Below are 57,671 nucleotides of genomic sequence, written 5' to 3' on the forward strand. Positions count from 1 at the left end.
CTAACAACCTTAAGGTGGTTATTGCGGCGGGGCTCACCTCTTCCCATCCCGAACAGAGTAGTTAAGCCCGCCTGCGCAGATGGTACTGCAGTTATGTGGGAGAGTATGTCGTCGCCTTTCTTTAGAATCCTCATCAAGTAATTGATGAGGATTTTTTTTGGGCTTTACTTTTTTGGGATTTTGTGAAAAGGTTGTTTCGCAAAAAGCGCAAAAGAAAACACAAAGGTTCGCAAAGTTTAATCAATAGCTTTGCGAAGCTTTGTGTTTTTCTCTTTCCTTTCTCTGCGGTTAAAAAGGATCAATTAGTAGCTCGATAATCTAAAAAAGCTTTGTTGTTAGTATCTAATGGAGACCCTTCGTTCTTCAGGGTGACAAGGCTGTGGTTGTTTTAATAGCAAAATAAACGCAAAGGATTATACAAAGGTTCGTAAAGTTTAATAAATAGCTTTGCAAACCTTTGCGTTTTTTTTCTATTTCCTCACTCTGCGGTTAAAACCGGAAGTATTATTTATGCTAAAGACAGCTTTGCATCTCAGAGATTTCTGAGAAACTATTTTAAGTTTTACAAGTAAGAAATCTTTGCGAGACTCTGTGTAAACTTTGAGAAGATTCTCGGTATAATTTTAGCGCGTTTATGGAGTGGAATCGTTTGTGAATAGTGTCTAACAGGTCTAAGTGATAAAAGTGTTTTAAAATATATATAATGAAGTGTTATTTTGTGTCCAGGCATAAAAAAGCCTGCTCGATTGAGCAGGTTTGGTAACATTGATAAAGTTTAGATTAATCTTCGGTATCTTGAGTTTCTTCTAAATCATCCGATTTTCGTCCAATTTTTATTTTAGGATTGTCTTTGTTTCCTGTTATTATTAACGGAACTCCTAAAATTCCTAATGGAGGTAAGCCTAATCTCATTTTTATGTTTAATTTCCCATCTAAACTAGTTGTTCCTTCTATTCTTGGTCTAAAACCTGCAAATTTAAATTTGAATCGTTCCAGGGTAATTATATTGTTCTTAATACTACTCTTGATATCTACTTTAGAAATTTCAGGATTTTTTATTCCCTCATGACTCGTTGTTTTGCTTACTGCATTAAACATTTTCATACCATATAATTTGATGTCTTTTACAGAGACAACTCCTTCACCTACTAACGAAGGATAAACAGGTTCCATATTAGCATTAAGCCTTCCTTTTAATTTATAATCTAAAGAAACTGTTCCTTGTGCTTTTTCAGCTGCACTAGCCATTTTTCTAAATATCTCAATTTCATTATAAGCCTTTTTAACGTCAAAATCTGTTGCTTTGATAGTATAGTCGAATAGAGCTTTTTTCATCGTTAGAGCTTGGTATGTTGCGTCCATGGTTACTTCGCAGCCTATCAAATTAAAACCTGTATTTTGCATGGTTAAAATACCCTTATTCATCTTGAGGTTACCTTTGGCATTATTTAAGGCAAGTTTATTGAAGTTTACTTTCTGTGCATTTGCTTGAAATTGTAAATTAAAATTCTTTGGAATTATAATTACACCAGTTTGTACTACTTCAGTTTTTGGAGTTTCAGAATTTGTACTAGAAGTAGCTGTCGTACTATTTGTTTGGGTAGTCGTTGTCGACATAAATTCATCGGCATTAATGTATCTTGAATTTATGACAAAAGAACCTTTTAAAACACCCGTTTTGGTTGTAGCAAAATTGATAACATTTTGTAAATAACCATTCATTTTAAAATCTGATTGACCGTATGTTGACAAAAAGTTTTTGAAGAACATTTTGTCTTGGTTTATTTTAAAAATACCTTCTTTAATAATGAACTTCTTAGGTAGGTATTCAGAAACTATTCCGATGTTTTTAATTTCTAGAGTTCCTTTATTGTGGAGTTTACTATAATTTCCTTTTTCGGCATCGCTTTGTTTTCCTTTTAAAACTAAATCGGCTTTAATTGAACCATCTAAATCTAACCCTTTTTGAGAAAACACTCTATATATTTTACTTATGTCCAGCTCACCTTTGGCTTTAACATCATAAGTAAGGTCATCAAAATTATATAAGTCAGCATCTATATAAAAAGGTTTCCCTTCAAATGTTATTTGTGCAGGTGATAATTTTACTTTTAAATCATCAAAAGTTCCTTTCTGATTTTTAATCTCAGAAACAATTGTTATGTCTGTTATTGGGTTTGGATAATATTTTGTTTTTAAATATCCATTTTTGAAATTAATAGTCCCAGAAGTTACGGGAAAGAGTTTGTTTTTTAAATCAAAAATCCCTTTTGCTTTAATATCTCCAATAAGATTTCCTTTTAACTCAATATCAGGTATTCCAAATGCCTGAGTTAGTTTCTCTAAATCTATCTGACTGCTTAAATCTATATTCAAGTCTGGAGTGTCAACTCCTTTTACATAGAATTTAGATTTTAAATAATCTTTATTAATATTCAAAGCTAAATTCTTTCCGTCAACAATTAATAGATCTGGATTTAATGAAGGTAGTTTTGTATTTATATCCAGATTCAAATTTGAAATAGGGAATGAACTTTTATTATAGTTTACATATCCATCATTTATTTTTAAATCTAAGTTTAAATCTGGCGCTATATTTTGAGAAGCAATGTATTTTCCTTTTAGCGTAAGCAATAAATTGGTGTTTCCTTTTAAATCAGTTTTTGATAACCAAGTGATAAATTTTGGAGGAAATGCTGTAAATACATCATGTAGCTGACTATTATTCGATTTTATTACAAAATCAATATTATAACCATCTTTTAAAAAGTCAAATTTCCCTTTAAAATCAACGATTAGCTGATTTATTTTTAAGTTATTTTGTTCGAAAAAGAATGATAAAGAGTTTACATTTACTTTAGTAATTAAATCGGCATCAACCTTTTTATTCATTAAGTATGGTTCATTCTCATATAAAATATTAAGTTTTTCGATTTTAGCTTTTGAATATAAATCGAAAATATCTTTGCTTAAATCTCCTTTTCCAGAATAATTAAAACCAAAAACATCTAGATGTACATTGGTTGATTTATCATCATAAATAATTTTGCTATTTAAGATTTCAATTTTTTCTAACTTTAAAGAAGTATCGCTGCTGTCTGTAGCTTTTTCAGCTTCGACAGATGACGATTTGTAAACGTTATAATTTGCCTCACCATTTTTATTAACTTTTACATTGATAAATGAATCTGATAAGTAAATTTGATCGATACTTACCGTTTTGCCAAATATTAAACTGCTAATATTTATTCCAAAGGAAACCTCTTTTGCCGTAACAAAATTCTCTTTCTCGAATGGAGCAGATCCATTTAATTTTAAATCGTTTAAAGTTAAAGTTAATGATGGAAAATGATGAAAGAAAGAAATATTAGCATCAGAATAATTTAATTCAGCATTAAGTTTTTTGTTTGCTGTTTTCTTTATCTCTTCTTTTATTTTGTCCGAAAAAACATAAGGCGTTATAAAAAGCAGTGCTAAAATAACGACAAGCACTATTCCGATATATTTTACTATTCTATATAAAATGGATTTTAAATTACCTTTTGTCATAGTATGATTATTAGTTAGTTTTATCCGTGTACAGTTTCGCTTTTTCCATAATTGGTAATGATAGAACCTTCATATTCAATCCATTCTTTCCAACGTTTATCAATGTCTATATTATCTGTATATTTTCGGGCAAATCCTAAAAAAGTAGTATAATGTCCTGCTTCCGAAATCATTAAATCACGATAAAATGTTGCCAATTCTTGGTCTTTTATGTTTTCTGAAAGGACTTTAAAGCGTTCACAACTTCTAGCTTCAATCATAGCCGAAAATAATAAGCGGTCACAAAGGGCATCTTTTCTACTGCCATCTTTTTTCATGAATTTAAAAAGCTCATTTACATAGTGGTCTTTTCTTTCGCGACCAAGTGTCAAACCTCTTTTCTTGATAATGTCATGTACCATTTGTAAATGCTCTAACTCTTCTCTGGCAATAATTAGCATTTCTGTTACTAATTCCTCTAATTCTGAATTGTATGTTACTAAACTAATTGCGTTTGAAGCCGCTTTTTGCTCACACCACGCATGGTCGGTAAGAATTTCTTCGATATTCGATTCGACTATGTTTACCCAACGTGGGTCTGTAGCTAATTTTAATCCTAACATGATATTTGATTTATAACCTACAAAATTAGTGTTTTATTCCCGATTTTTGGGTTTAATGATGATATTGCCGCTTAAATAGTATTATTTTGTAGTAGAAATAAAATAGGATATGAGTGAGCTTAAAAAGCTTTTAATAATTGGTTTTGTATGGCCTGAGCCTAATTCATCGGCTGCAGGGGGGAGAATGATGCAATTGATTTCAATTTTTCAAGAACAAGGATTTGAAATTACATTTGCTAGCCCAGCTTTGGATAGTGACTTCATGATAGATTTGCAAGCATTAGGAATCGAAAAGAAATCGATTGCTTTAAATTGTTCTAGTTTTGACGATTTTATAAAAGAACTGAGTCCAACTATTGTTTTATTTGATCGGTTTATGATTGAAGAGCAGTTTAGTTGGCGTGTGGCTGAAAATTGTCCTGATGCATTACGTATTTTAGATACTGAGGATTTGCACTGTTTGCGCCAAGCTCGTCAAAAAGCATTCAAAGAAAATAGAAATTTTATAGTTAGCGATTTATTTTCAGAAGAAGTAGCAAAGAGAGAAATAGCGAGTATTTTGCGTTGTGATTTGTCGTTGATAATTTCTGAGTTTGAGATAGAATTGTTAGAATCGGTATTTAAAATTGATACCGCTTTATTATATTATTTGCCCTTTTTATTAAATCGAATTTCTGAAGATGTATTAAAAGAATTACCTTCTTTTGAAGAAAGGACTGATTTTATTTTTATCGGTAATTTTTTGCATGAACCTAATTGGAACACTGTTCAATATCTGAAAGAAGTAATTTGGCCTTTGGTAAAAAAACAATTACCAGATGCTGTTTTAAATATATATGGAGCTTACCCTTCACAAAAAGTTTTACAATTGCATCATCCTAAATCTGGTTTTTATATTATGGGGCGAGCTGTTGATGCTCAGGAAGTAGTGCAGAAATCACGAATAGTATTGGCACCGATACGTTTTGGTGCAGGTCTAAAAGGGAAACTGGTTGAAGCAATGCAATCCGGAACACCAAGTGTAACCACAACAATAGGAGCGGAAGCGATGAATGGTGATTTACCGTGGAATGGTTTTATTATTGATGAAACAGAAGGTTTTGTAAGAGCTGCTGTCGAATTATATCAAAATAAGAATCTTTGGAACGAGGCTCAAATTAAAGGAATTGAAATTATTAATACGCGTTATTTGAAAGATAATTTTGCGACCAATTTTATGGAAATGATTTTCTATTTGCAATCTAATTTGCAATCACATCGTAATAATAATTTTATAGGGAGTATGTTGCAATTTCATACTATGAGAAGTACAAAATATATGTCTAAATGGATTGAGGCAAAAAATAAAAATTAAGCCTCCATTTTTCCAAAGCCTACTGTTTCTCTATAAATTTGAGGCGAAACATCAGCATTGGTTTTAAAAAATCGACTAAAGTAATGTTCATCTTCATAACCTAATTCATATGCAATTTCTTTGACTGTTTTGTTAGTCATGTATAATTCCCTTTTGGCTTCGATTATTATTCTTTCAGCAATTAAATCGGTTAATGTTTTATTGAAGTAAGTCTTAGATAATTTTGCCAGAGCTTTTGGGGAGATATTCAGTAATTCGGCATAATTTCCTGCTGAATGTTTGGTTTTAAAATTTAGTTCAATGGCATCTTTCAGATTCTGAAGAATAAATGGTTCTTTAGAGTTAGGAACTGATTTCATTTTTTCTAATTGTTCATTTTTTAATCGGGAAGCAGTAATTAAAAATATTTTTAAATAGGAAATCAATAATTCATATTGTGCCAATTCAGCATTTTGAATTTCGGTTTTCATTTGTTCTAAAACCATTGTAAAAGTTGCTGCAGCCTGTTCTGTAATTATTGTAAAAGGTGGTTGATAAACATTGTTGAATAAAATACCATTACAAGAAACTTCTTTTTGGTGCATGTGAATACAATAGAAATCTGGATGAAAATGAATTGCGATTCCTTCAATTGGTTCACTCACGCAGAGCATAAAAGGTTGATAAGGAGAAAAGGCCAGGAGTGAATTTTCTTCAAAATGATGTTCGGCAAAATCAGCTTTTACTTTCCCTTTCCCTTTGGTTACCCAAATCAAGGAGAAATAATTATTGCGTTGCAAATGGTCAAAATGACTATTGTTATCAAAAGGGAGTAACTTAAAAGCTAAATTACCATTTTGTGGATTAATTAGAGTGAAGACATTCTGACTGCTCATGATTTCTTTTGTTTTTTGAAAATATAAAGATAGCTATGAAAATAATTCACAACTATCTTTATAAAGTGTTTTTGCTTGAATTGGTTTTATTAATTTAAACTTGATATTGCTGGAAAATCAATTTCTGTATTTGCAGTATTGTTAAAGTAGTTTGTTAAAACATTTAAAGCTACATGTCCAATTGTTTCAGCAATTTCAGCATCAGTAACACCAGCATTTTTTGCTTTGTTTACATCTTCGTCATTAACTAAGCCATTTTTACTAATTAATTTTTTAGCAAATTGTAAAACGGCTTCGATTTTTGCGTCGGTTGAGTTTCCTGTTCTTGCTGCTTGCAAAACAGCTGGATCCGTTTTTACCAGTTTTTCTCCAATAAAGGTATGGGCTGCTAAGCAGTAATCACATGAATTACTTTCTGAAACTGCTAAAGCAATTAATTCTCCTGTTTTTGTTCCTAATTTTCCGTGGCTTAGCGCGCCGCTTAAATTTAAATATCCTTCTAGAACTGCTGGAGAATTTCCCATTGTTCTCATCATATTCGGAACAACTCCTAACTTTGCCTGAACAGCGTTGAATAAATCTTTAGTTTTTCCTGTTACTTCTTCTGGGTTTAATGCTCTTAATCGTGTCATCTTATTTAATTTTTATGTTATTTATTTGTTGTTGTCTTTAGACATTACAAAGGTGCTACGATTACAGATTTTAGAACATGGAGGATTTACGCTATGTGATGGACAATTTTCCCTGAGGAGTTTTTTTAGGAGCTAATCCCGCTATTCGTTACAATCTTTTGCTTTTTAAAGAAAAAAGCAAAAGGATTTCCACTTCTATCGGGGCTAGGGTAATTGTTTTCATAAGAATGTTTTTCGTTTATTAGGTCAGGAATGACAAATAAGAATAAAAAAATCCCCGATTACAAGGTGTAACTGGGGATTTTTTGCTTTACAGTTTTCAGTCGCAGTCTTCGGTCAGATTGTAAGCTGAAAACTGAGACTGCGACTGTAAATTGAAACGGAATACTATTTTAAAACACCTTCAACAGCTTGAACGGTTGTTGCGTGATAACCAGATTTAGCTTTGTCGAAAATTTGTTTTGCCCAAACTTTTCCTTCCGGAGTTTTTGCCATTTCTTTATAAAGCATCATTACTGATCCGGTTCTGCTGCTTGAAATCAAAAATTGCTCAATCGCAGGATTAGCAGCCGTGTATTTATAGCGAATCGATGGAATAAACCATTGACGTTTGATAACGAAATTACCGCCTTTTGTAAAGTTGAATTCACCATCAAGCGCTTCCATTTCTTTTGCAGTGATGTCCGTTGGTAGATTATCTATAAAATGCTGTTTTTCTGCAGTTGTTGTAATTTTTTTATTTAATCCTTTAACTCCGGTTTCTCTCCAGCTTTTTTGGATTTTATCAATTGCATCAAAATCAGCAGAACTTACTGGAGTAATATTTGATGGAATTCCAGGTTTGTAAATCCAATCTTCGGCTTTTATTTTATCAGCAAGTGCTTTGTCTCCTTTTATAAGGTTTTCATTGTAGTATTTAATGAAATCATCTGTTGTAATAGATTTAAAAGCGTGTGCATCAAAATAGTTTTTAATGAAAACGTCAAATTTTTCACGTCCAACGGCATTTTCAATAACTCTTAAAAAAGCATATCCTTTTACATAAGGAATCATGCTGATTCCGTCATCAGGATTTCTTCCTGTAAGGCTTACTTTTAATCTTGTGTCGGGATTTGTGTCTCCATATTCAGCTACATTGTCAACTAATTCTTTACGGATGATAACATTTTGCATCTCAAATTCTTTTTCGCCAAAGATTGCTTCGCCAATTCTATGTTCTACATAAGTGGTGAAACCTTCGTTTAACCAAATGTCATCCCATGTTGCATTGGTAACTAAGTTTCCGCTCCAGCTATGTCCTAATTCATGCGCTAATAAACTAGTTAATGAACGGTCTCCAGCGATAACACCTGGAGTTAGGAAAGTTAAATTAGGATTTTCCATTCCTCCATAAGGGAAACTTGGTGGTAAAACTAATACATCATAACGTCCCCAACGGTAAGGGCCGTAAAGTTTTTCGGCAGCAACTACCATTTTTCCAAGCTCAGCAAATTCCCAAGCTGATTTTTTTAGCATTGATGGTTCTGCGTAAACACCTGTTCTATCATCGATTGATTGAAATTCGATGTCTCCAACTGCAATTGCCATTAAATAAGATGGTATCGCTTTGTCTTGTTTAAAAGTATAAACTCCGGTATCATTTTTCTTTTGAGGGTTAACAGCACTCATTACTGCCATTAAGTCTTTAGGAACAGTAACTTTTGCATTATAAGTAAATCGAATTGATGGAGAGTCTTGACATGGAATCCAGGTACGTGACCAAACACTTTCTCCTTGAGAGAATAGGAATGGTTTCTTTTTGTCTGCTGTTTGTGCAGGGGTAAGCCATTGTAAAGCTACAGCATCTTTACTAGTGCTGTAGTAAATATTTACTTTGGTTGTATTTGGTTCAATTGTAATATGAAGAGGTTTTCCGTGGAATTCAACTTCTTTGCCAAGCTCAAATTTGGTTTCTTTTTCATCATCACCTAGAGTTACTTTAGTGATGTTAAGTGTGTTTTCATCAAAGATTATTTCGTTGCCTTTGCTAACGTTGTCAATTTCCCAAGATGCTTTTCCTGTAATGGATTGTGTCTCAAAATCAACTTTAATGTCAAGGTCTAAGTGTTTTACAACAGCAAGTTCAGGTTTAGAATAACTGTGTTCATCTGTAACAACAGCTACTTTTTCTGTTTGTTCCTTTTTCTGACAGGCAATTACGGTCAGGAATAAAGTGGCAAGGATTAGTTTTTTCATTTTATGAAGAATTGAATTAGTGGAGGGAAATTAAACAAAAAATCCCGTTTTGAATAAACAAAACGGGATTTTATTATAAATAACCATCTTCCGTCCCGAAGTTTCGGGATTGGGATGCTCAGGCTGACATTAAAATTATGCCAACATTGTAACTGGGCTTTCGATGTATTGTTTTAATGTTTGTAAAAATTGAGCTCCAGTTGCACCGTCAATTGTTCTGTGGTCACACGCTAATGATAACATCATTGTGTTTCCTACTACAATCTGACCGTTTTTAACTACTGGTTTCTCTACAATTGCACCTACAGAAAGGATGGCAGAGTTTGGTTGGTTTATGATAGAATTAAATTCAGTAATACCAAACATTCCAAGGTTAGATACTGTAAAAGTACTTCCTTCCATTTCTTGTGGTCCAAGTTTTTTGTTTTTAGCTCTTCCAGCAAGATCTCTCACGCTAGCGCCAATTTGAGATAAACTCATAGCATCTGTAAATTTCAATACAGGAACTACTAATCCATCTTCAACAGCTACAGCAACACCAATATTTACATGGTGGTTGATGATGATAGCATCTTCTTTCCACTGTGAGTTAATTTTTGGGTGTTTTTTCAATGCCAAAGCACAAGCTTTGATCACCATATCGTTAAAAGATACTTTTGTATCTGGAACGCTATTTATTGTAGCTCTTGATGTCATTGCTTCGTCCATGCTTACTTCGATCACTAAGTTATAGTGAGGAGCTGTAAACAATGATTCTGCTAAACGTTTAGCAATGATTTTTCGCATTTGCGAGTTTTTGATCTCTTCTGTGAAAACTTCACCAGCAGGAATAAAAACTTTTGGCGCAGCAGCAGTAACTTCAGGAGTTTTAGCTGGAGCCGCGGTAGCAACTGGTTGTGTAGTTGTTGCTGCAGCAGGTGTAAAGTTTTCGATATCGCTTTTTACGATACGTCCGTTTTCACCAGATCCTTTTACTTGAGATAATTGGATTCCTTTATCTGAAGCAATTTTCTTTGCTAAAGGTGAAGCTAAAATTCTTTTTCCGTCGCTAACTACTTCAACAGTTTCTGCTGTTTCTTGTGCAGGAGCTGCTTTAGTTTCTTCTGTTGCTTTTGCAGGAGCACCACCAGCAGTATAGTTTTGGGCAATACCAGAAATATCAGTTCCAGCAGGTCCGATGATAGCTAATAAACTATCAACAGGAGCTGTGTTTCCTTCTTGAATACCAATGTATAATAATGTTCCTTCATTGAAAGACTCAAATTCCATTGTTGCTTTGTCAGTTTCGATTTCAGCAAGAATATCACCTTCAGCAACAGCATCACCAACTTTTTTAAGCCAAGTTGCAACTGTACCTTCAGTCATAGTATCACTTAATCTAGGCATAGTTACTACAATAACACCTTTTGGCAATTCAGTTGCAGCTTTTGCAGGAGCAGGTGCTTCTGTTTTTGCTTCTGGATTTGCAGCTTCAGCTTTCGGAGCTGCAGCAGGAGCGTCTCCTCCAGCGATTAATGCCGTAACATCTTCGCCTTCGTTTCCTATAATTGCTAATAATGAATCTACTGGAGCAGTTTCTCCAGCAGGTATTCCTATATATAAAAGAGTTCCTTCATTGAAAGACTCAAATTCCATTGTTGCTTTGTCAGTTTCAATTTCAGCAAGGATATCTCCTTCGCTAATTTTGTCTCCTACTTTTTTAAGCCAAGTTGCTACCGTTCCTTCCGTCATAGTATCGCTCAAACGAGGCATTGTTACTTTTATCGCCATGATTTATAGTTTATGAGGTGTAAATGGATAGTCTTCTTGTGCGTATACTACATCGTAAAGTTGTTGTAATTCCGGATATGGAGATTCTTCAGCAAATTTCACACACTCTTCAACCAAGTCTTTTACTCTTTGGTCAATTTCTTCAATTTCTTCTTCAGTAGCAAATTTTTGATCTTTTATTACATCAAGAACTTGTGTAATTGGGTCAATCTTTTTGTATTCTTCTACTTCTTCTTTAGAACGATATAATTGTGCATCAGACATTGAGTGTCCTCTGTAACGGTATGTTTTCATTTCTAGGAATGTTGGACCATCACCACGACGAGCTCTTTCAACAGCTTCATACATAGCTTCAGCAACTTTCACTGGATTCATTCCGTCAACTGGTCCACAAGGCATTTCGTAACCTAAACCAAGTTTCCAGATATCAGTATGATTTGCGGTTCTCTCTACAGAAGTTCCCATTGCATATCCATTGTTTTCAACAATAAATACAACTGGAAGTTTCCATAACATAGCCATATTAAAAGCTTCGTGTAAAGAACCTTGTCTTGCTGCACCATCACCAAAATAGGTCATAGTTACACCACCTGTTTCAAAATATTTATCTGCAAAAGCTAAACCAGCTCCTACAGGAATTTGTCCACCTACAATTCCGTGACCTCCGTAAAAACGGTGTTCTTTTGAGAAAATGTGCATAGATCCACCCATTCCTTTAGATGTTCCTGTTGCTTTTCCTAAAAGTTCAGCCATTACACGTTTTGGGTCCACACCCATACCAATTGGTTGTACGTGGTTTCTGTATGCAGTTATCATTTTATCTTTTGTCAAATCCATGACATGCAATGCACCAGCTAGTACAGCTTCTTGACCATTGTATAGGTGAAGAAAACCTCTTACTTTCTGTTGGATGTACAATGCTGCTAGTTTGTCTTCAAACTTTCTCCAAAGTAGCATGTCTTCATACCACTTTAAATATACCTCTTTTGTAACTTCTTTCATCTGAATTCTTTCTTTTGCTAAAGTGTTTCTGTTATCAATTGTTGCCTATAACGCAAAATAGTTTCCTCCCACAAATTTGCGCCCGAAGGGTCGGGATGCAAAAATAAGACATTCCTACTAAGAAGTAAAATTTAAAAGCTAATTTTTGGTTTTTTTTACAAGAACTTTTTATCAAACATGAATGGAAGTAAATTTTTTAGGGATGCCGATTGATAAATTACACCTATTTCTCCCATGAAATAAATTTCGATAGGGGTCTCTTGTTTTATTTCATATTCTGCAATTGATTGTCTGCAAGATCCACAAGGAGGAATTGGAGCTTTTGTTTGATTCGTATCTGAAGCTGCTGTAATGGCAATTTTTAAAATTTTGGCATCAGGATAAATTGCTCCTGCATGATAAATTGCTACTCGTTCTGCACAAAGTCCTGATGGATAAGCTGCGTTTTCTTGATTAGAACCTAAAACAATTTGGCCATTATCTAAAAGTAATGCAGCTCCAACTCTAAATTTAGAATAAGGGGCGTATGCTTTTTTGCGAATAGCGATTGCTTCGTTCATTAAGTCTTGAGTGTCTTTTGAAAGTTCTTCGATAGATTCAAAAACAGAAAATTGCGTTGTAATAGATATTTCTTTCATTATGTATTTAGGAAAAAAAATCCAAATTTCACGAAAGTGAAATTTGGATTGTTATAATTGTGAATTTTATTTATTAATATACTTCGTATTTGTCGCCAAAGTTAAAGGTTAGTGAGAAACGAAGTGTGTTTTCTAATGGATTTTTTACGTTTGAAGTAGAGAATAAATACGAAACATCTACTTTTACTACATTGTACTTGAAGCCTGCTCCTAAAGAAAAGAATTTTCTAGCTCCTTTTTCTGGGCTTTCATGAAAATATCCTAGTCGGAATGCAAATGCATCTTGGTACATATATTCGGCACCAATACTATAAGTAATCTCTTTTAACTCTTCGCTAAAACCACCTGGAGCATCACCAAAAGATTGGAAAATTCCAGATACCCAACCTATTGATCGGTAGTCTTCATTGTTTTGCATTCTTTCTTGCAGGGTAACTGTACCATCGCCATCTAAATCTGGATCCTGAGGTGTAGGAACTAATAATTTGCTAAATTCTACGCCTACAGCTAGTTTGTTGTAATCGTCTAGGATAAAATCAAATCCTCCACCTACTTTTAAATTAGCTGGTAGGAAGTTAGCATTGAGTTCATCACTATCATATTTCATCTTAGGTCCTAAATTCTGAATATTAAAACCACCTCTCCATCTTCCGTTAAAGCTGTTATAAGCAATTTCTTCAGATTGATAAAAACCAGCTACATCTACTGCAAATGAACTTGCAGGTTTAGCATCTACATCTTCAGAAGCGATTTTTAGATTAGAGCGAATGTATCTTCCTGCTACAGCCATCGAGAATTTTTCGCTAAGCTTTAGTGAGTAAGAACCGTCGAAAGCTAGTTCGTTAGGTGATACAATGTTTACTGCTTCATCAGGACTATCGGTTTTTCGTAATTCGATATCACCAAATCCAAAATAACGGAAACTTGCTGCAAATGCATTTCGGTCGTTTATTTTGTTATAATAGGTTATTTGTCCTAAAGAGACATCATTTACCAAATCGGTAAGATACGGAGTGTAACTAACAGAAAACCCTTGTTTGTCTTCGGAGAAGGCGTATTTTGCGGGATTCCATTGTTGAGAGAATGCATCTACAGATGTGGCGACACCTTGGTCGGCCATACCTGCTGCTCTAGCGTCGGCAGCTACTAATAAAAAAGGTACTGCAGTTGTAATAGTTCTTTCTTGTGCCTTTGCTAATGAAATAACAAAAAGGCAAATTAAAATGAGGGTAGGTTTTTTCATCTAGGTTTTAAAATAGTAAACAAATATAATATTTAATTAAAGTATGACAAGTTTTTCAATTTTTTCTGCTTTTTTATTTGTTGTGTTCGACTTTACAGTTAGTTTATAAATATAAACACCTTTGCCAATTCGATCGCCAAAATCGTCTCTTCCATTCCAAGTTATGTCCCGAGATAAAAAACCTTCGGTAGTAATAATTTGATTTTTTGTCCAAACAACCTTTCCGGTAATTGTCATTACTTGTACTTGAACTTCTAAGGGTTCATAAGGTTTGTTGTGTGAAAACCAAAACTCAGTATAGGTTGTGAACGGATTCGGATAATTTAAAACATGCGTTAATGTTATTGAATCATCACCTGAAACAATAAATTGAATTTCGGTTGTAACGGGGTTGTTGTATACATCCCATGCTGTAACCGAAACGGTGTGCAATCCTACTGCTAAATTACGGAATGGAAAACGTAATGTTCCATGCGTGTAATCGTCTAACTTGGTTTGATAATAATCGTTTAATATATAAGGATTACTAACGTCTCCGTCTAAAATTGCAACTATGTCATGTCCTATTCCACTTGCGGTATTTATCCCGTTTTCATCTTCAAGATTTGCAAGTAAAAAAGGAGATTCATTTGTAACCCCTCCTGATACAAATGTTTCATCGTTCATATATAACTGCACTTTTGGACTATTATTGTCTTGAGGTGCATTTTCGTTTATTCCACCTATTTTTATTGTTGTATCGTAACCCGTTTGGTTCTCAAGAAGTTGTTGTTTTTTGGCGTAAAAGCTAATTCTTCCGTTCCCTACAGGGATTCGGATGTCTCTTGGTACTACAAAACTAAACTCAAATAAACCATTGGTTACTGATGCACTTCCTCTAAAAATAGTTTCTCCCAAAGTGTTAAATTGCATTGGGGGACTAAAGCCATCATTATTGAGTGTCGAAGATATAATTAATTTATCAAATATCGCAGTAGTTAATTCACCATTATAGTTTGTTAATAAATTATTGTTTTCATCTGTTATTTCTCCGGATAATTTAATTTTTGACAGCGATTTTAAATCATCAATAGGTTGAGAGATAACAACATCATTTACTTTGGTTAGTTTTACTTTTGGTTTTGGGATAGCAAGCATTAAAGCTGGATCACCTATGTATACAATAACATTACTAGAAGAGCTTGGATTGCTGTTTTTGGATAGTCGTAATGATTCGGAAATGGTTGTGTATTGGTTGGATCCGTATGACAATAAGTTTTTTGATAAAATGTCATTGAAGTTTTCGGCACTAAATTGTCCGATGGATCTTATGGTTGTAAGCATAGCGATAGCGCCTCCCTTGGGATTCCAATATGTATATTCACCGGCAGTAGGTCTTGTGGGGTCATCAAATCTTGAGAACTCGCAGGTTATGGTTATAAATAATGGATACTTGTATTGATTGTTTAGATTTTGTCCGTCAGCTTTGCTCCAAATACGTTCACCTGCTAATCCATCTTCACCGCCATGTCCTAGGTAGTTAAAAACGAGCGCGCCTTTTTCGAAAGCATCAAATAAGTCAGTTCGTGCTTTGGGATATCTTGATCCTCCTGCCGAAGCTTCTTGTGTATAGGAATCTAAGAGGATTTTATCAATATTGAAAAAAGGTTTTTCGGTACCTATAACATCGGCTAATTTATTTTGTCGGCTTTGTAATGTAGCATCCGAAACTTTATCGGAATCATCTGCAACTAGTACGAAGTTATTTTTCCAGTTTCCGTAAGATTTAATGTCATGGTATTCTAGTACTTTATTAACCATTTCGTCAGCTTGTTTAGTGTCATTAACAAGCATTCTTCCTACTGCGAGATCTATTCCTCCAAAAAAAGAAACTACATTGCCTTCGTCATTATCCATTAATCCATAAAAATCATCAGATGCAAATGAAGCTTCTCCTGTACTATTACTTCTTAAGGAGTAATATATAGGTACAATGTTTCCGTTATTATTGATTCTATTTTTATAATCGAAAGAAGCGTCTCCAAAAAGATTAACGTATTTAATTCTTTTATCTGGAGCAGAGGCATTGTCATATATGTATTTAATGCAGTTTCTGATGGCGGCTATATCTTGTTTTCCAGATGAGAATTCCTGGTAGATAGATTCAGTTGAAATTACTTTTACGCTTAAGTTAGAATGAGATCTGTGGAAGGACGCTAGTCTTTCGGCTTGATTCATTAAAAAAGAGGGAGCGATAATTACATAATCAATGTCTTGAAAAGCGCCTTGATTGTTTTTTAAAAGTGTACCTTTTAAGTTCTGGTTAGGAATTTTGGTTTTGTTATCTTTAAAAGGGATGTAGTAGTCGGAAGGGTCGAGGGCTACATATTTTCTTATTTCCCCTAATTGTGCTTTAAAACTTATTGTGTTTTGATTTGAGTTTTCAATAGTGCTTACATTATATATATCAGTGACATCCCAAATTTGGGCAATGCTGGTTGTGTTTGTGATATCGTAACTGGCAATTCCGATGCTTGAACTAGCTAAGTCGTATTGAAAAAGAAATTGTTTTCCGTAGCCTTGTAGTTTTCGTTTAGCAATTAATTTAATTTGATCTAAATATCCCTTTGATCCGGGAACACCACTATTATTGTAGTTGAGTTTTATTTTAATGTTTTCGGATCCTGTAAATGTTTTGTTGGAAGGTAATGAGTCGGTATAAAATTTAATTTCTGAATTGGGTGTTATTGCGGGAAAATTTGTAGTAGCTATATCTTGTCCGTTTGCAGCAACTTTAAAAGACGTGTTTGTGTATGAAGCAGAAGCTGTCTTGACTTGTATTTTTACAGGAACCGAAGTGTCGATATTCGGAAAGCTAAACTCAAACTCTTGTTCGTTGTCGATTTCAAAAGATTCGCCATACCATTCTCTACCAAGATGGGTTATGTTTATCAGGTCTTTTTCGTGATATTGATGGTCATCAAATGTTGAGAGGTTTATGGTGCTGCTTCCTGATGGTGGTTGCATTTGGGTGATTCTTTTTCCGTCGCCTCCCTGAGTCGTTATATAATAATATGATCTGTTATCGTATAAGTTACTATAGGTTCTGCTTTCATCGTTCCAAGTATCGACTCCTTCGGCATAAAATAAGATGTAGTCGTCGTTATCAAAACTTCCGTCATTTTCGCCAATAATCTGAATTGCATTTTCTGTTAAGTCATTAGGGTAATAAGATGAGTTGGATAAAGGAAGCATTCTACCACCATTTCCGAATATTTTTATCTTCTTTGGGTTGACTTTTGTCAAATCTGAGTTTAAATTTTGCAAGAAGCTTTTGGAGATTTTATATACACCAGATTTTTCAATGTAAATTCGATACCAATCTCCAGATGATAAAACAGAATTGGTGATGTTTGTATTCTTTCTGGTTAATGATGTTCTTGAGGTAGTATTGTTTTGAGAATTGGTTATTATATTATAGGTAAAAGATTTTACTCTTTTGTATCCTGTTCCGTTATTGATTATTGGTGACAGGGTTAGTAAAGCTTGATTGATTCCTCTCGCAGAAGAGATTTTTAACGTTTCATTAATAGTTTTTGGGATGTTTTTTAATGTTAAATCACCCAGTTCATTTTCAGAAATTGTTTCGTAAACAATATTAGATAATTGGACGTTGCTGTTCTCAGAATAATTGAATTGCGTAAGGTTTAAAGCGTATAAAATTGTCTTTGTGTCGGAGTTTAAGTGGTAGCTATTACCCGAAAACAGGGGTGCGTTGACTTTAAACTCTCCAAAATACATGTCTTTTTTATCGAGCCAATTTATAATAACGTCATCTTTCGTCTGTGCGAAAGAGCTGATATATAGTAAGATAAAACAGGTTAATAAGGTCTTTTTCATTGCGCGCTTTAACAAAAATGATATAGTTGTATTATACCAAGTAAAAATATAGTATTTAGTGTTATAGTAAATAATAAAAAGTATATTTTTGCGTTCAAGTTATGTGAGATGATTTTACAAGAATCAGGTACATGAAATTTTTATAATTGTTTTATAATTGATGTTGCGAATTAATTTTAATTATTATATTGCAGCACCTAAATTATTACCTACTAAAGAGTATGAAAGTAAACAAAATTATGGCCTTACAGTTAATGTTATCTATGACATTGGTTCTGGGAATGGCTAGCTGTAGTAAAAAATCTAGTTCGAGTGCATCAAGAGCTACGGGTTGGGACGTTAATAGTATTAATGGAACGGCACAAAATGTTTCTAACAAAAAACAACAAGCAGGACCTGGATTAGTTTTTGTAGAAGGAGGAACGTTTACCATGGGTAAGGTTCAGGATGATGTAATGCATGATTGGAACAATACTCCAACGCAACAACACGTACAGTCTTTTTATATGGATGAGACTGAGGTGACTAACATGATGTACTTAGAATACCTTGAGTGGTTGAAAAAAGTATTTCCACCAACAGAAGGAAATTACAAACATATATATGAAGGAGCTTCGCCAGATACTTTAGTTTGGAGAAATCGTTTAGGCTATAATGAAACTATGACCAATAACTACTTAAGACATCCTGCATATGCTAACTACCCTGTAGTAGGTGTGAACTGGATTCAAGCAGTTGAGTTTAGTAAATGGAGAACTAACCGTGTAAACGAAGCAGTTCTTGAAAAAAATGGATACCTTAAAAAAGGTGCTAAAACAGATGATGTTAATGCTGAAAGCAACTTTAATACTGAAACATATTTAATCGCTCCTACATCTACATTTGGAGGAAACGAAGAAATTGTTTTAAAAGAAGGTAAAAAAGTAAGAAGAACTAAAAAAGGAGATGCTGCTGAAGAGCCTAAAAATGTTTATGCACAGCGTTCTTCTGGAATTATCTTACCAGAATATAGATTACCAACTGAGGCAGAGTGGGAATACGCTGCTGCTGCAGATGTTGGACAAAGAGAATACAACATTTATAAAGGACAAAAGAAATATCCTTGGTCTGGAGATTATACTCGTTCTGGAAAAAGAGCAACAAGAGGTGATCAATTGGCTAACTTTAAACAAGGTAATGGAGATTACGGAGGTATAGCTGGATGGTCTGATGACGGTGCAGATATTACAAATGAAGTGAAAAAATATCCTGCAAACGATTTTGGATTGTATGATATGGCTGGAAACGTAGCCGAATGGGTTGCCGATGTTTACAGACCTCTTATCGATAATGAAGCAAATGACTTTAACTACTTTAGAGGTAACTTGTATGCTAAGAATAAAATTGGCAAAGACGGTAAAGTAGAAATCGTTACTAAAGAAACTATCAAATATGATACTTTAAGCAATGGTAAAATTGTAGCAAGAAATTTCCCTGGAGATATTGCACAAGTTCCTGTTGACGAGCAAGAGACTTATTTGAGACAAAACTTCTCTACAAGTGATAATATCAATTATAGAGATGGAGATAAGCAATCATCTAAATATTATGATTTTGGAGCTTCAGAAGAAGAGCAAACTGCTGCTGATAAAGCAAAACAAGCAATGTACAATTCTCCTAAGCATAATGTTACCACAGATAGTTTAGGTAACATGGTTAGAAAATATGATAAGTCTAGCAAAAGAACAACTTTAGTAAATGATAATGTTAGAGTTTACAAAGGAGGTTCTTGGAGAGATAGAGCATATTGGTTAGATCCAGCTCAAAGAAGATATTTCCCTCAAGATATGGCAACTGATTACATTGGTTTCAGATGTGCAATGTCAAGAGTAGGACCTAAATCTGAAAAAAGAAAATCACCTAGAAATTAAGAAATTTAATAATAGTAATAAAAGCCCTTTGATTAGGGCTTTTATTGTTTTAAATCTGTTTTAAAATGGATATTGCTCACATTCATAATTTGTTTTTACAATGCCAGTCAGTTTCGACAGATACTCGTAAAATTGAATTAAATTCAATATTTTTTGCTATAAAAGGAGATAATTTTGATGCAAATACATTCGCAGAAGAGGCTTTGCAAAAAGGAGCGTTATTTGTGGTTATCGATAATGCATCTTACTTTATTGATCAAAGAACTATTTTGGTCGAAAACAGTTTGATTGCATTACAAGAATTAGCAAAATTTCACCGTGGTTATTTACAATTGCCTATTATTGCTTTAACAGGAAGTAATGGGAAAACGACAACCAAGGAGCTGATTAATGTTGTGCTTTCTAAAAAGTACAGTACTAAAGCAACTGTTGGAAATTTAAACAATCATATTGGCGTTCCTTTAACGCTATTAACGTTTACTAAAGAAACTGAAATAGGAATTGTAGAAATGGGAGCTAATCATAAAAAAGAAATAGAGTTTTTATGTGAATTAGCTCAACCGGATTTTGGATATGTGACCAACTTTGGGAAAGCACATCTTGAAGGTTTTGGAGGAATTTTGGGAGTTATAGAAGGGAAAAGTGAATTGTATACTTATCTTTCTGCTCATGATAAAGTTGCGTTTGTTAATCTGGATGATTCCATTCAGGTAGAAAAAACAAGTGCGATAAAGAAATTTTCATTCGGATATAAAAATACTAGTGGTGATGTTGTTATAAGTACCATTACAGCAAATCCTTTTGTGGTTTTAGGTTTTGGCAATGAAACTATTACTTCGCATTTAATTGGACTGTATAACGCCAATAACATAAGTGCAGCACTGGCAATAGGAAAGTACTTTAAGATAGAAGATTCTGCTATAAAAGAGGCTTTAGAGAGTTATATACCCGAGAATAATCGTTCGCAATTATTAGTAAAGGGAACTAACGAAATTATTTTGGATGCATACAATGCAAACCCAAGTAGTATGGCTGTTGCAATCGAGAATTTCATTCAATTAGAGAAGCAAAATAAAGTCATGATTTTGGGAGATATGTTTGAGCTTGGTTCAGAAAGTGATCAAGAACATAAGTTTATTGTAACATCACTTTTGAATGAGAATAAAACAAATTGTTATTTCATAGGACCTTCTTTCTTTAAGCATAAAGCTGATAAAGAGAATTTCCATTTCTTTGATTCGTTTGACGCTTTTGCTACTTATTTAGGAACTATAGCTTTTAATGAGCAAACAATACTTATTAAAGGGTCTAGAGGTATGGCTCTGGAAAGAGTTTTAAATTTTATTTAAAAAATATCTTTAAACTATAACAAAAAACCATCCGATGTATCGGATGGTTTTTTGTTTAAATACTCATTAAGAATCCTATAAGGTTTTCTTTTTTGTTTAATTCTAGTTTTTTTCTTAATCTATAACGAGCAAGTTCAACTCCTCCATTTGAGATGTTCATGATTTCTGCAATTTCTTTAGTCGACATATTCATCAATAAATAAGTTGCTAAATCTAGTTCTCTAGGTGAAATTTTTGGGTATTTTTCTTTTAAGCGTTTCAGGAATTCAAAATGGACATTTTTTATATGCTTTTCTAAATCTTTCCAGCTTTTATCTGTATTTACTTCTTTAACGATACTTTTGTTGAGTTTGTTGAATTGAAATTTAGTAGACTCGTCAAATGTTTCAATGTCAATTTCTTTCAGTTTATGTATAATTCCATTTAAGATTTTGTTCTTTTTTACTACTTGTAAGGAGTTGTTAACTAGTTCTTTGTCTTTAGTGAGAATCTTTATTTGTAATTTGTCATTTTTTAATTTTTCAATTTCTTTTTCTAATTGATATTGTTCTTGCCTTATTTTAGATTCTTTTTCTAAGTAAAGTCTTCGTTGTTCGATTGTCTCGTAATATTTATTTTTTCTAATTTTCATTTTTATGCGATAGGAGATAGAGTAAATAGCAACCAATACAAGCATAAAATAAAATATATAAGCAAGAATATGTCTATACCAAGGTGGTGAAATGGTAAAAGGGATGACATCAACCTCAGATTGTATCCCGTAACTATTTCTCACTTTAACTCTCATTTTGTAATTGCCTTCTCTTAAATTGGTATATTCCTTTACTGAAATTGTTGACCAATTGCTCCATTTTTCGTCAAAAGGATCTAATTGATAAGAGTATTCTACATTTTCAAGGTTCTCATAAGTAGGAGATGAGAAAGTGAATTTTACATGATTTGAAGCATATGGAATTAGATATTTTTCCGAAATTTTCTTCTGATTTCCGAATGTCAAGGTATCATTTGTAAAAGTAAAAGTTCGAATGAATACGTTTGGTTTGGTTACGATGTTATTTATTAATTGAGAATCATAATGTGCCAGACCATCGGTTAATCCGATAAAAATATTTTGAGGATCAATAGTGTTAACCGAAAGATAGTTGGTTACTAAGTTTCCTGTTAAGTTTGAAAATGGGGCAACGACATTTTTGTAATTTCCATCAGGGGATTTAACTAGTTCTCCCAAAGATTCATTAAATACGTACCAAAGATTTCCTTTTGAATCTTCATAAAGAGAATTTATTACGGGTATATCTTTAAAAACGGCAGTCATTTTTTTATCCTTATAGAAAACTTCTTGTTCTTTAGAATATTTATAAAAATGGTTATTTGTTTGGAAATAAACGCTGTTATTTATTTTTTGAATACTTCCAATGCCTTTCTCTTTTGATAAATTGTGAATAATTTTTATTGATTTGAATTTTTTTAAATCATCAGATAATTTCATTTGATATAAAAATTCATCTTTTTTTAACCATAAATAGTCATTGTCTAGCTCGAATAAAATAGAAGATTTATTAAATCCTGAAATTTGATTTCTAAACTCTAAACCATTTGCAGTTTTTTCAAACAATGCAAATCCATTATAGTTTGATCCTACTACAAAATTTGGATGGTTGGGGACTGTTCTAAAACCGAAATAACCATTCTTATCCAATAGTTTTACAGCTTTATTTCCTTTTATAATTATTGCACCTCTATTGTTGGCACATATTAATTCGTTACCAATAACCTGAATATTCCATGTTTGCGTATTTGTTCCTTCTACAAGCGAGAAAGCCCCTTCTTTAAAAGCAGTATTCCAAGCATGGTAAAAAACACCTTGATTTGTTGCTACATATAAATACCCATCATGAATTACAGAAGCATATACGGTACTAATATCATAACTAAAGCCAAAGTATGTAAATGGGGAACTTTCATTGATAAATGCAATACCATTATCCAGCCCAAGCCAAAGATTGTTTTTGTTATCTATAAAGGAAGTAAGTACGGTATTGTTTTGTAAGCCCTTTTTGCGGTCAATATGTTGAATAATTTTTCCGTTTAGGTCGGATATGATAATACCATTTAAAACGGAATTTAAGACAATGAATTTGTCTTTGATAGAGACACCTCCTAATGAACTATTTTTTTTGATAAAAGCATTGGCTTCAGTGTTCCAAGGAGTCAGCGTTTGATTGCTATAGATAAAAAGTCCATTTTCTAAAGTTGCTACCAAGAGTTCATTGTTAGGCATTTTAAACATTGCCCAGACCTCTGTGTTGTTTAATGTTGTAGTACCTTTTAAAGGATATAATTTCCCGTCTTTATATATTAGTATTCCTAATGAATTGTCTTGAACATAGATAGTGTTGTCAATTTGAAAAGAAAACTGAAAACGTTTGGGAGCTTCTATTGTTTTAAGTTTATTGTCTTTAAAAATATAAATTCTGGCAAAAGATTGAAAAATTACTTCGTCTTTAACAATATGTATTCTCCATACAAAATCTAATTCTTGAGCACTTTTTGATTTGATAAGTTTTGATAATGAGGTGTATTTTAATTTTCCTTTAGAGTCGGCATCAAAATAGCCAAGTTCTTTATAGCCACCTACATATATTCTGTGAGAATTATCAACTTTTACTGTTCGTACTGATGTTGAGTTGGGTAAGAGGTACTTGGTCCATGATGAACCATCAAATTGTATAAGGCCGCTATTGTTGGCAAAATATAAATTTCCGTTCTCATCTTGATCAATACTCCAGTTTTGAGTTGCTCCTTTGTATTCTGCCCGTTTATAGTTTCGGATGTCAGGAACACCGATATTTTTGACTTGTGCTGATAATAGGATCGAAAAGAATAAAAAACAAACGGTTATGATGTTAAATCTTGTAAAATTCATAATTACATTATAATAGGCTCAACGATTTACTTAGCTTTTACGTGGCTTTAAAATCCTTAAAATATTAGACTTAATATTGATTTGGTTTAGAAAATTTACCTTATAAAAGCTAAAATAATCGATTTATATTGAATGTAGTGTTTATTTTAATTTTATATTTTTTTTAAATACCATAATTTAATTTTTAAAATAATGAAAATCACTTAATTGTATTTTTTTTGATGTGTTTTTGACTAGTGTTAATTTTGATTTTGATGTGTTTTTGTAGTGATTATTAATTGCGTATTCTTAAAAAATCTTATTATTATTGTTCCGAATTACTAATTAATTAACCAAAATTTTTAGAAAAATGAAATTAACAAAATTACTTATTTTTTGTTTTTCATCTATTCTATTCTCAGTTTATGCTCAAGCGCAAGACGTTACAGTAAACGGAATAGTTAATGATGAAAGTGGTATGCCAGTACCAGGAGCATCTGTTTTAATAAAAGGAACGGGGAAAGGGACATCTTCTGACTTTGATGGGAAGTTTCAACTTCAGGCACCTTCTAATGGTGTTTTAACAATTACGTTTATAGGTTATGGAACTATTAATGAACCAATAAATGGTAGAAATAAAATAGTTGTACAATTACGTCCAGAATCACAAACGTTAAATGAGGTTGTTGTTGTAGGATATGGTACTCAAAAGAAAAGTGTAGTTACAGGAGCAATTTCTAAAGTAAAATCTTCGGATATCGAAAACTTACCGATATCCAGAGTTGAACAAACTTTACAAGGAAGAGTTTCGGGAGTTACTGTTGCTGCGAGTTCTGGACAACCAGGATCAGCATCTACGATTCGTGTGCGTGGTATAACTACTCTGGGAAACAATGACCCGTTATGGGTTGTAGATGGAGTAGTGGTTGATGCTGGTGGTATTGGGTATTTAAACCAGTCAGATATTGCTTCTATCGAGGTATTAAAAGATGCGGCTTCTCAAGCAATTTACGGAGCAAGAGCTGCAGCTGGGGTAATTATTGTTACTACCAAAAAAGGGAAATCAGGAAAAATGAGTGTTAGCTATAATGGCTATACAGGTTTTTCTTCGGCAGCAAGAAAACTAGATCTTTTAAATGCGACTGAATATGCTACTTTAAGAAATGAGAAGTATGCAAACGGATATGCTAAAAAATCTCCAACAGATACTTTTGCATTGCCTTTTCAAGATCCTAATGCATTAGGTGCAGGTACAGATTGGCAATCGGTTATTTTTAATGATAGTGCAGCACGTATTGGTCAAGAGTTAAGTTTATCAGGAGGAAATGATGTATCTACTTTTTATGCCTCTTTTGGTCTTTTGGATCAGGAGGGTATTGTAACAACAGATATTTCTAATTATAACAGAAAAAACATTCGTTTAAACTCTACTCACAAAATATCTAAATGGGTAACTTTTGGTCAGACATTAGGTTTTTCTAGAGAGAAAACGATGGGGATAGGAAACACAAATAGTGAGTTTGGAGGACCATTAAGTTCTGCAATAAATTTAGATCCGATTACTCCTGCTATCGTAACAGACCCAGGGATGGCTGCATTGCCTCCTTATTCTGTCGGTATTGATGGTCATGGTAAAGGAATTTTAAGAGATCCTTACGGAAATCCATATGGTGTTTCGACTATGGTTACACAAGAAATGTCTAATCCATTGGCTTATACTCAAACTAGATTAGGAAATTACAACTGGTCAGATAACTTTGTTGGAAATGCTTACTTAGAAATTGAGCCAATAAAAGGATTAAAATTCAGAACTACATTAGGAGGTAAACTTGCTTATTGGGGTGTTGAAAGCTTTACACCAGTTGCATATTTAAACTCAACTAATATGACACAAGTAAATAACCTTTATAGAGAAACAAATAAAGGTTTTGGATGGAATATAGAGAATACTGCTTCTTATACAAAAAGTATAGGTGATCATAATTTTAGCGTATTAGTAGGTCAGGGAGCTTATGTAGATAACAGAAATAGTGGTACAAAAATTACATATACTAATTTACCAGTAGATAATCATGATGATGCCTCTTTTAATTTTGACCTTCCAAAAGATCAAATAAATGCTACAGCAACTACAGGAAATGAGCACAGAGTAACTTCTTTATTCTCTAGATTAACTTATGATTTTAAAGAAAAATATTTAGTAACAGGTATTATTCGTAGAGATGGATCTTCAAGATTTGGAGCAAATAATAAATATGGAACTTTCCCTTCATTCTCATTAGGATGGGTTCCATCAAAAGAAGCATTTTGGGTTGAAAACAAAGTAGTAAACCAATTGAAATTTAGAGGAGGTTACGGTGTAACTGGTAATGATAATATTGGAGATTTTAAATATCTAGCAACTGTAGGAGATGGTCGTAACTATACTATAGGGACATCTGGATCTGTAACTATTGGTAACAGCCCGAATGCACCTTCAAATCCAGATTTAAAATGGGAAGAAACTAGCCAGACAAATATTGGTTTAGATGCTACTATTTTTTCTGATTTCAGTTTATCTGTAGACTGGTATATTAAAAAAACTACAGGAATCCTTCAGGAAATTATGTTACCAGGTTATGTTGGTTCAGGAAATCCAACTGGAAACGTTGCTGATATGCAAAATAAAGGTGTCGATTTAGAATTAGGATACCGTAAAAAATTAGGACAGGTTAATATGTCTTTAAGTGCAAACGTATCTTATCTGGAAAATGAAGTAACATATTTAGGACGTGGAGTTGATTTTCTTGCAACAGGAGAGCAATTTAAAGCGATGACATATGATATTACAAGAACTCAAGTTGGGCAGCCTTATGGATCTTTCTACGGATTTAAGACAGCAGGAATTTTCCAAAACCAAAACGAGATTAATGCTTATAAAAATGCTGCAGGAGGATTAATTCAACCAGATGCTAAACCCGGAGATTTCCGTTGGCAAGACATTAATGGAGATGGTCAAATTAATTCAGATGACAGAACAAATATTGGTAGCCCAATACCAAAATACACTTTTGGATTTACGGTAAATCTAGATTATAAAAATTTCGATTTAATGATTTTTACGCAAGGAGCTGCTGGAAATAAAATTTTCCAAGGATTACGTAGGTTAGATATTGAAAACTCTAATTACCAAACCACTGCTTTAAGTCGTTGGACAGGAGAAGGTACATCTAATACGTACCCAAGATTAACATCTGATGATACAAACAAAAACTTTAATAACCCTTCTGATTTTTATCTTGAAAAAGGAGATTACGTAAGAATAAAAACAATTCAGATAGGATATTCATTGCCAGTTAAGACTATAGGACAAATTGGTTTAGAAAAAACCAGAGTTTATTTAACAGGAGAGAACTTATTGACTTTTACTAAGTATACTGGATATGATCCTGAAATTGGAGCAAATAGCGCTACAGGAAATGTTATGGGTATAGATAGAGGTATTTATCCTCAAGCCAGAACTATAATGTTGGGAGTTAATTTACAATTTTAATAAAAACGAGAATCATGAAACTAAAAAATATAAAATATTCACTTGTTGTTTGCGGAGTACTTTTTACTGTCCTGTCGTGCGGTGAGGATTTTTTAACTGTAGAACCAAAAGGAACTGTTCTGGAGGATAAATATTACCAAAATGAAAGCCAGGCTTATGCAGGATTAGTAGCTGTTTATGATATACTTGGTAAGCAGTCTAAAGGATTTGAAAACATGATCTGTATGCTAAATGCAGGTTCAGATGATTTTAATGCAGCAGGTGGTGGTGCTACAGATGGTGCCGGAATACATGCATTTGGAGATTATTCACTTAGCCAATCAACAATCCCAGGTAGTTTTTGGGGAGATTTTTATCAAGGGATTTTTAGAGCAAACGTATTGCTTGAAAAATTACCAGCGGTACCTATGGATGAAGCTAAAAAAGCAAGATTTGCAGCTGAAACAAAAGCGTTACGTGCTTATTATTATTTTGAATTGGTTCGTACTTTCAGAAATATCCCATTGATATTAGAGCCATTAAAAACACCAGATATTTTTAATGTAGTTCAAGCGACACCAGAAGCGGTATACGCACAGATTGAAAAAGATTTAAAAGAATCACTTCCTGGATTACCTGTTATAATTACAAATAAGGGAGATGAAGCAGGACGTTTATCTCAGGGTGCAGCAAAGGCATTGTTAGGAAAAGTTTATTTATACGAAGGGAAAAATGCATTATCAGCAGCAGAATTTGCTGATGTAAATGGTACTCCGGGTGGTACAAGTATGTACGGATATAAATTGGTAGCTGATTTTGCAGATTTATGGAAGATAAGCAACAAGTTTAATTCAGAATCGATTATTGAAATTGTACATACTGATAAAAGTAATGCCGATTGGGGCTTTTGGGGTGGAGGAAAAGATGAAGGAAACTCTGTTTGTATTATGGTAGGACCTAGAGGATACAACAGGTCAGAAAATTCTACAGCACCAGATTATGTTTCGGGATGGAGTTTTAGTACCGTAAGACAAAGTTTATATGATGTGCTAAAAGGAGATCCTCGTTTTGATGCTACTATTCTTGATATGAAAGCATTGAAAGCTGCTAAACAAGCAGATTGGGCTCCTAATTATGATGATACAGGTTATTTCCTTAAAAAATTCATGCCATTAAATTCCGATACATCTACAGGTAGTGGTTCAACAGCTTTAAATTACAAACAAGATGTTTACGCGATTCGTTTAGCAGATACATATTTAATGGAAGCCGAAGCATTAGGTGGTACAGGAACAAGAGCGCAAGCTTTACTAGATGCTGTAAGAGCACGTGTAGGTTTAGGATCAACTCCGGTTTCTTTGGATGCAATTGCGTTAGAAAGAAGAAAAGAATTAGCAGGAGAAGGACACCGTTGGTTCGATTTAGTAAGAACAGGAAAAGCTGCTGCTGCATTGGCATCTAAAGGATTCCAAGCAGGTAAAAATGAAATTTGGCCAATTCCTTTTAAAGAATTAGAGAATACTAAAATTGTTCAGAACCCTAATTATAACGATTAAATAAAGATCATATGAATTTAAATATAATTTTTAAAAAGACTATATACCTAATGTTTGTTTTAGGAACACTAACAAGTTGTGAACCTGATGCACCAGGAGCTGGCAACGGATTAACTGTTGCAAGTGTAGATCCTTCATTTACAATTACCCCGGTAGAAGGAAAGAATAATACATATTTATTAGTATCAGGTACAGACAATGTGCTGAATTCTTACTGGAAAGTAGGCAAGGCAGAGTTTTATGGAAAAATGAATTTGGAGATTTTTTTGCCAGATAAAGGAACGTATAAAGTAGTGCATACTGCTGTAGGCCGTGGAGGAACTACTGATTTTGCTACCAAAGAAATTATTATTGCTGCAAATGATCCTGACAGAGGAAATTTAGTTAAAGGAACCAGTTTCTTAGATGCTGCTGACCAGGCACAATGGACCAACTTGCACCTTAATACTAACGGATTAGCCGCATGGACTTTCACTCCGGGATTTGCAACTATAAACGCAAGTGGAAACACCTCTAATCAGGAAGGAATTTATCAGGAAATAGATGTTGTAGCAGGTAAAGAATATATAATAGATATGCAGGTATCTGCAAAAAGCGGATCTCCAGATTTTTGGTTTGAAGTATATGCTGGAAAAACAGTTCCAACTTCTGGAGTTGTATATACAGACAACAAAGTTATGGGATTAAGCTCTGAAGACGGTTGCGGGAAAGGAGCATTTGAAGGAAAACTATCTGCTGTAGGATGTGTAAAAAATAGTGCTACAGACAAAGTAGGTAATGTTGTAAAGTTTGCAGAAACGGGTAAAGTCTATTTAGTAATAAGAGCTGGTGGTAACGGATTTACTCCAACTGGAATAACAATTACAGAAGTAGAGTTTAGAGGAAAATAATTAAGAATTGAGTTAAATAAGTTTAAGTTAGGTTGTAGAATAGCCCATATTCTTTATGACTATGGGCTATTTTTAAACTACTTAGATACTAAAGGTATGTTTTATTGACATTGAAAATGTTGTTAGAATTTGCACATTAAAAAATAAATAATGAAAAAAAACAGCTATAAGATTCTTTGCTTATTATTTACGTTGACCGCTTTTTCGCAGCAGCAAAAAAACAAGCAAGAGTTTACTACAAATGGAAAAAAAATTGCAGTTTATACAACAGCAGATAATTCAAAATTAAGAATAACACCAACAGATAATCTAGTTTTTTCGGCATCGAAACAACCATTAGAAACTGAAATATCGGTTTTTGTAGAACCTAAAAAAACCTTTCAAACCTTTATGGGAATTGGGGGAGCAATTACAGATGCAAGTGCCGAGGTTTTTGCAAAATTATCAAAAGAAAAGCAAGCAGAATTTTTAAAAGCGTACTACGATACTAAAACAGGAATAGGCTATTCATTGCTAAGAACCACAATACACAGTTCTGATTTTAGCAGTGGAAGCTATACTTATATCGAAGAAGGAGATAAAGATTTAAAAACTTTTAATATTGATCATGACAGGCAATATCGCATACCAATGATTAAAGAAGCGATGAAAACCGCTAATAATAATCTGATATTATATGTCGCTCCCTGGAGTCCACCAGCATTTATGAAAAGTAATAAAGACATGCTAAAAGGCGGTACACTATTACCAGAATACAATCAGGCTTGGGCAGATTATTATGTAAAATTTATAAAGGCTTACGAAAAAGAAGGAATGCCTATTTGGGGAACATCGGTTCAGAACGAACCAATGGCAACGCAAACATGGGAATCTTGCATTTACTCTGCAGAAGCAGAAAGAGACTTTATAAAAAACTTCTTGGGGCCAACAATGAAAAAAGCAGGCCTCGGAGATAAAAAAATTATTGCTTGGGATCATAATCGTGATTTAATGAACCAAAGAGCCAATGTAATTTATTCCGACCCAGAAGCTTCAAAATATGTTTGGGGAATGGGGTTTCATTGGTACGAAACATGGACAGGCGGAGCACCAATGTTTGATAATGTAAAACAAGTGTACCAAGCTTATCCAGATAAAAAATTAATGTTTACCGAAGGTTGTATCGAAAAATTTGATGCTGCGAAATATCAATTTTGGCCAAATGCCGAAAGATATGGAATTTCTATGATTAATGATTTTAATAACGGTACAGTTGCCTGGACAGATTGGAATATTCTTTTAGATCAAAATGGTGGGCCAAATCATGTGGGGAATTTTTGCTTCTCGCCAATTCATGCCGACACCAATACAGGTGAATTAATTTATACACCATCGTATTATTATATCGGGCATTTCTCAAAATTTATTCGCCCGAATGCAAAAAGAGTAAGTACAGCAGTAAGCAGAAGCTCTTTGTTAAGTACATCATTTCTTAATACCGATGGTAAAATGATTACAGTTGTAATGAACCAAACCGATTTAAGTGTGACTTATAATTTAATTATAGCATCAGAGAAAACGGTTGTTACAATACCAGCTCGTGCCATTCAAACTTTAGTCTATTAATTATAATAAAAGCCAAGAGTTAAATATGTTCAGTCATTTTTAATTCTTGGTTTTATTTAAAAAAGCAAACTACTTAGATGAACAACACTATAAAACTGATAAAAAATATTTCACCAATACTGATAACGGTTTTTGCATTAGGCTGTTCATCATCAAATGTGACAGACAAAAAATCAAAAAACGAACACAATCAAAATCATCAAAAAATTGAAATCTTTACAACAGCCGAGAATACAAATTTTAAATTATCCAAAACAGCTAATTTAATTCTCGCTTCTGCAAATGAGAATTCAAACAATGCAATCTCAATTACAGTAAATCCTCAAAAAACAGATCAAACCTTTTTAGGGATTGGAGGAGCAATTACAGATGCAAGTGCCGAGGTTTTTGCAAAATTAAGTGCTAAGAAACAACAAGAATTTCTTAATGCTTATTATGATAAAGACAAAGGAATAAGTTATTCATTAGCAAGAACAACAATACATAGTTCCGATTTTAGTAGTGGTAGTTATACTTATATACAAGAAGGAGATAAAGATTTAAAAACCTTTAGCGTTGAGCATGACCGTAAATATCGTATTCCGTTATTAAAAAAAGCTATTGCTACGGCAGGAGGAAAATTAACACTTTTTGCCAGTCCGTGGAGTCCTCCGGCATTTATGAAAAGCAATAATAACATGCTAAGAGGAGGTACATTACTACCAGAATATGCACAATCATGGGCTAATTATTATGTGAAATTTATTCGCGAATACGAAAAAGAAGGTATTCCTATTTGGGGATTGTCTATTCAAAATGAACCAATGGCAAGCCAGAGTTGGGAATCTTGTATTTATAGCCCAGAAGCCGAAAGAGATTTTTTAAGAGATTATCTAGGACCAACAATGACAAAAGAAGGATTAGAATCTAAAAATATTATAATCTGGGATCATAATCGTGGTGAAATGTTAGAGCAAAGAGCTCGCCTTGTTTTTTCAGATCCCGAAGTTTCTAAATATGCTTGGGGAATAGGATTTCATTGGTATGAAACTTGGGCAGGAGGACCGCCTAAATTTGAATCCGTTGGTGCTGTACATGCCGCTTACCCAAATAAAAACTTATTATTTACCGAAGGTTGTAATGAAAAATTCGACGCTGCAAAATATCAGTTTTGGGGAAATGCCGAGCGATACGGAATTAATATGATTAATGATTTTAATAACGGAACAGTAGGCTGGACAGATTGGAATATCCTTTTGGATCAGAACGGAGGTCCAAATCACGTAGGTAATTTTTGCTTTGCCCCAATTCATGCTAATACAAATACTGATGAATTAATATACACACCGATGTATTATTATATAGGACACTTTTCAAAATTCATTCGCCCTAATGCCAAAAGAATCATAACTCAAGTAAGTACAGATGCTTTATTGAGTACATCATTTATTAATACAGATGGAAAAATTGCAACCGTAGTAATGAACAAAAGTGATAAAGAGATAACATATAATTTAATACTTGCATCCGAGAAAAAGACAATTACGATTCCGGCACATGCCATGCAAACTTTGGTTTATTAAGAAATTATAAAAAGAAATAAAATGAAACAGTATTTAAGTAAGATTATAAAGGTTGCATTTTTTGCTGCACTAGTCGTATTGCAGGTAAAATGCTCTTCATCTAGCGATACTGTCGATCCAGCTCCAAAACCGCCAGTAAAACCAGATCCGCCCACTGTTGTTACTAATGATGTAGATTTTTGGTTAACCAAAGGGGATCAGACAGTATTGCTTACCAAACAAAATGGAGTTCTTGGGTTTAATACCACAGCAAATTCATATACAAATATTGAAGTAAACGAAGCCCAAAAATACCAAACCATCGATGGGTTTGGATATACCTTAACAGGAGGAAGTGCACAGGTAATTAATCAGTTAACTACCCAGAAAAAAAATGATTTATTGCAGGAATTATTTGGCTTGACCGAAACTTCTATTTCAATAAATTATATAAGAATAAGTATCGGAGCATCCGATTTAAACGAGAAAGCATTTACTTATAATGATTTACCAAAAGGCGAAACCGATCTTGATTTGGCTAAGTTTAGTTTAGACCTTGATAAAAACGGAGTAATTGCACTTTTAAAAGAAATTCTGGCAATTAATCCAAACATTAAGATATTGGCAACGCCTTGGTCGGCGCCACTTTGGATGAAAGATAAAGATAGTTTTGTTGGCGGAAGCTTACAAACTCAATATTATGATGTGTATGCAAAATACTTTGTAAAATACATTCAGCAAATGAAAAATGAAGGAATGATAATAGATGCCATTACTCCTCAAAATGAACCCTTACACGGCGGTAATAATCCGAGTATGGTAATGAGCGCTTTACAACAAACAAATTTCATCAAAAACAATTTAGGCCCAGCATTTAAGGCAGCTAATCTTACAACCAAGATCATTGCTTACGATCATAATTGCGATAATACACAATATGCTATGGCGATTTTAGGAGATCCTATTGCAAGTCCTTTTGTAGATGGATCGGCATTTCATTTATATGCAGGAAATATCAATGCACTTTCGACAGTTTATAATGCCTTCCCAAATAAAAATCTGTATTTCACTGAGCAATTTACCTCTTCGACAGGAGATTTTAAAGGCGATTTAAAATGGCATCTTAAAAATGTAATTATTGGTTCAATGCGCAATTGGAGCAAGAATGCATTAGAGTGGAATTTGGCTAATAATGGTTCTTTTGAGCCACATACACAAGGAGGTTGTAATACCTGTAAAGGCGCATTAACCGTAAATTCTAGCAGCAGTTTTAATCGTAACGTAGCCTATTATATTATAGCTCACGCTTCTAAATTTGTTCCGGTAGGTTCCATAAGAATTTCTAGTAATATAAGTGGGAATTTGCAAAATGTAGCTTTTATAACCCCAACAGGTAAAAAAGTATTGATAGTAGAAAATGATGGCGATACAAGTGAAATATTTAATATAAAATTTAATGGTAAGTGGGTTACAACCTCATTAGATGGAGGCTCTGTAGGAACTTATACTTGGAAATAATAAACAAATAAGATTTAATCTAGGACTTATATAATAAAACAGATATATGAGAAAAATAGTTTTACCATTACTGGTATTGTTTTCATTGACCTCTTTTGGACAAGGTTTTTTGCATCAAAGCGGACAAAATATTGTAGATGGAAAAGGTAAAAATATAGTATTAAGAGCACTAGGCTTAGGAGGATGGATGGTTCAGGAAGGATATATGATCCAGACCGAACCATTTGCAAGTCCGCAATATGTTATAAAACAAAAAATAACAGATTTAATCGGAGCCGAAAAAACCGAAAAATTTTACGAAGCATACAGAGCCAACGGAATAACCAAAAAAGATGTTGACTCATTAGCAGCTTGGGGATTTAACTCCATTCGTTTGCCAATGCATTATAATTTATATACACCGCCAATAGAAGCAGAAAAGAACGGCGAAATTACTTGGGTAGAAGAAGGTTTTACAATGACCGATAACCTGCTAAAATGGTGTGCCGAAAATAAAATATATCTTATTCTGGATCTTCATGCTGCACCAGGCGGACAAGGAAAAGATGCTGCAATCTCAGATTATGATGATACAAAACCATCAGTTTGGGAAAGCGAAGCCAATCGTAAAAAAATGACCGCATTATGGAGAAAATTAGCGTTGCGTTATAAAGACAATCCATGGATTGGAGCTTATGATATTATAAACGAACCCAATTGGAATTTTACAGGAACAAATAAAAATGGTTGCGATGAAACCTCAAACGCGCCTTTGCGTGAACTTTTAGTTTCTATTACAAAAGCAATTCGAGAAGTCGATAAAAACCACATGATTATTATTAAAGGAAATTGTTGGGGAAATAATTACAACGGAATGTTTCCGCTATGGGATGATAATATGGCAATGAGTTTTCATAAATATTGGAATTACAATACCACAGCATCAATCCAGAAAATGCTAGATTATAGAAAACAATATAATGTACCAATTTGGATGGGAGAAGGAGGAGAAAACTCAAATGTTTGGTTTAAAGATGCTATTTCATTATTCGAAACAAATAATATCGGTTGGGCATTTTGGCCAATGAAAAAAATCGAAAATATTGCAGGAATTGCTTCAGTTACCAAAACACCCGAATACGAAAAGTTGCGTTTATACTGGAAAGATGGAGGCGAAAAACCAAGCCCAGATTTTGCAGAAAAAGCATTGATGCAATTAGCCGAGAATTTTAAGTTAGAGAATACCACAATAAAGGCAGACGTACTTGACGCAATGTTTCGTCAAGTACGTACAAATGAAACAAAAAGTTATAAAAAACGAGTTTTGCCTGGTAAAATATTTGCAACCGAATATGATTTAGGAACAAACGGATTTGCATATTCAGATAAAGATTTTGTGAATTACCGAGTAGAAACCGGAACATTTGAAGAATGGAATAAAGGAAAAACAATGCGAAATGACGGAGTTGATATTCTGCCATGCAAAGACGATTCCTCAAATGGATATCAGGTATCATTTATCGAAAATGCCGAGTGGTTGCAATTTACCGCAACAAGTAAATCGGCAGTAACGTATGATGTAGCCATTAGATACTCAAGCGAAAAAGAAGAAGGAAAATTACATCTGGAAAACGAAACAGGAAAAATTTCAGATACAATTACCCTTCCAGCAACAGGAAATGATACAACTTGGAGAACAATTATACTCTCGGGCGTAAAGCTGAAAAAAGGAGAAAACAAAATTAAAGTCGTTTTTGATAAAGGAGGATTTAATTTGAATTACCTGGATTTTACAACTACGAAGAAGTAAGTTGTTAAAAAAGAGTAAAGTAAAACCTATAATAGTGTTTGTAATTAATATTTTGTTAGATTAGTTTTCTCCATTAAAAGCTTCGGATGAAACTGGAGCTTTAATGGATTAAAACCCTTAATTATGAAAAAAATAAACCAACTAATCGCCCTTGTAATGTTTTTGTCTTTTAATGGAATTTATGGACAAAATTTAAAAATCATGACGTATAATATCCGTTTAGATATTGCTTCAGATGGAGAAAATGCATGGCCAAACCGTAAAGATTTTTTTACATCACAAATACAATTTTACGCCCCAGATATTTTTGGCGTACAAGAAGCAATGCCTAATCAGGTTAATGATATTGCAACGGCATTACCAAGTTATAATCATATAGGTATTGCTCGCGAAGGAGAAGGAAAAGGAGAATCATCTTCTATATTTTATAAAAAAGATAGATTTTCAGTACAACAAGCCAATACTTTCTGGCTCTCACAAACCCCGGATGTAATCTCAAAAGGATGGGATGCAGCTTATAATAGAGTTTGTACGTATGCACTTTTTAAAGACCTAAAAACTAAAAAAACATTTTGGGTTTTTAATACACATCTCGACCACATTGGCGAAGAAGCAAGAACCAAAGGACTTGAGCTTATTCTTTCTAAAATGGCAGCAGTAAATACCAAAGGATATCCTGTATTCCTTATGGGAGATTTTAATTCAGAACCTAATGAAGAACGCATCATTTCTTTGAAAAAAGTAATGAATGATACTCGTGAAATTTCAGAAGAAAAACCATTTGGACCATCTGGAACCTTTAATGAATTTAAGCATGACAAACCAGTTACACTATTGCTAGATTATATTTTTATTTCTAAAAACAGCAATCTAAAAATAAAAAAACATGCAGTTTTAAGTGATTCAATAGATTTAAAATACCCATCGGATCATTTCCCTGTTTTAATTGAAATTAACTAAACCATGAAAAAAATAAATAACGCAATGCAAATTTTGATTTTGCTGCTACTTATTGCAATGCAAATAAAGTGTGGCTCAACAAAAAATGCAACTACAACTACAACATCCAAAACAGATAAAGTGGCATATTGGGTTACCAAAAGTGACCAATCGGTAAAGCTTCAAAAACAAGCCGAAGCATTAGTTTTTACTACTGCAACAAATACAAACCCAACTATTGAAATAGATGCTTCGAAGAAATTCCAGACTATAGATGGTTTTGGATTTTCATTAACAGGAGGAAGTGCTGAAGCTATAAATAAATTAGAGAAATCAACAAAAGCAGCATTATTACAAGAACTGTTTGGCTCAAAAGATAATTCGGTAGGAATTAGTTACCTCCGTATTAGTATCGGAGCATCAGATCTTAATGCTGAGGTATTCTCTTATGATGATATGCCTGCCGGAAAAACCGATTTAAAACTAGAACATTTTAATCTAGGTCCAGATGCAACAACGCTAGTTCCGCTTTTAAGAGAAATTATTGCCATAAATCCTAGTATTAAAATCATGGGATCGCCTTGGTCACCACCAGTTTGGATGAAAGACAACGGAAGTACAAAAGGAGGAAGTTTGCAACCACAGTATTACGAAGTATATGCCAATTATTTTGTAAAATACATTCAGAAAATGAAAGAAGAAAGTATTATAATTGATGCCATAACCCCTCAAAACGAACCATTACATCCCGGAAATAACCCAAGTTTATTAATGCTTGCAGAACAACAAGCAGCTTTTATCGGGAATCATTTAGGTCCCGCTTTCGCGAAAGCAAAAATCAAAACCAAAATTGTGACTTACGATCATAATTGCAATAAACCCGAATATCCCTTAACGATTTTAAATGATTCAAAAGCATTACCATTTGTAGACGGCTCGGCTTTTCATTTATATGAAGGAGATATTAGTGCACTATCAACAGTACATGATGCATATCCGAATAAGAATATTTATTTTACAGAACAATATACAGGATCAGGCAGCAGTTTTGAGACAGATTTAAAATGGAATGTAAAAAATGTAGTAATAGGTTCCATGCGCAATTGGAGTAAGAATGCACTTTCTTGGGGCTTAGCCAATGATGAATTTTATAAACCATTTACACCAGGCGGATGTAGTACTTGCAAAGGCGCTTTGATGATTGATAAAGATGGAGTAATTAAGAGAGAAGTAGGATATTATATTATTGCACACGCATCCAAATTTGTACCCGAAGGTTCTGTACGAATTGCTAGTAATGTAAGTGGCAATATACATAATGTAGCTTTTAAAACTCCAAAAGGGAATATTGTTCTAATAGTTGAAAATGATGGCGAAACAGTCGAAACATTTAACATTAAATACAATCAAAAACAAATAGCAACTTCATTAGACGCAGGTTCGGTGGCAACTTACGTTTGGTAGAAAAAATCAATACCAATTTAATATTTATTTCATGAAAAGAATTACCACATTAACTTGTTTGATGATTTCGTTTTTTGCGATAGCACAACAGCAAACAATAGATCAGAAAGTAGATGCGTTGTTAAAAAAAATGACGCTAGAGGAAAAAATAGGACAGCTTAACCAATATACAGGTAACAATGCTGCAACAGGACCTATTACAATAAACCCGAACAAACAAGCCGAAATTAAAGATGGTTTAGTAGGGTCGATGCTTAATGTAGTTGGAACAAAATACACCCGACAATATCAGGAATTGGCCATGCAATCACGTCTTAAAATACCATTGTTATATGGTCAGGATGTAATACATGGTTTTAAAACCACATTCCCGATTCCGTTAGGAGAAGCAGCAAGTTGGGATTTGGCAGCGATAGAACTTTCGGCTAGAGTTGCTGCGACCGAAGCTGCTGCAAGCGGAATTCATTGGACATTTGCACCAATGGTCGATATTGGTCGTGATCCGCGTTGGGGACGTGTAATGGAAGGAGCAGGAGAAGATACCTATTTAGGTTCAAGAATAGCTTATGCAAGAGTAAAAGGATTTCAGGGCGATAAACTAGGAAATCTAAATTCAGTAATGGCATGTGTGAAACATTTTGCTGCTTATGGAGCTGCAATTGGAGGTAGAGATTATAACTCAGTAGATATGAGCGAAAGAATGTTGTGGGAAACTTATTTGCCACCTTTCAAAGCTGCGCTAGATGCTGGAGCAGCTACATTTATGAATTCATTTAATGATATTAACGGAATTCCTGCAACAGGAAATGTACATTTACAAAGAGATATTTTAAAAGGAAAATGGAACTTTCAAGGCTTTGTAGTTTCAGATTGGGGATCTATTGGGGAAATGGTAGCACATGGCTATTCTAAAGATCTTAAAGAAGCTGCACTAGCTGCAATTACTGCTGGTAGCGATATGGATATGGAAAGTAATGCATACAGATATAACTTGGCAGCATTGATAAAAGAAAACAAAGTTTCGATAGATTTAGTTGATGATGCAGTAAAAAGAATTTTGCGCAAGAAATTTGAATTAGGATTATTTGAAGATCCATACAAATACTCTAATCCGGATAGAGAGAAAAAAGAATTAAATAATCCGGAACACCGTAAAGCAGCACGTGAAGTTGCAGCAAAAAGTATCGTTTTATTAAAGAACGATAATGCAATTTTACCACTTTCTAAAAACACAAAAACAATTGCGTTTATAGGACCAATGGTAAAAGAATATAAAGCCAATATGGGTTTTTGGGCGGTTGAACTACCAGAAGTCGACTATGACAAATGGGTGGTTTCTCAATGGGATGGATTACAAAATAAAGTAGGGAAGAATACCAAATTATTATATGCCAAAGGTTGTGAAGTAGAAGGCGATAACAAAGATGGTTTTGCAGAGGCAATTGCAACAGCAAAACAAGCCGATGTAGTAATCTTGAGTATTGGAGAAAGACATGATATGAGTGGAGAGGCTAAAAGCCGAAGCAATATTAATTTACCAGGAGTTCAGGAAGAATTAGTAAAAGCGATTCAGGCAACAGGAAAACCAGTTGTAGTTTTAGTTAATGCCGGAAGACCACTTGTTTTTAATTGGACTGCCGATAATGTTCCAGCTATTCTTTATACTTGGTGGTTAGGTAGCGAAGCAGGAAATGCTATTGCAGATGTTTTATTTGGAGATTATAATCCGTCAGGAAAATTGCCAATGACATTCCCGAGAGAAGTGGGGCAAATTCCTATTTACTACAACCATTATAGTACAGGAAGACCAGCACAAGATGACAATGCAAAAGGATATGTTTCTGCTTATACAGATTTAAAAACTAGTCCTAAATTCCCTTTTGGATTCGGATTAAGTTATACTAAATTCGATTATTACGATTTAAAATTATCTACAACTAAAATGAAAAGCAATGAGAAAATTCAAGTTTCTTTTCAGTTAAAAAATGCTGGAAAAGTAGCAGGAGAAGAAGTGGTACAATTGTATTTAAAAGATAAATTTGGATCAGTTGTAAGACCAGTTTTAGAACTTAGAGATTTTCAGAAAGTGAAATTAAATGCAGGAGAAACCAAAACGATTCAGTTTACAATAGATAATGAAAAATTATCTTTTTATAATGACAAGATAGAGTGGGGTTCAGAACCAGGCGATTTTGAATTGATGATAGGATCATCTTCGGCAGATATCCGTGTAAAATCTGATTTTGAATTAGTGAAATAATAACAGCAATTTTCAAATAATAAAAAACGGGCAAAATATATATTTTGCCCGTTTTTTATTTTAAAGTATTCATAAAATCCATAACTCCAATTCCTTTATAGGATTCATTTATGGCTTGTTCGTAAGCATCTTTTTTTGCTTTTTTGTCTTTTGAGTCAACATTACTCAAAAGTTGATCGGAAATTTTTTCCTGCTTAATGCTATATTTTAACGATTCTTCTAAAAGGTCGTTTTTTGATACTAATCCGAAAGAAGAACATATTTTTCTAATAAGCTTCTTGTTCAGTTTTTCTAGAGTTGGGATGCTCATAATACAATTAGTTATGTTTTCAATTAATTATATGACTGCCTTTTTATTTTTTTGTTACAGAACAGTAATTTTTTTAACTGGACATTAATACCTTATAATTAGCTTATTAATTGTTTTTTTTGAAGAAAAATAACAAGCGAAGTATTAAATGTGTTATTATGACGCAATGTACTTATTTTTTTTAAGTCGTTTTATATTTGATTGTAAATTTGACATTAATTTATGATTTTTTAAAGCATAAAAAATCTGTGCTATAGCCTGTTTTAATTGTAAAAACGATGTTAGAAAATAAGATTGATTTTCGTTTATTGAAAATAAGCTAAATTGCACATTTATTTTATGTTGGATAAAATTTGAACAAATAATAAATGCATGATAAATACCACTATATATACTCATGAAGACTATCAGCCAGGACTTTCTATAGATTGTGTGATTTTTGGATTTCATGATAATCAGCTAAAAGTTTTGCTAATTAAAACCCCGTATGAAAATAAATGGTCATTGCCCGGCGGATTTGTTCCTATAAATGAAGATATAGATGATGCAGCAGTAAGAGTACTTAAAATCAGGACAGGAGTAGAAGGTATTTTTTTGAGACAATTTGCTACTTTTGGTAAAGTAAAAAGAAACGACAAGCATTTTGGTAATGCAATTTTAGACCATCTAAAAATTCCCAGAGAGGCAGGAAAATGGCTTTCGCAACGATTTGTAACCGTAGGATATTATGCCTTGGTCGATTTTTTGCAAACCGTTCCGCAACAAAATAAAAAAGAAGAATTAATAGAGTGGGTTGATCACAAAGAAGTTCCAGAATTAATCTTGGATCACAAAGAAATTCTAGATAAAGCTTTGATTACACTCCGAAATGAGTTGAATTTAATACCAGTAGGATATAATTTGTTGCCTGAAAAATTTACGATTCCGGAGCTTCAAAAATTATATGAAACGATTTTGGATAGAAAACTCGATAGAAGAAACTTTCTCCGAAAAATAACCAATATCGGAATTTTGAATAAGCTCGACGAAAAGAAAAGTAATGTAGCACACAAAGCTCCAAATTTATATACTTTTGATAAAGATAAATATGATGAGGTTCTTAAAAATGGACTAAATCAAGGTTGGTAAAAATTAGAGTTTAACTTTAAAATAAGCTATCATGGTATCGATTGAAACATTTAGAAAGTTAGCTCTATCATTCTCAGAAGCAACCGAAGAACCGCATTTTGAAAAGACTTCTTTTCGGGTGAAGAAGAAAATATTTGCAACACTCGATGTAAATAAAAACCAAGGAGTATTGAAGTTTAATGAAATCGAACAATCTGTTTTTTGCGCTTCAAGTGAAAAATTCTTTTATCCCGTACCTAATAAATGGGGAGAACAAGGCTGGACAATTGTAGATCTTGCCAAAGTTCCAGAGCCAATGCTACAAGATGCATTGTCAGTTTCCTATAATAATGTTTTACCTAAGAAGCGTTAATAACCAATTATTATATTTGCAAAAAATAGCTATATGATAGGTGCTGAAAATTGGAATATAATTGTCGTTCCGTACAATCCTAATTGGGCGGATGAATTTAAAAAAATCGAAAGAGAATTACTCGTTGTTTTAAAAGATGAGGTATTATCAATTGAACATGTAGGTAGTACATCTGTAGAAGGTTTACACGCAAAACCGATTATAGATATAGATATTGTAATCGAAAACGATAGGTTTCTGATTGTAAAACAGAAACTAAAAGAGATAGGTTATGAACATGTAGGTAATTTAGGTATTGATGGTCGAGATGCCTTTAGCTATAAAAATAAGGAACACCTTATGGAGCATCATTTATATGTATGCAACAAAGAGTCGAGTGAGTTAAAACGCCATGTCACTTTTCGAAATTACCTACGCACAGATGCAGACGAAAGGGACAGATATAGCCAGATAAAAATAGAAATGGCCGAAAAATTCCCTCACGATATAGATAATTATCTTTTAGGAAAAGAATCAGTAATATTAGATATCTACAAAAAATGTGGGTTATAATTTAGTATCATGAGATTAAGAATTTATGCTTAATACAAAACCCAATCCTTGATTCACATACTTAATGAATCTTAATCTTTTAATGGTTTAAAAAATTACTCGACTATAGTTCTAAAAGTCAGGTTTACTCTAGGTTTAGATGTTGTTTTAGTTGGAGGTAATCGGTGCAACCAATGGGTTTGTGTAGTATCTTTCATGACCAATAAACTACCATGTTCTAAGATTAAAGAAACGGTTTCTTTAGTTTCTTTATGTTTAAAGGCAAACTTTCGTTCCGCTCCAAAACTTACCGAAGCAATAGCACCATTCTTTTTCAAATCTTTTTCGGCATCGCTGTGCCACGCCATTCCTTCGTCGCCAGAATGATATAAATTAAGCAAACAAGAATTAAAGGCTTCTCCGGTTTTTTCTTCGATAACTTTTTTTAATTCTAATAATTCTTTAGTCCACGGAAGCGCCTTTTTTGTAGTGTTAGAATAAGTGTATTCAAAAGAGGAATCGCCATACCAAGCCACTTTACGTTTTGTAATTATTAATTTCCCAAAGATAATTGCTTCGTCATTTCTCCATTCGATAGTATTGAGTAATATATCTCGATAGTGATTTGAATTTTCTCTGGAAAATAGTTTACCATAATAATTTACAGTTCCGTCTTTAGGTAATAAATTGGTCGTTTCGTCTATTTCGGGATTAAATAAGTCCATCTTTCCAGTTTTTATATTCAGCTTTCATACAATGACCACAGGGTCTAAAGCCATTTTGTTGAGCTTCATCTTCGGATAAAAAGAAAACCCGATTTTCATGTTTCATTCTTTTACCAGAAGAACATTTTAAAGTTCCGTAAATTTTTAGCTTTCGGTTTCCACCAAAGCAAATTTCTGCATTTTTAATTTTATTCCGGAGATCTGAATCGGAAATTTTATTGTGTTGAATCATTTCTTTTATACGTTTGTTTTACCGTAGAGACGCACCGCAGTGCGTCTAGGCAAAGATTACCCTATTTTTTGCCACAGATTAAAAGGATTAGAATGATTTATAAATCTGCCATATCTGCTAAATCTGCGTGAAAAAAATTATGTATTATATTTTACCGCAATTTTTATCCTGTAGAGACGCACCGCAGTGCGTCTAACATCACGTAATTAATCTATGAGGACCAATCTTTGCGTAGACGCACTGCGGTGCGTCTCTACAGACATGCTGTATGTTAAAACCTTTGTGCCTTAGTACCTCAGTACCTTTGTACCTTAACTCAACGCATCATGAAAAATAATCCCCAGCGTATGTCGTTCGCCAGAATGAATCTCACTAACACCATGTTTCATATTAACGCGGTAATAACCTTTAGAACCTTTTACAGGTCTAAAATTGGTGGTAAAAACTAGAATATCACCTTTTTTTGGTTTCAGAACAATGGCTTTTGATTGTGCTCTGGGAGTCTGTTGTGTTAATACAAATTCGCCACCAGTAAAATCTTCATCGGGTTCGTTTAGAAAAAGTACAATCTGAATCGGAAAATAAACATCCCCATATAAATCCTGATGTAAGGTATTAAAACCGCTTTTGCCATATTTTAAAATTAAAACAGTCGCTTTTAATTGATTATTGGCGTGACATTGCTCTAATAGTTTTTCATGAGATTCAGGAAAAACCGTATTTATATTTAATGCTTTCATCCAGGCGTTTGCAATTGGAGCGAGTTTAGGATAAATAGCTGTTCGAATTGTTTGGATTAAATCTGGCAATGGATAATTAAAATATTTGTATTCGCCTAAACCAAATCGATAACGTTCCATAACGACCGTTTTTCGGTATAAATTAGGATTTGAATAGTCAAATTTTAAATCTTCACATTGATCGTTATTAAGCACATTCGGAATTATTGCAAATCCATTTTGGTGCATAGATTCGGTGATGCTTTCCCAATTAAGAGAAGCAATTTTTGATTGTATATTTTGCATGGTAATTTTAGATGTTATTGAATTTATCATGAAGAATCATTCACATACAGTATATCTGTAGAGACGTACCGCAGTGCGTCTACGCAAAGAGTACTATATTTTTTGCCACAGATTAAAAGATTAAAATGATTTAAAATCTGCCATATCTGCTAAATCTGCGTGAAAAAAATTATGTATTATATTTTACCACAATTTCATTCTGTAGAGACGCACCGCAGTGCGTCTACGCAAAGATTGTCCTAATTTTTGCCACAGATTCAAGGATTAAAATGATTTGAAAAAATCTGCTACATCTGTTAAATCTGCGTGAAAAATATATCATGTGAATTATTTATGGGATTACGGTTTTTATTGTAGAGACGCACCGTAGTGCGTCTACGCAAAGATTATCGTCATAGATTGTAAATAGAAATACGGAACGTTAGACGCACTGCGGTACGTCTCTACATGTATATGTTGTGTAGTTTTATATTATTGGATTTACTTGTACGCCTTCCCAACCGATAATAGCAGTTTTTCGGGTATTTCCCCACATATATCCGCCAAATGTTCCCGAAGCTTGAATTACACGATGACACGGAATAAGAAAAGCTACAGGATTACTGCCAATCGCAGTTCCTACTGCACGAGAAGCATTAGGTTTTTCTATTTGTTGTGCGATAGAACCGTAGGTGGAGAGTTGTCCCATTGGAATTTTTAGTAGCGTTTCCCAAACTTTTAATTGGAAATCAGTTCCTTTTAAATGCAGTTTTATTTCGGATAATTTACTCCAATCATTCTGAAAAATAAACAGCGCATTTTGTTGTACCAAATCTAGTTTTCGGGAGAATGTAGCATTTGGGAATTTGTGTTGTAAATTTTCAAAACCAGTTTCTTCATTTTCAGCGAAAGCCATAAAACAAATACCTTTACTAGTCGAAGCAACAATAATATTCCCAAACGGACTTTCGGCAAAACTGAAATTGATTTCTAGGTTTTTACCTCCGTTTTTATATTCGGCTGGCGTCATTCCTTCAATGTTTACAAATAAGTCATGAAGGCGACTTGTTCCCGAAAGACCAGTATCGAAAGCGGCATCAGATAAAGTTGCCTGATTGTTTTCTTTGAGGATTTTTTTTGCGTGTTCGACACTAATATATTGCAAGAATTTCTTCGGACTTGTTCCTGCCCATTCGGTAAATAAACGCTGAAAGTGAAACGGACTTAAATGCACTTTTTCGGCAACCTCATCTAAGTTGGGTTGTTCCTTAAAGTTAGCTTTGATATAATCTATTGCATCAGCAATGCGATTATAATTAATGTTTTCCTGTGTATTCATTTCGTTCAATTTTATAATACAAATATCGACAGGATTCTTCGGTCATAAAATCCGAAACTTGCTGTGTTTTTTTAACCGTAAAGTGCGCTAAGATTTACTCAAAGCACGCTATGTTTTTTGCTCGCAAAGTCGCAGGGACGCAAAGTTTTCTGCAATATTGTCATCCTGAGCGAAGTCGAAGGGCGTAAAGTACGTCGACAAAGATTGATTTAAAAATTTGCGTCTCTGCGACTTTGCGAGAGATTTACTCCGTTAGACTTTTAGTGTTATAATTGCTTCTCCATTTTGTAATTAATCAGTTCTACGCCTAATCTTATATTTCGTTGTTCGGCTTTTACTATAAAGCCTTTCTTTTCGAAGAATGGTTTTGCTGTTATACTTATGTCAGATGTTATGGTTTTTTGTCCCAAAGCGTAAGGATATTTTTTAGCTTCAAGTTCTAATTCGGTTAAGATTCTATCAGCGATTCCTTGTCGTTGATACTCTTTATGAATGTAAAAGAAGTCGATGTAATTTCCATCTTTTAAAGTTCCAAAACCAGTAATTTTATTTGCTATAATTGCTAATAAAACAAATTGTGTATTAATAACTTCAATCCAGCGTTCGGTATTATCAACTCCCGAAATCCAAACATCAATTTGGACTGGATTATAATCGTCTTTGCAAACATGTTTTATAGTTTCGATATACAATTCTTGCATTTCTTGTAAATCGGAAATAGTAGCTTTTCGGAAGTTCATTGTATTTGTAATTAGATGATAAAGAAATTCAATTTATAGTAAAATGTACTTTGTTTTATTTTGATTTCCTTCAATTTTAAAAATCTTAAGTTCCACTCCTTTTTTTAAATCCCTACTTGCTGTAGCAGATGATATTTCTTTAAAAACATTCATATAATCTTTTCTTGTAAATTCACGAACTCCTAGCATCGAAAAGTAATCCAGGCGGTCTATATCTCTTATTGTTCTATTGTTGTAGTTTAATAAATTCTCCAGCGATGTATTTATGACCCCAAGCATATACTCAATAAAGGGAGTTGATTTTCCAGTATTGTCGCTTGTTTCAAGTGATTTGTAATATTCTTTTTGGGTCTGGCTAATTAAAGTTTCAAAAGGTAAAAATTCAAAAACGGGATATTCATTCATTAAAATTAAGGTTTGCCATAATCTTCCCATTCTACCATTTCCATCTAAAAAAGGATGAATGAACTCCATTTCATAATGAAAAACACAACTTTTTATTAGAGTTAATTCATCTTTATCTTTTAAATAATCAAATAAATCATTCATTAAATGAGGAACATTGTCATGTGGTGGGGCAACATGTGTAACTTTTGAACCTTTTACTATTCCAACCCCTTGTTTTCGATATTTTCCAAAATCAGGAATTAAACTTTTCATCAATGCAGAGTGTGCATCTAAAAAGCTTTTAGATGATGTTGATTTGTACTGATCTAATTTTTCATATACCTTAATGGCATTAAGAACTTCAAGGACATCTTTTTCAGGACCAATGACACGTTTGTTTTCTATTAAAGCTGTAATTTGTTCTTCTGTCAAAGTATTTCCTTCAATTTGTAAAGAAGAATGAATTGTTTTTATTCTGTTTTGTTTTCTTAACTGAGGAGATTGCTTGTCTAAATTAACGGCGTTTAGTGCACCAATTTTTTCAGAAATAGAACTGATAAGTTTTAATATAATTGGAGTAATGTCATATGGAGGCTTCATGATAGTATCATTTGATACTATCAAAAGTACTATTTTTTAATCTAATGTGTTGTAGTTTTAGAAAAAACATTGATAACGACAACACCTATAATAATTAATGCCAATCCTATTATTGCAGGTAAATCGGGAGTTTGTTTAAAAAATATTGCCCCGATAATAGTAATTAATACAATCCCAACTCCAGACCAAATAGCATAGGCAACACCAACAGGAATTGTTCTTATAGCAAAGCTAAGGAAGTAAAATGCACCTGCATATCCTATAAAAGTTATTATGCTTGGAATAAGTTGAGTAAACTGTTCTGATTTTTTTAATGCTGAAGTTGCAATGATTTCAAATATAATGGCAATTCCTAAAAATAAAAAGTTTTTCATAATTCACGTTTTTACAAAGTTAACCTTTGTGTTTTAGTGAAAAGAAGAATTTATTGAATATTGTTTTATTTCATTCAAATCAACTTTTTGGATGAGTTTTTCAGAAATTGGATCATAATAACAATAGGGAATACTAGGCCCTAACCCACGAAAAGGTCCATCCTTATGATTTAAAAAAGCCGAATATCTTCCGCAACACTCTAATGTAATGTAGCTAAAATTTAGGTCACAACTATCAACCTGAACATTAATCCATTGTGGGACTTTACCATTTCGCCATAAATAATCTATTACAGTCGACTTTGTAGCAGGATTAATTGAGCTTGATTCATCGATTTTATCATCAGGATAAATTTCTTCATCGTCTTCTAATTCATTTCCATCGTATGAACAATTAGTTTTAATTATGAATTTACAATCATGTGGTAATTTGTTTATTACCATTTCCTGTGTAAAATCTATAAGTCCGTCAAGGGCTTTTTCCAGACTGATTTTAAAATCTTCTTTTGTCATGATTTATTTGCTGAGAAGGATGTTGAAAATCCAATAATCTAAAAACTATTTAAGTTTCCCTTAACGTATAGAAACACTTATTAATTGATATCCATTTTCGGTTCTCAGGAAATCAAAATGATCTTGGGTGGAATCTTTTTTATCACGGTGATTAATAATAATACTCTTCATTGGATATTTCCAGTCTTTGGATTCATTACAATTATTAAAATACTGATTGTATTTGTCTGCTTCGTAGATAAATTGATTTAGGCCATCTGTCGTAACAAAGTAATCACAAGTAGGATTGCTAAGTTCTAGCAATTTATCTTTTATGAGTTTGTAGTTTTTATTAATGAACTTAGTTTTTGGTTCATTTATCCAGCCAACTGGTTCTTTCCAATAGAAAAATTCTTCATAGGAATGTTTTAGTAAATTCTCTTTGGATAAATCTGAGAGCAAACTGTTTTTTAGCCACAATTTAAATTCTTTATCATAATTTATAAATGAATAGTATTGTCCATCAACACCAAGGAAATTTTCTCTTATCGGGTCTAAGCTTGGTTCTTTTGATTTTTGCAAAGAATAAAAATTCAACTCATCATTATATACAAAGTTCTCGATAAGGATTTTGTTATTGGTATCAATAAGATAATCCTTTCCACCAGCCCAACTAAAATGATTGCAAGCTCCACCATGATTATCATTTACTTTTTCGGCGCCTTTTAATGCTATAATCATTCCGTTTATAACTTTGGTTATGCTGCTATATTCGGCAGGAATTACAATTTTACCATCACCATTAAACACGCCCATTTTATCAGTTTTCGGGTCTCGAAATCTAATAAAACCTTCGTTTTCGCAATCAGGACCATTGTCGAATATATACAAACTATCTCGACCAACTATTTTTCCAGTCTTTATTAGATAATAGTTTTTCCAACTTTCATTTTCTTCTTCGGAAACAACAATAATATCATCAAATTTATGGGCAATTGTCATTCCCATAAATTTAGGCTCGATTTTTATAATGCCGTTTTTATCTTTATATCCGGTATGCGTCGTGTCTTTGTCCCAGAAGGAAGTCCATGTATCATTATTTTGTGCAAATGACATACAGTTTATAAGGAGAAATATATAGATGAGGAAAATGCGTTTCATTGCTGTTTATCTATTTAAAATCGTATTCGTAATTTATTTCTTTTAAATCTTCTTCTAGTAATTCCCAATCTTCAATTTCATCTACAATAGACAAAACCATTTCTTTGGTCAAGATTTTACCGTCATAAATTTCGGTTACGGTTTTTAATGGGATTCCGGTTTCTTTATAGGATTCATCAAAATATTCGCTTGCCCAATTGATATAGGTTTGCGGATTTCCATCAAAAATGGCTAGTAATTCGGCTGAGTTGTCATTATAATCTTCAATCGTTCCAACTTCCCAATTCTCGGTTTCGTTTGTCCACAAACAAAATGTTGTTCCAAAGGATGCAACAGGCTCACCAAAAATAAAGTCATTATAAATCTCAGGAAGGTTTTTAGTCAAATCACTTTTCTCGTTATGCTGATATTCGTGTGCAAAACCATTTATTACGCAATGATTTTCGAGAAAAAGAATATTCATTAAATCTCCAGATCCGTCTCTCATTTCGAAAAATTCTTCGCCTTCTCCCCATTTAGAGTTGTAGGAGTAATATCGATATTCCCATTCTTGGCAAATAATAGCGTCCAGAACTGAAATTGCTTTGCAGATATTCTGGAGTGAATTTTTATTAGGTAATAATTTAAAGTCTTTTGTAGAAATCATGTTTGTTTATATTTTATCAGTTCCGAACTGTATTTCTTTGGCTTCGTCATAACAATCGGAGCATAATATTTTGAAATCGGCTAAATTTTCAAATGCTTCATTCCACTCTTCGCCGTTATCGAGTAACCATTGCTCACATGATCCACACCAGGCAATTTGCGGAAGATCTTCTTCGGCTTCGGAATAAAAAAAGCCAACTTTTTCTTTTTTGTCTATTGCCATTGCAAGATGAATACAGGCAAAAGACATATCTTTTGAACCATGTAGTTCACATATAACTTTTTCAATCATATTTTTAATCGTAATTAATCTAATCGGGTTTATTTACATTATAGATAGTTGAGGTTTTAAAATATTCAAGCTCATTACGTTGATATGATTAACTAATTCTTGATTTGATTTTAAAACATTTTCTTTATCCTAATAATGTTTTATCGCTAATATATAAATATAATCTAGGAGTTACTTCCTGTATGTAAAAAGAATGGTCTTAAATTAATTTGATGATTTTGTTTGCGTGAGGGATAGGAGGTAGCTACCAAAGTAGCCCGGATAGCCCGACAGCATTAAAGAAAATACCCAATGAACGTAATGCTTATTGGGTATTTTCTTTAATGGTGGCACGCCCAAATTATAAATTTTAGATTTAAAAAAGAAACCCGATTTTTCTTAAGGATTTAGTGATAATCCGACACTAAAAAACAATCTTACTTTGTCGATATTATTTATCCAGGAAGTATCAAAATGGATTGGACCCAAAATGGATTGGTAGGAAATCGCGGCTCCTCCAGATATTACAAGGCTAGGGTCGAAGCCATCATCCCATTTTCCTTTTGGACTAAATGCCTTATTAATGTATTTATCAAAAGATTCAAACCCAACAGTTGCAATATTAAAATGGGGAGTAAGATAGATTTTTCCCATAAGATTTATTTGAGAAGCAATTTTTAAGCCCATATATTGTGAAACATTGAGTTCGTCTTCATGTAGGCCAGGAAATGAAAAACGATTACTACCAGAACTTGGTATAATTCCTCCTAAGAAATATTTTGAAGCATAACCAAAATCTGAATATGAGATTTGACTATCTTTCAGTTTATCCTCAAAAACAAAATAAGAATCAAAGCCAATGATTCCTGTAATTTTCTTTCTTAATAGTGCTCTTTTTTCAAAGCTGAAACCAAATTTTGTATATCCATTGGTTGCGCCAGATATGCTTGTTTGATCTGGGTCGTTAAAAGAGGTGTAGACATCCGTTAACAATGAGCGGGTTACATTTGCTTTTATAATTGTTCCATTTTCGGCAAAGAAAACTTTATCCATATTATTGTAGGCATAATGCATGTTTACTTCGATACTGTTTAAGGAGTAATCGGTGATATCGACCGAGTTAGGATTGTATTCTCTGTCGTATTTTGGTTTTAAATTGGCGTATTGATAGTGTAAACCATAGCCAAAATAACTTTTTAATGAATTTAAATTTCTGTTAATCTCATTATTAAATTCAAAATAATTATAAAGTACATTATCTGAAGCTTTGCCATCAAAATAAATTTCTTGCCTTAAAAAAGCTCCATAAAGTTCAGATGACCACCACCAGTCTCTGTTTTTTCCGAAATTTTTCTGAAAATTGATTCTTGCTTTTGGCTGCTCTGCAATATCCACTGTTACAAGAAGACGAGATGCTCTGGCAAGAACATTTCTTGCGGTGTAATTAAAAATGATTCCAACGCCTCGGTAAGTATCGTAATGTACGGATGTGTTGAGTTGGTTTTTGGCGCGTTCATGTCCAAATAGAGTAACTCCTAGTTTGTCGCCATCTTTGATGAAATAACTGTATGTAATTTCATCAAAAAGATTGGTACCCATGGCTCTGTTAATGCCTGCTATTAAATCTTTGGTGGTATATTTTGTATTTGTTTTAAGATTTGTTCTTCCTAATACCAAAGCAAGGTTTTCAGGACTAATTTTTTTGTAAACAATTGTGTCAAGAACAAATTCTGGAGGCATGTTTGGTAATTCGTGAATTCGTTGTGTGTATCCTTTTAATTTTTCGGATAATGCAATTAAAGCGGGAAGATTTTCTGCTGTTGCGATTTTACCATCTTTGTAGATTTCATCGCTATCTGTAAAATCAGCGGTAGAAAAACGTAAGTTCGGCAAATGATCAACTAAGATAGTACAGAGTTTTCGGTTTGCTGGATTCTTAATATTACTCGGAAACATACTGGTTTGTGTCAATATAGTCACAAGATTGTTCAGTTTGTCTATAGGTTCCAATCCACCACCTACATCACTACCAATAATAATATCGGCACCCATTTGTTTGGCAACATCTGTAGGGAAATTATTCATTACACCACCATCAACTAATACTGTTTTTTCATATGCCATAGGCTTAAAAATAGCTGGCAGAGACATACTGGCTCTCATGGCATAAGCAAGATTACCTTTGCTTAGAATAACTTCTTTTCCTTCGGATAAATCGGTAGCCATGGCTCTAAACGGTATTGGCAGACTGTCAAAATCTTTAACATTATATACAGGATAGGTTAATTCAGCAAGGTATTCTCTTAAATTTTGATCATTTAATAGAGAGCCAACACTGTTTAGTTTTTTATCTTTAATTCCTATTCCAACTAAATAGCGCTGAAATTCTCTTTTTTCCTCTACACTTACAGATCTTAACGATTGGCCTCCGCCAAGTAATTTATCCCAATTAATGTTTTTGGTTAATTTTTCGATACTATCGCCAGAATATCCCATGGCATATAAACCTCCTATAACGCTTCCCATACTATTCCCTACAATAAGATCGGGAACGATGTGTAGAGAATCTAGTTTTTGTAAAAGCGGAATATGTGCAATTCCTTTTGCTCCGCCACCACTTAAGACTAAAACGACTTTAGGTTTCTTTTCCTGAGAAAAAATAATTTGCGGGAGAATAAGTAAAAATAAGAAGATGATTAAAAAAGTTGTTTTTTTCAAGTTTGTACTATTTAAGTATTTGAGAAATAGATTCTTATTTTAATTATTAAAAGTAAGTAGATATTTATAAACGTGCAATTTTTTGAGTGAAATGTTTTTTATGCCTGGTTGGGTGAGATTTTGATAAATTGTAGAGATAAATTATTGTAACTTAAAATATTGAAAGTGAGAATTACCGCATATCATCTCAGAAACTCCATTTTCTGTTTCAAAACCAATAAAATAAGCATTTAAAATCCCTGAATTTTCATCAATAGAATATCGCCAAACTTCTTTATTTTTATACACAAATTCTGTAAAGTTAGAATCATAGTCGATGTAAGTTGCAATTTCTGCTTTTTTACAAAAAATCACTGGCTCAGTTTTTATGAAACACCATTCTTTCGATTTTTTGTAAAGCTCAAAAAATAATATTTCATTGGAATTAATTGTTAACATTTCTCCAATCAAACCATTTTCATCGGGCATAACCCAATTTGAATCGGTGCTAATTTTTTTCCAATTTCCAGATATGTTTTTCAACAAATTTTCTCTGACGATTGATTTTAAGGAATCATATTTTTTATATGCAATTTGTCCTAGTTCGTTGTCGGGAATAATATGATAGGCAAAAAAAAATAATTGGATTGCTTTTTCATTTTGCCCTTTTTGTAAAAAAGATTCTCCTAAATCAAATCTATCTTTTTGAAATTCATATTTAGAATTGCCTTGGGCAGTTAATTCAATAGACACAATTAAAAAAATAATGATAAAAATATAATTTTTCATGTTTTTTAGATTGTTACAATAATACAAAAACCCTCACATTTCTGCAAGGGTTCTAATATTCAGTTAATTTTAAAAATCTATCCCGAAGCTTCGGGACTATAATCTTAAACTCCTTAAATTAATCTAGTATCTGTAGTATTCTGGTTTGAATGGACCTTCAACTGGAACACCAATATAAGCAGCTTGATCGTCACGTAAAGTTTCCAATTCAACTCCTAATTTAGCTAAGTGCAAAGCAGCAACTTTTTCATCTAAATGTTTTGGTAACATGTAAACGTCATTGTTGTAAGCAGCACTGTTTTTCCATAATTCGATTTGTGCCAAAGTTTGGTTTGTAAATGAGTTACTCATTACAAAACTTGGGTGACCTGTAGCACAACCAAGGTTTACTAAACGACCTTCAGCAAGAATGATGATATCTTTTCCAGCGATAGTGTATTTGTCAACCTGAGGTTTGATTTCGATTTTAGATGCACCGTGGTTTTTGTTCAACCAAGCCATATCAATTTCGTTATCAAAGTGTCCGATGTTACAAACAACAGTTTTGTCTTTCATTTGCTCGAAGTGCTCTCCAAGAACGATATCTTTATTTCCAGTAGTTGTAATGATGATATCAGCATTAGCAATTACAGTGTTTAGTTTTTTAACTTCATAACCGTCCATTGCAGCTTGTAAAGCACAAATTGGGTCAATTTCAGTAACTGTTACAATAGATCCTGCACCTCTAAAAGAAGCAGCAGTTCCTTTTCCAACATCACCGTATCCACAAACGATAACTCTTTTTCCAGCTAACATTAAGTCAGTTGCACGACGTACAGCATCTACAGCAGATTCTTTACACCCGTATTTGTTATCAAATTTAGATTTAGTAACAGAGTCATTTACGTTAATTGCAGGCATTGGCAAAGTTCCAGCTTTTACTCTTTCGTAAAGTCTGTGTACACCAGTTGTAGTTTCTTCAGACAAACCTTTAATTCCAGCAACCAATTCAGGGTAACGGTCAATAACCATATTAGTTAAATCTCCACCATCATCAAGAATCATGTTCAATGGTTTTCTGTCTTCACCAAAGAATAAAGTTTGCTCGATACACCAGTCAAAATCCTCTTCGTTAAGACCTTTCCAAGCATAAACCTGAATTCCAGCAGCAGCAATAGCAGCAGCAGCCTGATCTTGAGTAGAGAAAATGTTACAAGAACTCCAAGTAACTTCAGCACCAAGAGCAATTAAAGTTTCGATTAAAACGGCAGTCTGGATAGTCATGTGTAAACATCCTGCAATACGAGAACCTGCAAGAGGTTGTTCGTCTTTATATTCAGCACGAAGCGCCATTAAACCTGGCATTTCAGCTTCAGCTAGTTCAATTTCTTTTCTTCCCCAAGCCGCTAGAGAGATGTCTTTTACTTTGAAAGCCACAAAAGGCATAGTTGTAGTACTCATTTATAGTATATTTGTAATTGTAAATTTTTTTGCAAATTTACGGAATAACTTTATAATTTAACTAATTTCTAAAAGATTTGTGAAATGTTTAATCACTTAATCTTTTGAACATTAGATAAATAATATAATTGTCATATTGAGCATAGTCAAAATATGAAGCTATTTCCTGCTGTCCACTATATCTATTGCGGCGAACACCGCCACAATAGGATGCCGTTACCATCAGGGCTAGAAACGTAAGAGATTACAAGTGTATATGAACTTCTATTTCTTAATATAGCAAAAGAGAAAATTATAAATATTTGGCTTCAGAATATTTTCGACAGGAGCAAAATTTATAATTCATAATTTATAATTCACAATTAAAACAAATGCCTTTACATCAAACAATACAGTTTAACCCAACAACACAAATTTTAATTTGGAAGATAACCGAGTCTTTCGAAGAGTTGCTTGATAAAGTAGTTTTAAAAGAAAAAACACAACTTCGTTTAAACGGAATGAAATCTGATTTGCATAAACGAGGATTCTTAAGTGTACGTATGCTTTTGCAAGAAGCAGGTTTTACCGATCTGGATTTGCATTACGACCTATTCGGAAAACCGTATTTAAGTTGCCACAATCATATATCAATTACCCATTCGCATAATTTTTCGGCAATAATTATTAGCGAAGAAACCGTAGGAATCGATATCGAACTCCAACGCGAAAAAATTCTAAGAATCGCCGATAAATTTGTCGATAAAGAATTCGATTATTTAAATTCCGATGCACTAGAAGAATACATAAAAAAACTCACCGTAATTTGGGGAGCAAAAGAAGCCATCTTCAAAATCCGAAATGAAAAAGGAATCAGTTTTAAAGACCATATTCGTGTAAATTCTTTCTCTCTGGAGGAAAACAAAACATTGGCAAGCCTACATTTTGATGATTTGGTAAAAGACTTTGTAGTGTACTATGAAGAAATAGAAAACTTTACTTTAGTCTACGCGCTGGAGAAGTAGTTTTTAGTAATTAGTTTTCAGTTTCAGTGAAAAAAGTCTCGGTTTTCAGTTGCAGTATTCAGTAAAATCAAAATCTGCGTTGTAAAAAATAGTCGCAGTATTTAGTCTCAGTAATCAGATGCGCACCTTTAATAATTCTTAGCGTTTCTTCGTTTTTCCTTTGCAAACCTTTGTGTAATAATTCGCGTAATATTATCTAAGCTTTCGAGCGGTTTTCAAACATATTCAAATAAAGAAACGTACTCATTTTTCGGGCTCTTCGTTTAAGAGTATCTACATTTTCTCCTTCAAAAAGTTCTTCCAGCGTTTCAAACCACACATTTAGCCAGATTCCAAACTCATGCGATGAAATCTGATGGTTAAAATGATCATCAACTTTATTGTGCGCTTCAATAGGATTGCCTTTATATTTTTTGACAGCGAATAAATTGGTT

General features: G+C 33.3%; 44 protein-coding genes and 1 rRNA gene (1 of these 45 running past the window's edge). 18 read left to right on the top strand and 27 right to left on the bottom strand.

Annotated elements, in window-relative coordinates:
• Positions 1–10 precede the first annotated feature (10 nt).
• Positions 11–120: ribosomal RNA gene (gene rrf, locus SHI72_RS22475) — 5S ribosomal RNA — on the top strand.
• Positions 121–780: 660 nt separating this feature from the next.
• Here the strand turns inward: rrf and SHI72_RS22480 are convergent.
• Positions 781–3,549, bottom strand: coding sequence for an AsmA-like C-terminal region-containing protein (locus SHI72_RS22480; protein WP_323491461.1), 2,769 nt, complete (start codon positions 3,547–3,549; stop codon positions 781–783).
• Positions 3,550–3,569: 20 nt separating this feature from the next.
• Positions 3,570–4,151 (bottom strand): tRNA-(ms[2]io[6]A)-hydroxylase, encoded by a 582-nt coding sequence (locus SHI72_RS22485; RefSeq protein ID WP_039111801.1) that lies wholly within the window; start codon positions 4,149–4,151, stop codon positions 3,570–3,572.
• 109 nt (positions 4,152–4,260) lie between these two features.
• Between SHI72_RS22485 and SHI72_RS22490 the strand changes: the two genes are divergently transcribed.
• A complete protein-coding gene (locus SHI72_RS22490; RefSeq protein ID WP_323491462.1) occupies positions 4,261–5,505 on the top strand; it encodes a glycosyltransferase family 4 protein in 1,245 nt (414 codons plus the stop codon).
• Here the strand turns inward: SHI72_RS22490 and SHI72_RS22495 are convergent.
• The 8 genes from SHI72_RS22495 to porU form a co-directional block, all read right to left on the bottom strand.
• Complete coding sequence (locus tag SHI72_RS22495; protein WP_323491463.1) at positions 5,502–6,380, bottom strand: helix-turn-helix domain-containing protein; 879 nt, start codon at positions 6,378–6,380, stop codon at positions 5,502–5,504. The two genes, SHI72_RS22490 and SHI72_RS22495, sit on opposite strands and share 4 nt — an antisense overlap.
• An 89-nt stretch (positions 6,381–6,469) precedes the next feature.
• Positions 6,470–7,012: a carboxymuconolactone decarboxylase family protein gene (locus tag SHI72_RS22500; protein WP_039111804.1), complete on the bottom strand. Its 543-nt coding sequence runs from the start codon at positions 7,010–7,012 to the stop codon at positions 6,470–6,472.
• Between the two features lie 387 nt (positions 7,013–7,399).
• Positions 7,400–9,247, bottom strand: coding sequence for a hydrolase/aminopeptidase (locus tag SHI72_RS22505; RefSeq protein ID WP_323491464.1), 1,848 nt, complete (start codon positions 9,245–9,247; stop codon positions 7,400–7,402).
• A 135-nt stretch (positions 9,248–9,382) separates the two neighbouring features.
• Positions 9,383–11,017 carry a pyruvate dehydrogenase complex dihydrolipoamide acetyltransferase gene (locus tag SHI72_RS22510; RefSeq protein WP_323491465.1) on the bottom strand — a complete coding sequence of 545 codons (1,635 nt, stop codon included), beginning with the start codon at positions 11,015–11,017 and terminating at the stop codon, positions 9,383–9,385.
• 3 nt (positions 11,018–11,020) lie between these two features.
• A complete protein-coding gene (gene pdhA, locus SHI72_RS22515; RefSeq protein ID WP_035623790.1) occupies positions 11,021–12,019 on the bottom strand; it encodes a pyruvate dehydrogenase (acetyl-transferring) E1 component subunit alpha in 999 nt (332 codons plus the stop codon).
• 155 nt (positions 12,020–12,174) lie between these two features.
• Positions 12,175–12,657 carry a cytidine deaminase gene (cdd, locus tag SHI72_RS22520; protein WP_039111807.1) on the bottom strand — a complete coding sequence of 161 codons (483 nt, stop codon included), beginning with the start codon at positions 12,655–12,657 and terminating at the stop codon, positions 12,175–12,177.
• Between the two features lie 73 nt (positions 12,658–12,730).
• Positions 12,731–13,900, bottom strand: a complete 1,170-nt coding sequence (gene porV, locus SHI72_RS22525) for a type IX secretion system outer membrane channel protein PorV (RefSeq protein ID WP_323491466.1) — start codon at positions 13,898–13,900, stop codon at positions 12,731–12,733.
• A gap of 36 nt (positions 13,901–13,936) precedes the next feature.
• Complete coding sequence (gene porU / locus SHI72_RS22530) at positions 13,937–17,779, bottom strand: type IX secretion system sortase PorU (RefSeq protein ID WP_323491467.1); 3,843 nt, start codon at positions 17,777–17,779, stop codon at positions 13,937–13,939.
• Between the two features lie 221 nt (positions 17,780–18,000).
• Between porU and gldJ the strand changes: the two genes are divergently transcribed.
• Together gldJ and SHI72_RS22540 are read left to right on the top strand one after the other, a co-directional pair.
• On the top strand, positions 18,001–19,689 hold the full coding sequence (gene gldJ, locus SHI72_RS22535) for a gliding motility lipoprotein GldJ (RefSeq protein WP_323491468.1): 1,689 nt from the start codon (positions 18,001–18,003) through the stop codon (positions 19,687–19,689).
• Positions 19,690–19,754: 65 nt separating this feature from the next.
• Positions 19,755–21,038: a UDP-N-acetylmuramoyl-tripeptide--D-alanyl-D-alanine ligase gene (locus SHI72_RS22540; RefSeq protein ID WP_323491469.1), complete on the top strand. Its 1,284-nt coding sequence runs from the start codon at positions 19,755–19,757 to the stop codon at positions 21,036–21,038.
• Between the two features lie 55 nt (positions 21,039–21,093).
• Here SHI72_RS22540 and SHI72_RS22545 read toward each other — a convergent pair whose 3' ends face one another.
• Positions 21,094–23,964, bottom strand: a complete 2,871-nt coding sequence (locus SHI72_RS22545) for a triple tyrosine motif-containing protein (RefSeq protein ID WP_323491470.1) — start codon at positions 23,962–23,964, stop codon at positions 21,094–21,096.
• A gap of 349 nt (positions 23,965–24,313) precedes the next feature.
• Between SHI72_RS22545 and SHI72_RS22550 the strand changes: the two genes are divergently transcribed.
• From SHI72_RS22550 to bglX, 10 genes are all read left to right on the top strand, one after another.
• Positions 24,314–27,475 carry a SusC/RagA family TonB-linked outer membrane protein gene (locus SHI72_RS22550; protein WP_039111813.1) on the top strand — a complete coding sequence of 1,054 codons (3,162 nt, stop codon included), beginning with the start codon at positions 24,314–24,316 and terminating at the stop codon, positions 27,473–27,475.
• A 14-nt stretch (positions 27,476–27,489) separates the two neighbouring features.
• Entirely contained in the window at positions 27,490–29,010 is a 1,521-nt protein-coding gene (locus SHI72_RS22555) for a RagB/SusD family nutrient uptake outer membrane protein (RefSeq protein WP_082001763.1), read from the top strand.
• Positions 29,011–29,021: 11 nt separating this feature from the next.
• Positions 29,022–29,900 (top strand): hypothetical protein, encoded by an 879-nt coding sequence (locus SHI72_RS22560; RefSeq protein WP_323491471.1) that lies wholly within the window; start codon positions 29,022–29,024, stop codon positions 29,898–29,900.
• A 150-nt stretch (positions 29,901–30,050) separates the two neighbouring features.
• Positions 30,051–31,505 (top strand): glycoside hydrolase family 30 protein, encoded by a 1,455-nt coding sequence (locus SHI72_RS22565; protein WP_323491472.1) that lies wholly within the window; start codon positions 30,051–30,053, stop codon positions 31,503–31,505.
• A 77-nt stretch (positions 31,506–31,582) separates the two neighbouring features.
• A complete protein-coding gene (locus SHI72_RS22570) occupies positions 31,583–33,067 on the top strand; it encodes a glycoside hydrolase family 30 protein (RefSeq protein WP_323491473.1) in 1,485 nt (494 codons plus the stop codon).
• A gap of 21 nt (positions 33,068–33,088) precedes the next feature.
• Positions 33,089–34,564, top strand: coding sequence for a glycoside hydrolase family 30 protein (locus SHI72_RS22575; protein ID WP_323491474.1), 1,476 nt, complete (start codon positions 33,089–33,091; stop codon positions 34,562–34,564).
• Between the two features lie 46 nt (positions 34,565–34,610).
• Positions 34,611–36,353: a cellulase family glycosylhydrolase gene (locus SHI72_RS22580; protein ID WP_323491475.1), complete on the top strand. Its 1,743-nt coding sequence runs from the start codon at positions 34,611–34,613 to the stop codon at positions 36,351–36,353.
• A gap of 123 nt (positions 36,354–36,476) precedes the next feature.
• Entirely contained in the window at positions 36,477–37,313 is an 837-nt protein-coding gene (locus tag SHI72_RS22585; protein ID WP_323491476.1) for an endonuclease/exonuclease/phosphatase family protein, read from the top strand.
• A 3-nt stretch (positions 37,314–37,316) separates the two neighbouring features.
• The gene (locus SHI72_RS22590) at positions 37,317–38,756 is read left to right on the top strand and encodes a glycoside hydrolase family 30 protein (protein WP_323491477.1); all 1,440 of its coding nucleotides are present in this window, start codon (positions 37,317–37,319) and stop codon (positions 38,754–38,756) included.
• A 31-nt stretch (positions 38,757–38,787) separates the two neighbouring features.
• Positions 38,788–41,016, top strand: a complete 2,229-nt coding sequence (gene bglX, locus SHI72_RS22595; protein WP_323491478.1) for a beta-glucosidase BglX — start codon at positions 38,788–38,790, stop codon at positions 41,014–41,016.
• Positions 41,017–41,071: 55 nt separating this feature from the next.
• Here the strand turns inward: bglX and SHI72_RS22600 are convergent, their stop codons facing one another.
• Positions 41,072–41,326, bottom strand: coding sequence for a hypothetical protein (locus SHI72_RS22600; RefSeq protein WP_039111822.1), 255 nt, complete (start codon positions 41,324–41,326; stop codon positions 41,072–41,074).
• Positions 41,327–41,698: 372 nt separating this feature from the next.
• Here SHI72_RS22600 and SHI72_RS22605 point away from each other — a divergent pair, with 372 nt between their 5' ends.
• Genes SHI72_RS22605 through SHI72_RS22615 form a run of 3 tightly spaced genes read left to right on the top strand, consistent with a single transcriptional unit; the run spans position 41,699 to position 43,358 of the window.
• Positions 41,699–42,454 carry an NUDIX hydrolase gene (locus tag SHI72_RS22605; protein ID WP_323491479.1) on the top strand — a complete coding sequence of 252 codons (756 nt, stop codon included), beginning with the start codon at positions 41,699–41,701 and terminating at the stop codon, positions 42,452–42,454.
• A gap of 31 nt (positions 42,455–42,485) precedes the next feature.
• Positions 42,486–42,806 (top strand): MmcQ/YjbR family DNA-binding protein, encoded by a 321-nt coding sequence (locus tag SHI72_RS22610; RefSeq protein WP_323491480.1) that lies wholly within the window; start codon positions 42,486–42,488, stop codon positions 42,804–42,806.
• Between the two features lie 33 nt (positions 42,807–42,839).
• Entirely contained in the window at positions 42,840–43,358 is a 519-nt protein-coding gene (locus tag SHI72_RS22615; protein ID WP_323491481.1) for a GrpB family protein, read from the top strand.
• Positions 43,359–43,453: 95 nt separating this feature from the next.
• On the opposite strand, the gene SHI72_RS22620 is transcribed toward SHI72_RS22615, so the two are convergent.
• The 14 genes from SHI72_RS22620 to ahcY all read right to left on the bottom strand — a co-directional run bounded on the left by SHI72_RS22620 (position 43,454) and on the right by ahcY (position 56,233).
• Positions 43,454–44,062 carry an alpha-ketoglutarate-dependent dioxygenase AlkB family protein gene (locus tag SHI72_RS22620; RefSeq protein WP_323491482.1) on the bottom strand — a complete coding sequence of 203 codons (609 nt, stop codon included), beginning with the start codon at positions 44,060–44,062 and terminating at the stop codon, positions 43,454–43,456.
• Complete coding sequence (locus SHI72_RS22625; protein WP_323491483.1) at positions 44,049–44,294, bottom strand: Ada metal-binding domain-containing protein; 246 nt, start codon at positions 44,292–44,294, stop codon at positions 44,049–44,051. Before SHI72_RS22625 ends, SHI72_RS22620 begins: the two co-directional genes overlap by 14 nt.
• Before the next feature lie 311 nt (positions 44,295–44,605).
• Positions 44,606–45,319: a 2OG-Fe(II) oxygenase gene (locus SHI72_RS22630; RefSeq protein ID WP_323491522.1), complete on the bottom strand. Its 714-nt coding sequence runs from the start codon at positions 45,317–45,319 to the stop codon at positions 44,606–44,608.
• A 466-nt stretch (positions 45,320–45,785) separates the two neighbouring features.
• Complete coding sequence (locus SHI72_RS22635; RefSeq protein ID WP_323491484.1) at positions 45,786–46,637, bottom strand: methylated-DNA--[protein]-cysteine S-methyltransferase; 852 nt, start codon at positions 46,635–46,637, stop codon at positions 45,786–45,788.
• 266 nt (positions 46,638–46,903) lie between these two features.
• Positions 46,904–47,377 (bottom strand): GNAT family N-acetyltransferase, encoded by a 474-nt coding sequence (locus SHI72_RS22640; RefSeq protein WP_323491485.1) that lies wholly within the window; start codon positions 47,375–47,377, stop codon positions 46,904–46,906.
• A gap of 33 nt (positions 47,378–47,410) precedes the next feature.
• Positions 47,411–48,364, bottom strand: coding sequence for a Fic family protein (locus tag SHI72_RS22645; protein ID WP_323491523.1), 954 nt, complete (start codon positions 48,362–48,364; stop codon positions 47,411–47,413).
• A gap of 41 nt (positions 48,365–48,405) precedes the next feature.
• Complete coding sequence (locus tag SHI72_RS22650) at positions 48,406–48,738, bottom strand: multidrug efflux SMR transporter (protein WP_323491486.1); 333 nt, start codon at positions 48,736–48,738, stop codon at positions 48,406–48,408.
• A 33-nt stretch (positions 48,739–48,771) separates the two neighbouring features.
• The gene (locus SHI72_RS22655; RefSeq protein ID WP_323491487.1) at positions 48,772–49,251 is read right to left on the bottom strand and encodes a hypothetical protein; all 480 of its coding nucleotides are present in this window, start codon (positions 49,249–49,251) and stop codon (positions 48,772–48,774) included.
• A 60-nt stretch (positions 49,252–49,311) separates the two neighbouring features.
• The gene (locus tag SHI72_RS22660; protein WP_323491488.1) at positions 49,312–50,346 is read right to left on the bottom strand and encodes a hypothetical protein; all 1,035 of its coding nucleotides are present in this window, start codon (positions 50,344–50,346) and stop codon (positions 49,312–49,314) included.
• Between the two features lie 55 nt (positions 50,347–50,401).
• A complete protein-coding gene (locus SHI72_RS22665) occupies positions 50,402–51,037 on the bottom strand; it encodes a hypothetical protein (protein ID WP_323491489.1) in 636 nt (211 codons plus the stop codon).
• Positions 51,038–51,043: 6 nt separating this feature from the next.
• Positions 51,044–51,328, bottom strand: a complete 285-nt coding sequence (locus tag SHI72_RS22670; RefSeq protein WP_323491490.1) for a hypothetical protein — start codon at positions 51,326–51,328, stop codon at positions 51,044–51,046.
• A gap of 378 nt (positions 51,329–51,706) precedes the next feature.
• A complete protein-coding gene (locus SHI72_RS22675) occupies positions 51,707–54,025 on the bottom strand; it encodes a patatin-like phospholipase family protein (RefSeq protein WP_323491491.1) in 2,319 nt (772 codons plus the stop codon).
• A gap of 141 nt (positions 54,026–54,166) precedes the next feature.
• On the bottom strand, positions 54,167–54,793 hold the full coding sequence (locus SHI72_RS22680; protein WP_323491492.1) for a hypothetical protein: 627 nt from the start codon (positions 54,791–54,793) through the stop codon (positions 54,167–54,169).
• 123 nt (positions 54,794–54,916) lie between these two features.
• On the bottom strand, positions 54,917–56,233 hold the full coding sequence (ahcY, locus tag SHI72_RS22685; protein ID WP_039111837.1) for an adenosylhomocysteinase: 1,317 nt from the start codon (positions 56,231–56,233) through the stop codon (positions 54,917–54,919).
• 371 nt (positions 56,234–56,604) lie between these two features.
• Here ahcY and SHI72_RS22690 point away from each other — a divergent pair, with 371 nt between their 5' ends.
• Positions 56,605–57,237, top strand: a complete 633-nt coding sequence (locus SHI72_RS22690) for a 4'-phosphopantetheinyl transferase family protein (RefSeq protein ID WP_323491493.1) — start codon at positions 56,605–56,607, stop codon at positions 57,235–57,237.
• 196 nt (positions 57,238–57,433) lie between these two features.
• Here SHI72_RS22690 and SHI72_RS22695 read toward each other — a convergent pair whose 3' ends face one another.
• Positions 57,434–57,671, bottom strand: the 3' portion of a protein-coding gene (locus SHI72_RS22695; RefSeq protein WP_323491494.1) for a group III truncated hemoglobin. The gene runs 152 nt beyond the window's last position; 238 of the gene's 390 nt are visible here — the last part of the coding sequence; the start codon falls outside the window, past its right edge; the stop codon is at positions 57,434–57,436.

It is taken from the genome of Flavobacterium sp. PL02 (genome assembly GCF_035013205.1).
Classification (GTDB): Bacteria; Bacteroidota; Bacteroidia; order Flavobacteriales; family Flavobacteriaceae; genus Flavobacterium.

Excerpts from the sequence above, each read along its gene's own strand:
- SHI72_RS22580 (WP_323491475.1), top strand. The coding sequence starts at position 34,611 with ATGAGAAAAATAGTTTTACCATTACTGGTATTGTTTTCATTGACCTCT.
- SHI72_RS22545 (WP_323491470.1), bottom strand. The coding sequence starts at position 23,964 with ATGAATTTTACAAGATTTAACATCATAACCGTTTGTTTTTTATTCTTT.
- SHI72_RS22590 (WP_323491477.1), top strand. The coding sequence starts at position 37,317 with ATGAAAAAAATAAATAACGCAATGCAAATTTTGATTTTGCTGCTACTT.
- SHI72_RS22645 (WP_323491523.1), bottom strand. The coding sequence starts at position 48,364 with ATGAAGCCTCCATATGACATTACTCCAATTATATTAAAACTTATCAGT.
- SHI72_RS22620 (WP_323491482.1), bottom strand. The coding sequence starts at position 44,062 with ATGGACTTATTTAATCCCGAAATAGACGAAACGACCAATTTATTACCT.
- SHI72_RS22485 (WP_039111801.1), bottom strand. The coding sequence starts at position 4,151 with ATGTTAGGATTAAAATTAGCTACAGACCCACGTTGGGTAAACATAGTC.
- porU (WP_323491467.1), bottom strand. The coding sequence starts at position 17,779 with ATGAAAAAGACCTTATTAACCTGTTTTATCTTACTATATATCAGCTCT.
- SHI72_RS22665 (WP_323491489.1), bottom strand. The coding sequence starts at position 51,037 with ATGATTTCTACAAAAGACTTTAAATTATTACCTAATAAAAATTCACTC.
- SHI72_RS22615 (WP_323491481.1), top strand. The coding sequence starts at position 42,840 with ATGATAGGTGCTGAAAATTGGAATATAATTGTCGTTCCGTACAATCCT.
- SHI72_RS22560 (WP_323491471.1), top strand. The coding sequence starts at position 29,022 with ATGAATTTAAATATAATTTTTAAAAAGACTATATACCTAATGTTTGTT.
- SHI72_RS22555 (WP_082001763.1), top strand. The coding sequence starts at position 27,490 with ATGAAACTAAAAAATATAAAATATTCACTTGTTGTTTGCGGAGTACTT.
- SHI72_RS22680 (WP_323491492.1), bottom strand. The coding sequence starts at position 54,793 with ATGAAAAATTATATTTTTATCATTATTTTTTTAATTGTGTCTATTGAA.
- SHI72_RS22550 (WP_039111813.1), top strand. The coding sequence starts at position 24,314 with ATGAAATTAACAAAATTACTTATTTTTTGTTTTTCATCTATTCTATTC.
- SHI72_RS22510 (WP_323491465.1), bottom strand. The coding sequence starts at position 11,017 with ATGGCGATAAAAGTAACAATGCCTCGTTTGAGCGATACTATGACGGAA.
- SHI72_RS22610 (WP_323491480.1), top strand. The coding sequence starts at position 42,486 with ATGGTATCGATTGAAACATTTAGAAAGTTAGCTCTATCATTCTCAGAA.
- SHI72_RS22585 (WP_323491476.1), top strand. The coding sequence starts at position 36,477 with ATGAAAAAAATAAACCAACTAATCGCCCTTGTAATGTTTTTGTCTTTT.
- SHI72_RS22625 (WP_323491483.1), bottom strand. The coding sequence starts at position 44,294 with ATGATTCAACACAATAAAATTTCCGATTCAGATCTCCGGAATAAAATT.
- SHI72_RS22480 (WP_323491461.1), bottom strand. The coding sequence starts at position 3,549 with ATGACAAAAGGTAATTTAAAATCCATTTTATATAGAATAGTAAAATAT.
- SHI72_RS22605 (WP_323491479.1), top strand. The coding sequence starts at position 41,699 with ATGATAAATACCACTATATATACTCATGAAGACTATCAGCCAGGACTT.
- SHI72_RS22505 (WP_323491464.1), bottom strand. The coding sequence starts at position 9,247 with ATGAAAAAACTAATCCTTGCCACTTTATTCCTGACCGTAATTGCCTGT.
- cdd (WP_039111807.1), bottom strand. The coding sequence starts at position 12,657 with ATGAAAGAAATATCTATTACAACGCAATTTTCTGTTTTTGAATCTATC.
- SHI72_RS22670 (WP_323491490.1), bottom strand. The coding sequence starts at position 51,328 with ATGATTGAAAAAGTTATATGTGAACTACATGGTTCAAAAGATATGTCT.
- SHI72_RS22630 (WP_323491522.1), bottom strand. The coding sequence starts at position 45,319 with ATGCAAAATATACAATCAAAAATTGCTTCTCTTAATTGGGAAAGCATC.
- SHI72_RS22635 (WP_323491484.1), bottom strand. The coding sequence starts at position 46,637 with ATGAATACACAGGAAAACATTAATTATAATCGCATTGCTGATGCAATA.
- pdhA (WP_035623790.1), bottom strand. The coding sequence starts at position 12,019 with ATGAAAGAAGTTACAAAAGAGGTATATTTAAAGTGGTATGAAGACATG.
- SHI72_RS22495 (WP_323491463.1), bottom strand. The coding sequence starts at position 6,380 with ATGAGCAGTCAGAATGTCTTCACTCTAATTAATCCACAAAATGGTAAT.
- SHI72_RS22650 (WP_323491486.1), bottom strand. The coding sequence starts at position 48,738 with ATGAAAAACTTTTTATTTTTAGGAATTGCCATTATATTTGAAATCATT.
- SHI72_RS22575 (WP_323491474.1), top strand. The coding sequence starts at position 33,089 with ATGAAACAGTATTTAAGTAAGATTATAAAGGTTGCATTTTTTGCTGCA.
- bglX (WP_323491478.1), top strand. The coding sequence starts at position 38,788 with ATGAAAAGAATTACCACATTAACTTGTTTGATGATTTCGTTTTTTGCG.
- SHI72_RS22655 (WP_323491487.1), bottom strand. The coding sequence starts at position 49,251 with ATGACAAAAGAAGATTTTAAAATCAGTCTGGAAAAAGCCCTTGACGGA.
- ahcY (WP_039111837.1), bottom strand. The coding sequence starts at position 56,233 with ATGAGTACTACAACTATGCCTTTTGTGGCTTTCAAAGTAAAAGACATC.
- SHI72_RS22690 (WP_323491493.1), top strand. The coding sequence starts at position 56,605 with ATGCCTTTACATCAAACAATACAGTTTAACCCAACAACACAAATTTTA.
- SHI72_RS22660 (WP_323491488.1), bottom strand. The coding sequence starts at position 50,346 with ATGTCATTTGCACAAAATAATGATACATGGACTTCCTTCTGGGACAAA.
- SHI72_RS22490 (WP_323491462.1), top strand. The coding sequence starts at position 4,261 with ATGAGTGAGCTTAAAAAGCTTTTAATAATTGGTTTTGTATGGCCTGAG.
- porV (WP_323491466.1), bottom strand. The coding sequence starts at position 13,900 with ATGAAAAAACCTACCCTCATTTTAATTTGCCTTTTTGTTATTTCATTA.
- SHI72_RS22640 (WP_323491485.1), bottom strand. The coding sequence starts at position 47,377 with ATGAACTTCCGAAAAGCTACTATTTCCGATTTACAAGAAATGCAAGAA.
- SHI72_RS22540 (WP_323491469.1), top strand. The coding sequence starts at position 19,755 with ATGGATATTGCTCACATTCATAATTTGTTTTTACAATGCCAGTCAGTT.
- SHI72_RS22565 (WP_323491472.1), top strand. The coding sequence starts at position 30,051 with ATGAAAAAAAACAGCTATAAGATTCTTTGCTTATTATTTACGTTGACC.
- SHI72_RS22500 (WP_039111804.1), bottom strand. The coding sequence starts at position 7,012 with ATGACACGATTAAGAGCATTAAACCCAGAAGAAGTAACAGGAAAAACT.
- gldJ (WP_323491468.1), top strand. The coding sequence starts at position 18,001 with ATGAAAGTAAACAAAATTATGGCCTTACAGTTAATGTTATCTATGACA.
- SHI72_RS22570 (WP_323491473.1), top strand. The coding sequence starts at position 31,583 with ATGAACAACACTATAAAACTGATAAAAAATATTTCACCAATACTGATA.
- SHI72_RS22600 (WP_039111822.1), bottom strand. The coding sequence starts at position 41,326 with ATGAGCATCCCAACTCTAGAAAAACTGAACAAGAAGCTTATTAGAAAA.